62 protein-coding genes (2 of these 62 only partly in view) are annotated in these 53,929 nt (G+C 69.0%); 34 read left to right on the top strand and 28 right to left on the bottom strand.

Annotated elements, in window-relative coordinates; genetic code table 11:
- From AC0662_RS09995 to AC0662_RS09980, 4 genes are all read right to left on the bottom strand, one after another.
- On the bottom strand, positions 1-744 hold the 5' portion of the coding sequence (locus tag AC0662_RS09995) for a glycoside hydrolase family 16 protein (RefSeq protein ID WP_478299758.1). It extends 603 nt beyond the left edge of the window; 744 of the gene's 1,347 nt are visible here — the first part of the coding sequence; the start codon lies at positions 742-744; its stop codon lies off the left edge, out of view.
- Positions 745-801: 57 nt separating this feature from the next.
- Positions 802-2,070, bottom strand: coding sequence for a phosphoserine phosphatase SerB (serB, locus tag AC0662_RS09990; protein WP_478299756.1), 1,269 nt, complete (start codon positions 2,068-2,070; stop codon positions 802-804).
- A 28-nt stretch (positions 2,071-2,098) separates the two neighbouring features.
- Positions 2,099-3,316, bottom strand: a complete 1,218-nt coding sequence (gene serB, locus AC0662_RS09985) for a phosphoserine phosphatase SerB (protein ID WP_452203558.1) — start codon at positions 3,314-3,316, stop codon at positions 2,099-2,101.
- A 95-nt stretch (positions 3,317-3,411) separates the two neighbouring features.
- Complete coding sequence (locus AC0662_RS09980; RefSeq protein WP_452203559.1) at positions 3,412-4,146, bottom strand: hypothetical protein; 735 nt, start codon at positions 4,144-4,146, stop codon at positions 3,412-3,414.
- 62 nt (positions 4,147-4,208) lie between these two features.
- Between AC0662_RS09980 and AC0662_RS09975 the strand changes: the two genes are divergently transcribed.
- From AC0662_RS09975 to AC0662_RS09960, 4 genes are all read left to right on the top strand, one after another.
- Entirely contained in the window at positions 4,209-4,991 is a 783-nt protein-coding gene (locus tag AC0662_RS09975; protein ID WP_452203560.1) for an ABC transporter ATP-binding protein, read from the top strand.
- A gap of 464 nt (positions 4,992-5,455) precedes the next feature.
- Positions 5,456-5,971: an NfeD family protein gene (locus AC0662_RS09970; RefSeq protein ID WP_452203561.1), complete on the top strand. Its 516-nt coding sequence runs from the start codon at positions 5,456-5,458 to the stop codon at positions 5,969-5,971.
- Positions 5,972-6,952: 981 nt separating this feature from the next.
- A complete protein-coding gene (locus tag AC0662_RS09965; protein WP_478299752.1) occupies positions 6,953-8,128 on the top strand; it encodes an SPFH domain-containing protein in 1,176 nt (391 codons plus the stop codon).
- 216 nt (positions 8,129-8,344) lie between these two features.
- A complete protein-coding gene (locus AC0662_RS09960; protein ID WP_452203563.1) occupies positions 8,345-9,091 on the top strand; it encodes a sulfite exporter TauE/SafE family protein in 747 nt (248 codons plus the stop codon).
- Here the strand turns inward: AC0662_RS09960 and AC0662_RS09955 are convergent.
- Complete coding sequence (locus AC0662_RS09955) at positions 9,075-9,734, bottom strand: TetR/AcrR family transcriptional regulator (protein ID WP_452203564.1); 660 nt, start codon at positions 9,732-9,734, stop codon at positions 9,075-9,077. The genes AC0662_RS09960 and AC0662_RS09955 overlap by 17 nt on opposite strands.
- Positions 9,735-9,784: 50 nt before the next feature.
- Between AC0662_RS09955 and AC0662_RS09950 the strand changes: the two genes are divergently transcribed.
- Both AC0662_RS09950 and AC0662_RS09945 read left to right on the top strand, forming a co-directional pair.
- Complete coding sequence (locus AC0662_RS09950) at positions 9,785-10,738, top strand: quinone oxidoreductase family protein (protein ID WP_478299749.1); 954 nt, start codon at positions 9,785-9,787, stop codon at positions 10,736-10,738.
- A 13-nt stretch (positions 10,739-10,751) separates the two neighbouring features.
- Complete coding sequence (locus AC0662_RS09945; protein ID WP_478299747.1) at positions 10,752-11,183, top strand: organic hydroperoxide resistance protein; 432 nt, start codon at positions 10,752-10,754, stop codon at positions 11,181-11,183.
- A 4-nt stretch (positions 11,184-11,187) separates the two neighbouring features.
- Here AC0662_RS09945 and AC0662_RS09940 read toward each other — a convergent pair whose 3' ends face one another.
- From AC0662_RS09940 to AC0662_RS09920, 5 genes are all read right to left on the bottom strand, one after another.
- Positions 11,188-12,012 (bottom strand): helix-turn-helix domain-containing protein, encoded by an 825-nt coding sequence (locus AC0662_RS09940; protein ID WP_452203574.1) that lies wholly within the window; start codon positions 12,010-12,012, stop codon positions 11,188-11,190.
- Between the two features lie 99 nt (positions 12,013-12,111).
- Entirely contained in the window at positions 12,112-13,209 is a 1,098-nt protein-coding gene (locus tag AC0662_RS09935) for a flavin-containing monooxygenase (RefSeq protein WP_478299745.1), read from the bottom strand.
- 72 nt (positions 13,210-13,281) lie between these two features.
- Positions 13,282-14,850, bottom strand: coding sequence for a LuxR C-terminal-related transcriptional regulator (locus AC0662_RS09930; RefSeq protein ID WP_478299744.1), 1,569 nt, complete (start codon positions 14,848-14,850; stop codon positions 13,282-13,284).
- Positions 14,851-14,863: 13 nt separating this feature from the next.
- Positions 14,864-15,394 carry a YbaK/EbsC family protein gene (locus AC0662_RS09925; protein WP_452203569.1) on the bottom strand — a complete coding sequence of 177 codons (531 nt, stop codon included), beginning with the start codon at positions 15,392-15,394 and terminating at the stop codon, positions 14,864-14,866.
- Positions 15,391-15,687 (bottom strand): GNAT family N-acetyltransferase, encoded by a 297-nt coding sequence (locus AC0662_RS09920; RefSeq protein ID WP_452203570.1) that lies wholly within the window; start codon positions 15,685-15,687, stop codon positions 15,391-15,393. The genes AC0662_RS09925 and AC0662_RS09920 overlap by 4 nt, the downstream gene beginning before the upstream one ends.
- A 91-nt stretch (positions 15,688-15,778) precedes the next feature.
- Here AC0662_RS09920 and AC0662_RS09915 point away from each other — a divergent pair, with 91 nt between their 5' ends.
- From AC0662_RS09915 to AC0662_RS09890, 6 genes are all read left to right on the top strand, one after another.
- Positions 15,779-17,308 (top strand): MFS transporter, encoded by a 1,530-nt coding sequence (locus AC0662_RS09915; RefSeq protein WP_478299741.1) that lies wholly within the window; start codon positions 15,779-15,781, stop codon positions 17,306-17,308.
- Positions 17,309-17,403: 95 nt separating this feature from the next.
- Positions 17,404-18,891 (top strand): cobyric acid synthase, encoded by a 1,488-nt coding sequence (locus tag AC0662_RS09910; RefSeq protein WP_478299739.1) that lies wholly within the window; start codon positions 17,404-17,406, stop codon positions 18,889-18,891.
- The gene (locus AC0662_RS09905) at positions 18,888-19,451 is read left to right on the top strand and encodes a DinB family protein (RefSeq protein ID WP_478299737.1); all 564 of its coding nucleotides are present in this window, start codon (positions 18,888-18,890) and stop codon (positions 19,449-19,451) included. The genes AC0662_RS09910 and AC0662_RS09905 overlap by 4 nt, the downstream gene beginning before the upstream one ends.
- Complete coding sequence (sigJ, locus tag AC0662_RS09900; protein WP_452204429.1) at positions 19,444-20,352, top strand: RNA polymerase sigma factor SigJ; 909 nt, start codon at positions 19,444-19,446, stop codon at positions 20,350-20,352. The genes AC0662_RS09905 and sigJ overlap by 8 nt, the downstream gene beginning before the upstream one ends.
- Before the next feature lie 39 nt (positions 20,353-20,391).
- On the top strand, positions 20,392-21,513 hold the full coding sequence (locus AC0662_RS09895) for a CaiB/BaiF CoA transferase family protein (protein WP_478299735.1): 1,122 nt from the start codon (positions 20,392-20,394) through the stop codon (positions 21,511-21,513).
- Between the two features lie 30 nt (positions 21,514-21,543).
- Positions 21,544-22,686 carry an acyl-CoA dehydrogenase family protein gene (locus tag AC0662_RS09890; RefSeq protein ID WP_478299733.1) on the top strand — a complete coding sequence of 381 codons (1,143 nt, stop codon included), beginning with the start codon at positions 21,544-21,546 and terminating at the stop codon, positions 22,684-22,686.
- 238 nt (positions 22,687-22,924) lie between these two features.
- On the opposite strand, the gene AC0662_RS09885 is transcribed toward AC0662_RS09890, so the two are convergent.
- Both AC0662_RS09885 and AC0662_RS09880 read right to left on the bottom strand, forming a co-directional pair.
- Positions 22,925-23,611, bottom strand: a complete 687-nt coding sequence (locus tag AC0662_RS09885; RefSeq protein WP_478299731.1) for a GAF and ANTAR domain-containing protein — start codon at positions 23,609-23,611, stop codon at positions 22,925-22,927.
- A gap of 29 nt (positions 23,612-23,640) precedes the next feature.
- The gene (locus tag AC0662_RS09880) at positions 23,641-24,606 is read right to left on the bottom strand and encodes a GAF and ANTAR domain-containing protein (protein WP_478299729.1); all 966 of its coding nucleotides are present in this window, start codon (positions 24,604-24,606) and stop codon (positions 23,641-23,643) included.
- 274 nt (positions 24,607-24,880) lie between these two features.
- Here AC0662_RS09880 and AC0662_RS09875 point away from each other — a divergent pair, with 274 nt between their 5' ends.
- The 4 genes from AC0662_RS09875 to AC0662_RS09860 all read left to right on the top strand — a co-directional run bounded on the left by AC0662_RS09875 (position 24,881) and on the right by AC0662_RS09860 (position 26,809).
- Positions 24,881-25,477 (top strand): sulfite oxidase-like oxidoreductase, encoded by a 597-nt coding sequence (locus AC0662_RS09875; protein ID WP_478299727.1) that lies wholly within the window; start codon positions 24,881-24,883, stop codon positions 25,475-25,477.
- Positions 25,447-26,205 (top strand): ferredoxin reductase, encoded by a 759-nt coding sequence (locus AC0662_RS09870; protein ID WP_478299725.1) that lies wholly within the window; start codon positions 25,447-25,449, stop codon positions 26,203-26,205. The genes AC0662_RS09875 and AC0662_RS09870 overlap by 31 nt, the downstream gene beginning before the upstream one ends.
- Positions 26,202-26,486, top strand: coding sequence for a DUF6510 family protein (locus AC0662_RS09865; RefSeq protein ID WP_478299723.1), 285 nt, complete (start codon positions 26,202-26,204; stop codon positions 26,484-26,486). Before AC0662_RS09870 ends, AC0662_RS09865 begins: the two co-directional genes overlap by 4 nt.
- Positions 26,487-26,581: 95 nt before the next feature.
- Positions 26,582-26,809: a hypothetical protein gene (locus tag AC0662_RS09860; protein WP_478299721.1), complete on the top strand. Its 228-nt coding sequence runs from the start codon at positions 26,582-26,584 to the stop codon at positions 26,807-26,809.
- Positions 26,810-26,847: 38 nt separating this feature from the next.
- On the opposite strand, the gene AC0662_RS09855 is transcribed toward AC0662_RS09860, so the two are convergent.
- Positions 26,848-27,579, bottom strand: coding sequence for a MerR family transcriptional regulator (locus AC0662_RS09855; RefSeq protein ID WP_452204437.1), 732 nt, complete (start codon positions 27,577-27,579; stop codon positions 26,848-26,850).
- Between the two features lie 61 nt (positions 27,580-27,640).
- Between AC0662_RS09855 and AC0662_RS09850 the strand changes: the two genes are divergently transcribed.
- The 6 genes from AC0662_RS09850 to AC0662_RS09825 all read left to right on the top strand — a co-directional run bounded on the left by AC0662_RS09850 (position 27,641) and on the right by AC0662_RS09825 (position 35,415).
- On the top strand, positions 27,641-28,861 hold the full coding sequence (locus tag AC0662_RS09850) for an acetyl-CoA C-acetyltransferase (protein ID WP_478299719.1): 1,221 nt from the start codon (positions 27,641-27,643) through the stop codon (positions 28,859-28,861).
- A gap of 5 nt (positions 28,862-28,866) precedes the next feature.
- The gene (locus AC0662_RS09845) at positions 28,867-31,002 is read left to right on the top strand and encodes a 3-hydroxyacyl-CoA dehydrogenase NAD-binding domain-containing protein (protein WP_478300211.1); all 2,136 of its coding nucleotides are present in this window, start codon (positions 28,867-28,869) and stop codon (positions 31,000-31,002) included.
- A 249-nt stretch (positions 31,003-31,251) separates the two neighbouring features.
- Complete coding sequence (locus AC0662_RS09840) at positions 31,252-32,535, top strand: ABC transporter substrate-binding protein (protein ID WP_478299717.1); 1,284 nt, start codon at positions 31,252-31,254, stop codon at positions 32,533-32,535.
- Positions 32,532-33,500, top strand: a complete 969-nt coding sequence (locus AC0662_RS09835; RefSeq protein WP_452204440.1) for a carbohydrate ABC transporter permease — start codon at positions 32,532-32,534, stop codon at positions 33,498-33,500. Before AC0662_RS09840 ends, AC0662_RS09835 begins: the two co-directional genes overlap by 4 nt.
- The gene (locus AC0662_RS09830) at positions 33,500-34,384 is read left to right on the top strand and encodes a carbohydrate ABC transporter permease (RefSeq protein ID WP_452204441.1); all 885 of its coding nucleotides are present in this window, start codon (positions 33,500-33,502) and stop codon (positions 34,382-34,384) included. The genes AC0662_RS09835 and AC0662_RS09830 overlap by 1 nt, the downstream gene beginning before the upstream one ends.
- 542 nt (positions 34,385-34,926) lie before the next feature.
- Positions 34,927-35,415 (top strand): hypothetical protein, encoded by a 489-nt coding sequence (locus AC0662_RS09825; protein WP_452204442.1) that lies wholly within the window; start codon positions 34,927-34,929, stop codon positions 35,413-35,415.
- A 71-nt stretch (positions 35,416-35,486) separates the two neighbouring features.
- On the opposite strand, the gene AC0662_RS09820 is transcribed toward AC0662_RS09825, so the two are convergent.
- The 3 genes from AC0662_RS09820 to AC0662_RS09810 form a co-directional block, all read right to left on the bottom strand.
- Positions 35,487-36,449: a phosphotransferase family protein gene (locus tag AC0662_RS09820; RefSeq protein ID WP_478299714.1), complete on the bottom strand. Its 963-nt coding sequence runs from the start codon at positions 36,447-36,449 to the stop codon at positions 35,487-35,489.
- 213 nt (positions 36,450-36,662) lie between these two features.
- Entirely contained in the window at positions 36,663-37,028 is a 366-nt protein-coding gene (locus AC0662_RS09815; RefSeq protein WP_452204444.1) for a DMT family transporter, read from the bottom strand.
- A gap of 29 nt (positions 37,029-37,057) precedes the next feature.
- Positions 37,058-37,369, bottom strand: a complete 312-nt coding sequence (locus AC0662_RS09810; protein WP_478299712.1) for a DMT family transporter — start codon at positions 37,367-37,369, stop codon at positions 37,058-37,060.
- Positions 37,370-37,457: 88 nt separating this feature from the next.
- Here AC0662_RS09810 and AC0662_RS09805 point away from each other — a divergent pair, with 88 nt between their 5' ends.
- Positions 37,458-37,817, top strand: a complete 360-nt coding sequence (locus tag AC0662_RS09805) for a MerR family transcriptional regulator (RefSeq protein ID WP_452204446.1) — start codon at positions 37,458-37,460, stop codon at positions 37,815-37,817.
- On the opposite strand, the gene def (AC0662_RS09800) is transcribed toward AC0662_RS09805, so the two are convergent.
- On the bottom strand, positions 37,804-38,430 hold the full coding sequence (def, locus tag AC0662_RS09800; RefSeq protein WP_478299710.1) for a peptide deformylase: 627 nt from the start codon (positions 38,428-38,430) through the stop codon (positions 37,804-37,806). The genes AC0662_RS09805 and def (AC0662_RS09800) overlap by 14 nt on opposite strands.
- A gap of 59 nt (positions 38,431-38,489) precedes the next feature.
- Between def (AC0662_RS09800) and AC0662_RS09795 the strand changes: the two genes are divergently transcribed.
- The 4 genes from AC0662_RS09795 to AC0662_RS09780 all read left to right on the top strand — a co-directional run bounded on the left by AC0662_RS09795 (position 38,490) and on the right by AC0662_RS09780 (position 40,958).
- The gene (locus AC0662_RS09795; protein ID WP_478299708.1) at positions 38,490-38,969 is read left to right on the top strand and encodes a winged helix-turn-helix domain-containing protein; all 480 of its coding nucleotides are present in this window, start codon (positions 38,490-38,492) and stop codon (positions 38,967-38,969) included.
- A gap of 62 nt (positions 38,970-39,031) precedes the next feature.
- Complete coding sequence (locus AC0662_RS09790; protein WP_452204449.1) at positions 39,032-39,241, top strand: hypothetical protein; 210 nt, start codon at positions 39,032-39,034, stop codon at positions 39,239-39,241.
- Between the two features lie 140 nt (positions 39,242-39,381).
- Positions 39,382-39,972: a class I SAM-dependent methyltransferase gene (locus AC0662_RS09785; RefSeq protein WP_478299706.1), complete on the top strand. Its 591-nt coding sequence runs from the start codon at positions 39,382-39,384 to the stop codon at positions 39,970-39,972.
- A 38-nt stretch (positions 39,973-40,010) separates the two neighbouring features.
- Positions 40,011-40,958 carry a DNA glycosylase AlkZ-like family protein gene (locus AC0662_RS09780; protein WP_478299704.1) on the top strand — a complete coding sequence of 316 codons (948 nt, stop codon included), beginning with the start codon at positions 40,011-40,013 and terminating at the stop codon, positions 40,956-40,958.
- Here AC0662_RS09780 and AC0662_RS09775 read toward each other — a convergent pair.
- A complete protein-coding gene (locus AC0662_RS09775) occupies positions 40,947-41,843 on the bottom strand; it encodes a hypothetical protein (protein ID WP_478299702.1) in 897 nt (298 codons plus the stop codon). The genes AC0662_RS09780 and AC0662_RS09775 overlap by 12 nt on opposite strands.
- Positions 41,844-41,893: 50 nt before the next feature.
- On the opposite strand from AC0662_RS09775, the gene AC0662_RS09770 reads away from it, so the two are divergent.
- On the top strand, positions 41,894-42,271 hold the full coding sequence (locus AC0662_RS09770; RefSeq protein WP_452204453.1) for a YchJ family protein: 378 nt from the start codon (positions 41,894-41,896) through the stop codon (positions 42,269-42,271).
- Positions 42,272-42,281: 10 nt separating this feature from the next.
- Here the strand turns inward: AC0662_RS09770 and AC0662_RS09765 are convergent, their stop codons facing one another.
- Together AC0662_RS09765 and AC0662_RS09760 are read right to left on the bottom strand one after the other, a co-directional pair.
- Positions 42,282-42,662, bottom strand: a complete 381-nt coding sequence (locus AC0662_RS09765) for a hypothetical protein (RefSeq protein ID WP_452204454.1) — start codon at positions 42,660-42,662, stop codon at positions 42,282-42,284.
- A gap of 50 nt (positions 42,663-42,712) precedes the next feature.
- Positions 42,713-43,339, bottom strand: coding sequence for a hypothetical protein (locus AC0662_RS09760; RefSeq protein WP_452204455.1), 627 nt, complete (start codon positions 43,337-43,339; stop codon positions 42,713-42,715).
- A gap of 187 nt (positions 43,340-43,526) precedes the next feature.
- Here AC0662_RS09760 and AC0662_RS09755 point away from each other — a divergent pair, with 187 nt between their 5' ends.
- Positions 43,527-44,081, top strand: a complete 555-nt coding sequence (locus AC0662_RS09755; protein ID WP_478299700.1) for a hypothetical protein — start codon at positions 43,527-43,529, stop codon at positions 44,079-44,081.
- 15 nt (positions 44,082-44,096) lie between these two features.
- On the opposite strand, the gene AC0662_RS09750 is transcribed toward AC0662_RS09755, so the two are convergent.
- Entirely contained in the window at positions 44,097-44,627 is a 531-nt protein-coding gene (locus tag AC0662_RS09750) for a YbhB/YbcL family Raf kinase inhibitor-like protein (RefSeq protein ID WP_452204457.1), read from the bottom strand.
- A gap of 152 nt (positions 44,628-44,779) precedes the next feature.
- On the opposite strand from AC0662_RS09750, the gene cobT reads away from it, so the two are divergent.
- From cobT to AC0662_RS09730, 4 genes are read left to right on the top strand one after another with little or no spacing between them, the layout of a single operon-like run.
- Positions 44,780-45,832, top strand: a complete 1,053-nt coding sequence (cobT, locus tag AC0662_RS09745) for a nicotinate-nucleotide--dimethylbenzimidazole phosphoribosyltransferase (RefSeq protein WP_452204458.1) — start codon at positions 44,780-44,782, stop codon at positions 45,830-45,832.
- The gene (cobA, locus tag AC0662_RS09740; RefSeq protein WP_478299698.1) at positions 45,829-47,166 is read left to right on the top strand and encodes a uroporphyrinogen-III C-methyltransferase; all 1,338 of its coding nucleotides are present in this window, start codon (positions 45,829-45,831) and stop codon (positions 47,164-47,166) included. The genes cobT and cobA overlap by 4 nt, the downstream gene beginning before the upstream one ends.
- Positions 47,163-47,966 carry a TrmH family RNA methyltransferase gene (locus AC0662_RS09735; protein WP_478299696.1) on the top strand — a complete coding sequence of 268 codons (804 nt, stop codon included), beginning with the start codon at positions 47,163-47,165 and terminating at the stop codon, positions 47,964-47,966. Before cobA ends, AC0662_RS09735 begins: the two co-directional genes overlap by 4 nt.
- A gap of 30 nt (positions 47,967-47,996) precedes the next feature.
- Positions 47,997-48,536 (top strand): P-loop nucleotide/nucleoside kinase family protein, encoded by a 540-nt coding sequence (locus AC0662_RS09730; protein WP_478299694.1) that lies wholly within the window; start codon positions 47,997-47,999, stop codon positions 48,534-48,536.
- Position 48,537: 1 nt separating this feature from the next.
- Here the strand turns inward: AC0662_RS09730 and def (AC0662_RS09725) are convergent, their stop codons facing one another.
- The 3 genes from def (AC0662_RS09725) to AC0662_RS09715 form a co-directional block, all read right to left on the bottom strand.
- Positions 48,538-49,143: a peptide deformylase gene (def, locus tag AC0662_RS09725; RefSeq protein WP_452204462.1), complete on the bottom strand. Its 606-nt coding sequence runs from the start codon at positions 49,141-49,143 to the stop codon at positions 48,538-48,540.
- A gap of 57 nt (positions 49,144-49,200) precedes the next feature.
- A complete protein-coding gene (locus AC0662_RS09720; protein ID WP_452204463.1) occupies positions 49,201-50,016 on the bottom strand; it encodes an LLM class F420-dependent oxidoreductase in 816 nt (271 codons plus the stop codon).
- Positions 50,017-50,120: 104 nt separating this feature from the next.
- The gene (locus tag AC0662_RS09715) at positions 50,121-50,453 is read right to left on the bottom strand and encodes a winged helix-turn-helix transcriptional regulator (protein WP_478299692.1); all 333 of its coding nucleotides are present in this window, start codon (positions 50,451-50,453) and stop codon (positions 50,121-50,123) included.
- Positions 50,454-50,518: 65 nt separating this feature from the next.
- Between AC0662_RS09715 and AC0662_RS09710 the strand changes: the two genes are divergently transcribed.
- Positions 50,519-51,130, top strand: coding sequence for an NADPH-dependent F420 reductase (locus AC0662_RS09710; protein ID WP_478299690.1), 612 nt, complete (start codon positions 50,519-50,521; stop codon positions 51,128-51,130).
- Here AC0662_RS09710 and AC0662_RS09705 read toward each other — a convergent pair.
- The 4 genes from AC0662_RS09705 to AC0662_RS09690 all read right to left on the bottom strand — a co-directional run.
- A complete protein-coding gene (locus tag AC0662_RS09705; protein WP_478299688.1) occupies positions 51,095-51,658 on the bottom strand; it encodes a hypothetical protein in 564 nt (187 codons plus the stop codon). The two genes, AC0662_RS09710 and AC0662_RS09705, sit on opposite strands and share 36 nt — an antisense overlap.
- Positions 51,648-52,463 (bottom strand): isocitrate lyase/PEP mutase family protein, encoded by an 816-nt coding sequence (locus tag AC0662_RS09700; RefSeq protein ID WP_478299686.1) that lies wholly within the window; start codon positions 52,461-52,463, stop codon positions 51,648-51,650. Before AC0662_RS09700 ends, AC0662_RS09705 begins: the two co-directional genes overlap by 11 nt.
- 72 nt (positions 52,464-52,535) lie before the next feature.
- Complete coding sequence (gene pgl, locus AC0662_RS09695; RefSeq protein ID WP_478299684.1) at positions 52,536-53,255, bottom strand: 6-phosphogluconolactonase; 720 nt, start codon at positions 53,253-53,255, stop codon at positions 52,536-52,538.
- On the bottom strand, positions 53,252-53,929 hold the 3' portion of the coding sequence (locus AC0662_RS09690) for a glucose-6-phosphate dehydrogenase assembly protein OpcA (RefSeq protein WP_478299682.1). Its footprint extends 447 nt past the window's final position; the window shows 678 of its 1,125 coding nt (coding positions 448-1,125); its start codon lies off the right edge, out of view; its stop codon occupies positions 53,252-53,254. Before AC0662_RS09690 ends, pgl begins: the two co-directional genes overlap by 4 nt.

Here is a 53,929-nt window from a genome sequence, read left to right as displayed (position 1 = left end):
GGCCGGGAACTGGCTCTGACTGAGGACGTGGAACTGCTGACCGTCGACGTACCACCGGAGCTGGTTCGGCGAGACCGACGTGTCCCACTCGAAGCGGTACGTGTGGAAACCGGACTGGCAGGTCGAGCCGGGACAGGCACGGTTCGCGCCGAGGCCGGTGGTCTCGTTGCACGGGCCGCCGGGGTTCACGCCGCAGTGCAACACGCCCCAGACCGAGTTGATCCCGTTGACGTTCTCCATGATGTCGAACTCGCCGGTGCCCGGCCAGTTCCAATAGTTGCCGCGGTACGGCGAACCGAGGGCCCAGAACGCGGGCCAGTAGCCGAGCGCGGCGTCACCCGTCACGTTCGGCATCTGGATGCGGCTCTCGATCGCCAGCACCCCACCGGACGGCGGCTTGAAGTTGCTGCGCTGGCTCTCGATCCGGGCCGACGTCCAGTTGCCGGCGCTGTCGCGGCGCGGCGTGATCTTCAGGTTGCCGGCGCCGTCGAGAGCGAGGTTGTCCGGGCTGTTGGTGTAGTTCTGGATCTCACCGGTACCCCAGTTCGCGGGGCCGCCCGGGTAGCCGTGCCCGGTGTCGATGATCCAGTTGGAGCCCGACGGCAAGGTGCCGCTGGGCCCGTCGAAGTCGTCGCTCCACACCGTCGTCCACCCGGTAGCGGGTGGCGGCACGCTGGCGTACGCGAGTGGTACGACGGCCAGCAACGGCGCGAGCAGTGCGATCACAAAGGGGCGGGTACGCATGCGGCAAATGTGAGCGCTCTCATGGCGCAGCGTCAACACCTCGTCACACCTGGCTGTTTATGTGCCCCGGCCAACTGGTACGTCGCGTCCTCGCCGATCGCCGCCTGCCCGCTGTTGGGGTGCCCGCGCCCCGTCGGCCGCCGGTACGGCGGAACTCGGCTGCACGTGCCGGCTCTGCGGGATGCCGCGGATGTACAGCACCGGCCGCATGTCCCGCGGCGTGATCGTCGCGGGTGCGGCGTCCCGGACGATCGGCTTGGCGTGGAAGGCGATCCCGACCGCGGCCGCGTCGATCATGTCCAGGTCGTTCGCGCCGTCGCCGATCGCGATCGTCCGGTCCATCGGGATGTTCGCCCGGTCCGCGAACTCGCGCAGCTTCGTCGCCTTGGCCGCGCGGTCGATCACCGGTCCGGTCACCCGTCCGGTGAGCTTGCCGTCGACAACCTCCAGCGTGTTCGCGGCGGTGTACTGCCGCTTGATGCCGTACTCGTCCGCGAGCCGGTCGGTGATCTGCGTGAACCCGCCACTGATCAACCCGATCTCGTCTCCGGCCTCCTGCGCCGTCATCACCATGATCGGGACACCCGGCGTGAGCTGGATCTTGTCGTAGACCCGGTCGAACGCGCCCTCGTCCAGCCCTTCGAGCAGCGCGACCCGCTCGTGCAGGGACTCCTCGAAGTCGAGCTCGCCGGCCATCGCGCGCGCGGTGACTTCCTTGACCCGGTCCTCGGTGCCCGCCTCGGCGGCCAGCAGTTCGATCACTTCGTTCTGGATGAACGTCTGGTCGACGTCCAGCACGATCAGGTGCCGCCCGCTCGGTGCACCCGGCTGGACGGCGATATCGGTCCCCTCCAGATCGGGCAGTCCGCGCAGCAACCGACGTACCGTCTTGGCGTCCACGCCCGACACATCGAGCTGGTACGCCGCATTGTCGGCCGCGAGGGACTCGATCCGTTCGAACTGTCCACCCGCGCCGGCGAGCTGTCCGGTGATCGCGGCGACGCCCGCGGGGCTCAGCTGTTCGCCGAAGACGGTCACCCGACTGCGGTCCGTCGGCACGTCTTTCGCGGTGTCGCCGTCCGAGACGACGACCGTGAAGTCCGGTCCCAGCTCTAGGCGATCCAGGGCACCTTGCAGCCGGTCGGCGGCGTCCTCGACCTGCAGGCTGAACATCAGCCGGTCGCCGACCGCCATGTGGTTGATTCCGGCCGGGGTCAAACCCTCGTCCGTGAAGGCCTTCACCACGGCCGACGGGACCATCGGCTGGTTCGGACCGGTGACGGTGACCAGCTTCGGTCGGCGATCGACGGGTTGCTCGATGGTCACGATCACGGATCGTATTGGCGCCCTGGGGTCAGGCCGGGTTGTCGGCGTCGGCCGCTTCTACTTCTTCGCGCGAGATGCCGAGCAGGTACAGGATCGTGTCGAGGTACGGGACGCTCAGATGCGTGTCGGCGGCGGCCCGGACGACCGGCTTGGCGTTGAACGCGACGCCGAGCCCGGCGGCGGCCAGCATGTCGAGATCGTTCGCGCCGTCGCCGATCGCCACCGTCTGGCTGATCGGGGTCCCGGCGCGCCGCGCGAACTCACGGAGCGCGGTCGCCTTGCCCGCCCGGTCGACGATCTCGCCGACGACCCGTCCGGTGAGCCTGCCGTCCGCGATCTCGAGCTCGTTCGCCTTCGCGTAGTCGATACCGAGGTCGGCGGCGAGCTTGTCGGTGATCTGGCTGAACCCACCGCTGACGATCGCGAACTGGTACCCGAGCCGCTTCAGCGTCCGGACCAAGGTCCGCGCACCCGGCGCCAGCTCGATCGCGGCGAACACCTCGTCGAGCGCGGTCACCGGCAGTCCCTCGAGCGCCGCGACCCGGTGCCGCAACGACTCGGCGAAGTCCAGCTCGCCCCGCATCGCCTGCTCGGTGACCGCGGCGACCTCGTCCAGCCGGCCCGCGTGCGCCGCGAGCATCTCGATCACCTCGCCCTGGATCAGGGTCGAGTCGACGTCCATCACGATCAACCGCTTGGCCCGCCGGTACAGCCCGCCGTCCTGGACCGCGACGTCGAGCCGCTGCCGGACCCCTTCCTGGGCAAGCACCTTCCGCAACCCCTCCGGATCCGCGCCCGAGACGGCGATCTCCATGGCGGTCACGGGGTACCGCGCCATGCGGCTGATCCGGTCGATGTTCGCACCGGTGTCGGCGATCCGGCCGGCGATCGCGGCCAGGCCGGCGGCGGACAACGGGTGCCCGATCACCGTCACCTGGCTGCGGCCCTGGCGCCGCGGCTCGTTGTCGCCGACACCCTTCTTCACCGAGATGTCGACGTCGAGGACGTCGGCGAGAGCCTTCAGTTCGTCCTTCAGGTCCTTGTGATCGCGCGGCGCGGACAGCAGTACGCCGAGCACCAGCCGGCCCCGCAGCACCACCTGCTCGGCATCGATCACCTCGAGCCCGCGGGTTGCGAGCGTCCCGAGCACCGCCGAGGTCAGCCCCGGCCGGTCGGTCCCCGTCAACGTCACCAGCAGCGTCGGCCGCTCAGCCGCCGCGATCTCAACCTCACCAAGATCAGTCATCGCACCCCGAACGCTACCCACATGAGATGCCGTCCCGCCCACTGGTCCAGATCCCAAGCGCAACCACTGGATGTCTGAGGCGCGATGGTGGTGCGTCAGGCGTGGATAGGTGGTGCGCAGGCTGCGACCAGGGCCCGTCGTGCTGCGGCCGCCAGTTCGAGCAGCGCTCGGCGTCGCGCGTCGGCCTCCGCTCCGGTGACCGCCGCCCCGTCGTCCTCGAGCGCCGCATCCGCAATCGCCAGACAACGCCGCGCCGTCGCAGCAGCCTTCACAGCCCGCGGTTCGTAGCCGGGGGCAAGGTCGTCGCCACGACCCCGTCCGATCTTGCGAATGTCGATCAGCGCGTCCGCGACCTCCGGCTTCCAGCGCGCGACATCCAGCGCCGCGAGCGACTCGGCCGCGTCGATCAACGCCAGCCGCAATCCACGATCCGCCTCGCCGAAATCAGCCGGCATCGGGCTCGCGGCAGCCATCACGGTCCACTGCACCGCGGGACCGACGTACGACGGAACCAGCCCGATCTCCGGCCCGGTCAGTACGACGGCCTCACCCGTTTCGAGCGCGGCCTCGTTGAACGCGGGCGGCCCGGCCAGCCCGATCGGATCGCCGGGAACCGGCAGTGCGAGATGCGCCTGCGTCGTACCCGCGGCGCGCAACAGATTCAGCGCCACCGGCAGCGTCGCCGGCTCCGGATGACCGGCCAGGCCCGCGACGTGATGACCGACGTCGTCACCGAGGATCTTCAGCGCGGCGGTGTCGGGGTCACAGGCGCCGGTCAGCATCGTGTTCGTCCACACGGTGAACCGGAGCGAGGCGGAGGTCGTCAACACGACCGCAAGTCTCTCACCACCCGGAGACAGGCCGCCGACGGCGACCCCTTAGGTTTTGCTGCATGACTGCAGTGGTGGAGCTGGCCGGCGCGACGGTCGTCCGTGGGGACGCGCGTCTGCTCGACGGGATCGACTGGACGATCGACGAGACCGACCGGTGGGTGGTGATCGGGCCCAACGGTGCCGGCAAGACGACGCTGCTGCAGATCCTCGCGGCCCAACTGCACCCGACGTACGGCGTCGCCGGCCTCCTCGGCGAGGTACTCGGCGCGGTCGACGTCTTCGAGCTCCGCCCCCGCATCGGACTCACCAGCGCCGCACTGGCCGACCGCTTGCCGAAGAGCGAGCGCGTCTCGGACGTGGTGGTCTCCGCGTCGTACGCCGTACTCGGCCGCTGGATCGAGGAGTACGACGACCTCGACCACCAACGCGCCGCCGCACTGCTCGCCGAGCTCGGGATCGCGCATCTGCAGGACCGTACGTTCGGCACTTTGTCCGAGGGCGAACGCAAGCGCGTCCAGATCGCCCGCGCGCTGATGACCGACCCCGAACTGATGCTCATGGACGAACCCGCCGCCGGCCTCGACCTCACCGGCCGCGAACAACTCGTCCGCTCCCTCAGCTCGATCGCCACCGCCCCCGGCGCCCCCGCGATGGTCCTCGTCACCCACCACGTCGAGGAAATCCCACCCGGCTTCACCCACGCCCTCCTCCTCAAACAAGGCCGAGTAGTCGCCGCCGGCCCCATGAACGAGGCCCTCACCGCAGCCACCCTCAGCGAAACCTTCGACCTCCCCCTGACCCTCACCCACCAAAACGCCCGCTACACAGCCCAAGCCCTCTAACCCACCACCGCCCCGCGCTGCTCCGCCTCGCATCACCGCGCCCCGCGCTCCACCCCTCGCGTCTCACCCCCCCCGCGCTCCCACCGCCCCGCGCTGCGCCTGCTCGCGGTGCACGGGCCCGCACCGGCCTCGCGACGCGGCTGCGCGCAGTGCCTCGGCTCATGCTGCCCGCCTACCTCGGCCGCGCTGCCCGCGCCGCCTTTCTGTGCTGCCGTTTGAGGGGCTGGCCCCTCAAACGGTGGGTTGCAGCGGCAAATTCTGGGGCTGCAACCCACCAGCTCCGGGGGCGCCCCCTCAAACGTCGACGGGTTGCGACGGGGGACCGGGTGGGAGAGCGGGCCGTGCGAGTGCGCGGCGGAGCGGGAGGGGCAGGCGGCGGGGTGGGAGCAGGGAAGGGGGAGCGGGGAGGGGGTGGGGCGCGTCCAACATCTGCTGGAAGCCCCCAACGTGGATAGGCTTGGGAAATGATGGATTGGCTGCGGGACAACATCTGGGCGGCGTGGTTGACGATCGCCGCCGTCCTCGGTCTGGCCGAGCTGGCATCGCTCGACTTCACGCTGCTGATGCTGGCCGCCGGCGCGCTCACCGCCGCGGGCGTCGCGGCGTTCTTCCCGGGCCTGCTCTGGCTGCAGATCGTCGTCGCGCTGATCACCGCCGGCGCGATGCTGGCCGCGATCCGTCCGTTGCTGGTCCGCAAGATCCATCACGGCACCGAACTGAAGACCGGCTCCGCCCACGTCATCGGCCGCAACGGCACCGTGGTCAAGGAGATCCACCCCGACGGCGGCGGCTCCGTCCGCCTCAACGGCGAACTCTGGACCGCCCGCCCGTACGACGAGGTCTCCACCATCCCACCCGGCACCCGCGTCGAGGTGATGTCGATCGACGGCGCAACCGCAGTCGTCTACCCCGTCGCCGAACCCCTCCACCACCAACTCGACACCGACCCCCCAAACCCAACAGACCCACCCCAGCCCTAACCCCCGTCCCGAACCCGACAACACACGCCCCACCAGCAACCACACGAGCCGAGACCCTCGGCACGAACCGCGCAGCAGGCGGCCTGCGGCGAGGTGCGCCAGCGGGGTGCTCGGCAGGAGAAGTACGGCGGGAGCGTGCGGCGCGAGGGCGTGGGGCGTCCGGCACAAGGGGTACGGCGCGATTGCGCGAGGGCGCAGGCTTACGGCACGAGGGGGTACGGCGCGATTGCGCGGGGCCGGCGGGGCGAACGGCTCGAGTGGTACGGCGGGAGTGCCGCGGGGCGAACGGCGCGGCGTGAGGTGCTCGCCACGGAGCACGCGGGAGCCGGCGTACAGAGGGCGCGGCGGCGCGCGACCTGCGCGGCGGCGAGCGGTTGTAAGCACGCGGCGGGAGGTGCTTACGCGTCGCGGGTGATGTGCGCGCGGGGCGTTTGCGGCTGTTCAGGGAGTGGCGCGTGCGGAGCGGTTTGCTGTGCGACGGGTCGGGCGTGCCGGTGGGCTGGGACATGTTGTCGGGGGTGGGGACCTGAAATAGCAGGTCCCCAGGCCCGACTGCGGGTCTCAGGTCCCGCCGTACGACCTGCAGAGGCTACTGAAGTGGGGTGGTTGCCGGCGGGCCGGCGTGTTTTCGGCTTGGGCGTGAGCTGGCGGCGGTTGGAGCACGCGGGCGGATATCCGCTGGTGGTGGGGGTTCTCTGATGGTGTGAGAGGGGAGGACCCCCCGAGTCGAGGGGTTATCCGTTCTTGTGGTGGGCGGGCGCGCGGTTGGGGAGGCGGGGAGAGCGCGCGGTTCGGTGGGGGAGGGCGGGTGAAAGCGGGGCGGTTGAGTGGGGCCGGGGGCGCAGTAGTGTCGGTTGTATCGGTGGTGTGGGGTTTGCCTGCGGGGTCAGGTAGGCGACGCGCCGGGAACCGGGAGGTCGGATGGCCCGTCCATAGGAAAGACTGTCCGTCCTGAGGGTTCTGTCGAGCTGGAGGGTCGAAGTGACCGCGTTCCTTGTAGTGCTGGCATTGGTCGCCTTACTGGTGATCGTCACACTGATCAAGTCTGTCCGGGTGGTGCAGCAGCAGACCGTCGGGATCGTCGAACGGTTCGGGAAGTTCAAGACCGGGTTGCAGCCGGGTCTGAACCTGCTGACCCCGTTCGTCGACAAGGTCCGCTACACCATCGACATGCGCGAGCAGGTCGTCGCGTTCCCGCCGCAGGGCGTGATCACCGAGGACAACCTGATGGTGTCGATCGACTCGGTCATCTACTTCCAGGTGAACGACCCGGTCCGGGCGACGTACGAGATCTCGAACTACATCCAGGCGATCGAGCAGCTGACCATGACCACGCTGCGGAACATCATCGGTGGCATGGACCTGGAGCAGACGCTGACGTCGCGTGAGGAGATCAACGAGAAGCTCCGGTACGTGCTGGACGAGGCCACCGGCAAGTGGGGCATCCGGGTGAACCGGGTCGAGCTGCGCTCGATCGACCCGCCGCCGTCGATCCAGGACTCGATGGAGAAGCAGATGCGCGCGGACCGTGACAAGCGCGCCGCGATCCTCACCGCGGAAGGTATGCGGCAGTCCGCCGTACTATCGGCCGAAGGTCAGAAGCAGTCCGCGATCCTCACCGCAGAAGGTGACAAGCAGTCCCGGATTCTCCGCGCCGAGGCCGAGCGGCAGGCGCGGATCCTGAAGGCGCAGGGTGAGGCGCAGGCCATCACCACGGTGTTCAACGCGATCCACGCCGGCAAGCCGGACCAGGGCCTGCTCGCGTACCAGTACCTCCAGATGCTGCCGTCGATCGCCCAGGGCGACGCGAACAAGCTGTGGATCGTGCCGAGCGAGATCGGCGACGCGCTCAAGGGTCTGGGCAGCGCGGTCGGCCAGGTGGCCGGCATCGCGCAGAAGGCCGAGGGCGACTGGCAGGCGCCCGAGCTGCAGAACGGCGAGGTGCCCGAGCTGGACGCCGCAGGTGTCGGCAACGGCTCGGGTGGGGCCGCGGTGGCCGAGGCCGACAACGCGGTCCGCGAGGCGATCGCGGCGGCCGAGTCCGCCGCGGTGAACAGCCGCAGCCAGGCTCCGTCCACACCGGCCGTCCCGCCGCCGGCTCCGGCCCAGGACCTGCCCCCGCAGGAGCCGCCGGCCGCCGAGCCGCCGCAGCGCTGACATTCACGCCACAGCACAAGCAGGTACGCCGACCCGCTGCACAGCCGACTGAGCCGAGCCGCGGCAACGCCGAGAAAGCTGACGAGGCCTCCCCGGATCATTCCGGGGAGGCCTCGCTGTGTGTTGTCGATTGACGACGGGTCGATCGCATACTGTCTTCTCAACGGACGGACCGGTGAGCGGGAACCGGGATCAGGTGCGTAAAGTCAGTCAGCGATGACATGGTTCGAGGCGCTGTTCGTCCTGGTGGCGGGGATGGGCGCAGGCACGATCAACGCCGTGGTGGGGTCGGGCACGCTGCTCACGTTCCCCGCGCTGCTCGCCGTCGGTATCCCGCCGGTGCTCGCGAACGTCAGCAACACGGTCGGCCTCGCACCGGGTACGGCGGCGGGTGCGATCGGTTACCGCCGCGAGCTCGAAGGTCAGCGCGGCCGGATGCTGCGGCTGATCCCGGCGTCACTGGCCGGTGGCATCGTCGGGGGAGTGCTGCTGCTGACGCTGCCCGATTCCGCGTTCCACGCCGTCGTACCGGTCCTGATCCTGCTCGGCTGTCTGCTCGTCGCGTTTCAGCCCTGGCTGTCGAAGTGGATCAGCGCCCCGGCGCACCTGCACCGCGGCGCCTGGTGGGTGATTCCCGCGGTCTTCGCCACCGGTGTCTACGGCGGGTACTTCGGTGCCGCGCAGGGCGTCCTGTTGATGGCCATCCTCGGCCTCGGACTGGACTCCAACCTGCAGCGGATGAACGGCCTGAAGAACGTCCTGGCCACGGTGGTGAACTCGGTCGCCGCGATCCTGTTCATCGCCGTCCACGACATCGACTGGCTCGCCGCGGCGCTGATCGCCGTCGGCTCCACGATCGGCGGTTTCATCGGCGCCCGCTACGGCCGCCGGCTGCCCCCGATCGCACTCCGGGCCCTGATCGTCTGCATCGGCATCCTCGCCATCGTCACGATGGTGTTCTGACAGCAAGACCAGCCAAGCCAGCAAGCAGCAGATCGAGCCCGTAGTCGAACTGCTCGTCGCCACCGGTCGTCCGCGCCAGCTCCGGCGCCAGCTCGACCACCGACGGGAACTCCCGCGCCGACAGCGACTCCATCGACGCCCGCAAGCGCCGCCACGCCTCAGGGTCCCGGCGTTCCGCCGCCATCTGGATCTCCCACGACGTCGACCCCAGCACGTACGTGAACAACGTCGTATGCGTCCGCGTAGCCGTCTCCGGGTCGAACCCAGCAGCCCGCAGTACGCCGAGCAACCCCTCGGCGACCCGCGCGGTCTCGTGCCCGCTCAGCGGCCGTCCCGCGAGTAGTTGTGCGAGGCAAGGGTGCTGGAGCATTAGCAGCCGCAACGACCGGCACACCGCCCGCACCTGGTCCGGCCACGCCGCTTCGGACGGTACGGCGGGCAGCAGCGCCATCAGGTGGTCGCGCACAGCGTCGTACAGATCGTCCTTGTTCCGGAAGTACGTGTAGAGCGCCATCGGGCCGACGCCGAGCTCGGCGGCGACGCCACGCAGGCTGAACGCGTCGGTGCCCTTCGCCTCCATCAGTTCCAGTGCGGTGCGCACGATCAGGTCGGCGCTCAGGGTGTTCCGCGGCGTCCGCGCCATGTGACCCAACTCCCTTCGATCGTCCTAACGTACAGTGTATAGTACGGTGTATGCGAGCCATTCAGATCACCGAATTCGGCGGACCCGAGGTCCTGAAGATCAGCGATGTCCCGGAGCCGGTCGCCGGCGACGGCCAGGTGCTGATCGCGGTCGACCGCGCGGGCATCAACTACGCGGACACCCACCAGGTCGAGAACAGCTACCTGTCGAAGACGGAGTTGCCGCTGATCCCGGGTGGTGAGGTTGTCGGGCGCACCGCGGACGGCCGCCGCGTCGTCGCACTCGTGGGCTCCGGTGGGTACGCCGAGCAGACCGTCGCGCACGCGCCGTACGCATGGGACGTGCCGGACGGCGTGACCGACGGTCAGGCGCTCGCGCTCGTACTGCAAGGCATCACCGCGTGGCACCTCCTGAAGACCTCCACGAACCTCCAGCAGGGAGAGTCCGTACTCGTGCACGCCGGGGCCGGCGGTGTCGGCTCACTGGCCGTGCAACTCGCCAAGCACTGGGGCGCCGGCCGCGTGATCGCGACCGCCTCCACCGAGGAGAAGCGTAAGCAGGTCCTGGACCTCGGTGCGGACGCCGCCATCGACGGTACGCCGGAAGGCCTGAAGGACCGCATCCTCGCAGCGAACGGCGGCAAGCCGGTCGACATCGTGCTCGAGATGGTCGGCGGACCGACCTTCGACGAGTCGTTCGCGGCACTCGCGCGGTTCGGCCGACTGGTCACCTTCGGCGCCGCGTCCCGGGAGCAGGCCGCGCCGATCGACCCGAGCCGATTGATGAAGGGCTCGAAGACCATCGCCGGCTTCTGGCTCGCCGACAGCTTCGCCAACCCGGCGCTGCTCGGCGGCCCGCTCGCCGAACTGTTCGACCTGACCGCGAACGGCATGCTCCGCCCCATCGTCGGTGGCGAGTACGCGCTGTCCGAGGTCGCCACCGCCCACGAAGACATGCGAGCCCGCCGCACCGTCGGCAAGCTCCTGCTCGACCCCACTCGCTAGGAGAAAACCAGCTATGACGATCGCTGTTGAGAAGGTTCTGTACACCGCCCGCGCCACCGCCGACGGCGGCCGTGACGGCAAGGTCGCCACGAGCGACGGCAAGCTCGACGTCGTGGTCGCGCCGCCGGCCGAGATGGGTGGCACCGGCAACGGCACCAACCCCGAGCAGTTGTTCGCGGCCGGTTACGCGGCCTGCTTCCACAGTGCGCTGAAGGTCGTGGCACGCAAGGCCCGTCTGGACGTTGAGGGTTCGACGGTGACCGCGGAGGTCGGCATCGGCCCGATCAATGGCGGCGCCGGCTACGGCCTCGAGGTCGCGCTGGTCGTCAGCCTGCTCGGCCTGGAGCGTCCGGTCGCCGAGGACCTCGTCGCCAAGGCCCACGAGGTCTGCCCGTACTCGAACGCCACCCGCGGCAACATCAAGGTCGACCTCAAGGTCGCTTAACAACTCAGAGCTGCGCGAGGGCCTCTTTCAGGAGGCCCTCGGTCGCGGACACCGGCGCCGCCGAGATCGTCAGGCCTTCCATGATCGCGACGTACTCGTCGACCTCTTCGAGCTTGTCCAGGTACAGCGCGCTCGCGGCGTGCTCGATGTAGACGATGTCCGGCAGGTCGTCGTCCGGGAACCGCAGCAGGCTGAACGCGCCGCCCGCTCCGGCGTACCCGACGCTGCTGAACGGCATCACCTGCAAGGTGATGTTCGGCTGCTGCGACCACATGATCAAATGCTCGATCTGCGCCTGTAGTACGCGCTTTCCACCGACCGGCCGGTGCAGGACCGACTCGTCGATGACCACCCAGAGCCGGGCCGGGTTCGCCCGGGTCAGGATCTGCTGCCGGGTGACCCGGAGCTCGACCCGCTGGTCGACTTCCTGGTTCTCCAGGAACGGCTGCTTCCCGAGCTGGACCATCGCCCGCGCGTACTCCTCGGTCTGCAGCAGACCGGGCACGAACATCACCTCGTACGTGCGGATCAGCGCCGCGGCGACCTCGAGACCGACGTAGTTCGCGAACCAGCTCGGCATCACGTCGCCGTACCGGGACCACCAGCCCGGGTTGTTGGCGGCCCGGGCCAGCTCCATCAACCGGTCGCGTTCCGGGTCGTCGTCCATGCCGTAGAGCTCGAGCAGATCGCTGACATCGCGTTCCTTGAACCCGACCCGGCCGAGCTCCATCCTGCTGACCTTGGACTCCGACGCCCGGATCTGCCAGCCCGCGTCGGCACGACTGATCCCGGCGGACTCACGCATCCGCCGCAGCTGCCCACCGAGCATGATCCGGAGCGCGGTCGGCCCACCATCGCCGCCACTCACCGTGCTCTGCTCACTCACCCTGATCCACGCCCAGCCACGCACCCATTTCAGCCCGGGATGCTACCGCCTGTCCACGGGTATCGCGCGATCGGCACTCCGGGGAGTGAGATGGCCCACGTGTCTGACGAGGAAGCGAGCGTCCCGGTCGACGCCCTGGACGGCCGCCGAGGCGATCGCGTACTGGAAGTCCAGCCCGAGGAAGTACAGCCCGGGTACGTCGCTCGACACGCCCCGCTCGTGGCGCGGACGACCGTTCTCGTCGAACACCGGCAGGTCGATCCAACTGTGGTCCGGATCGGAACCCGTGCACCACACCACCGACCGCACGTCGTCGAGTACGTCGCCCTCCGCGGTCACCGGCCAGCCGTCGCGCACGCCCTCGATCCGCCCGATCCGTTCGATGCCGGCCGCGTCGAGATGCTCGAGTTTGTTCCGCGTCAACGGCAGCCCGTTCCGAACCGCGTTGGCGATCGCCTTGCGGCCCATCGGCGTACGTCTGGTGAGGACGTACTTGAACAGGAACATCACGACCGGGGTGAAGAGGTGCCCGACGGTCGAGTCGATGTCGACCGGCACCTGGCCCGGGTGCCTGCCGGCGAGCAAGGTCTTGTGCGTGCCGACGGCTTCCAGTGCGATATCGGTTCCAGAGTTGGCCGCACCAACGATTAGCACCGTCCCGTCCGCAAGCTGATCGGTGTTCCGGTAGTCCAGCGAGTGCACTTGCCGGATCGAGGGATCGAGCTCGCCGGCGAACGCGGGCCGGCGCGCGACGCTGTGCATCCCGGCCGCCACGACGACTTGCTCGGCGCGCCAGTCGCCGGCGGTCGTCTCCACCACGAACCCGTCGTCGTCGCGCGCCAACCGGGTCACGTGTACGCCGGTGCGCACGGGCAGCTCGTGATGAGCCGCGTACTGCTCGAGGTAGTCCGCCATCTCGTCGCGGTTCGGGCAGTCCCGGGTGCCGATCCGGAGCCCCGGCAGACTCGAGTACCGCGGCCGGCTGAACAGCCGCAATGAGTCGTAGCGCACGCGCCAGCAGTCGCCGATCCGCTCGTGTCCGTCGAGGATCACGAAGTCCGCACCGGCTTGTCGCAGGTAGTACCCGATCGCGAGCCCGGCCTGCCCGGCTCCGATCACCACAGTCCCGACCATGTCCATAGCTCTCAAGTTAGGACCGGGAGCCGCCGCGGCACATCAACCATTCACGCCGACCGTGGCCGGAGCGTGTGGTCATTTCTGCGTATTGACGCCGTGCTGGAGCGCCCACGCGGTCGCCGCGGATCGGCTGGAGACGCGTAGCTTCCCGAAGATGTTACTGACGTGGCGAGCAACGGTCCGCTCACTGAGGAACAGTTCGTCGGCAATCGCGCGGTTGGTGGCCCCGGTCGCGAGCACACGCAGTACTTCGACCTCTCGCGGTGTGAGCCCGGTGCCGTTGAAGGGCCGTGCGAGCTGGTCCAGTGCGGTCAGTTGCTCGATCGCGCCGAGCCGTTCGAACACGGTTCGCGCGCCGTCGAGCTCCATCTGCTCGGCGTCGTGGTCACCGAGCGCCCGGCAGGCCTGACTCACCAACAGTCGCGTCTGCGCACCTTCGAACGGCATCTCGAGCCGCTGCCACAGCGTCCACGCCCGGCGCAGCGACGGGATCGCACTCTGCGGATCACCACACGCGATCCGTGCCGCGCCCTCGCAGTACGCCGCCAAGGCCTGCAGGTACGGCGAATCCGCGCGAGCCAGCTCGTTCAACTCGGCAGCTGCCTTCCGTGCCGTCTCGCGATCGCTCGACCGGACCGCGAGCTCGACGCGGGCCGCGAGCAGCAGTGGCCGGTTCGCCGCCAACGCGTCCTCGGCCAGCGCCCGCTCGAGACCCGCGATCGCCACATCCACCCGGCCCTGCCACGCTCGCAGCAGCGCGAGCCCGGGCTGGACATCCATCCCGTCGGCCGCCGCCTCGAGGTACGCGCGCTCCGCGGCGGCGTACCGGCCACGTTGCCGCTCGACCTCCGCGAGCCGGTACCACGCCGAGCCGACAGTGCCCGCCGACAACCTGCGGCAGGCCTCCTCGGCCACGTCGGCCGCAGCCGACCAGGCGCCGCGGAGCTGCAGGATCTGCGCGCGGTGCACCAGGCACGCGCCGCGGTACGGGACCAGGCCGGACTGCTGGTCGCACCAGCCGGTCAGCGCCTTCGTCCATTCCTGGGCGCGGCGGAAGTCGTACAGGTTCATGCACACGGCGATCACCGAGCAGTACGCCATCCCGGCGACCTCGGGACCGACCTGACTGGCCGTGACGTGGACCATCGCCTCGTCGAGCGCCTTGAGGGCCTCGGCGCCGCGGCCGAGCATCACGAGGCAGTTCCCGCGGCCGAGCGCGGCCAGCACGATCGCGTCCGGCTCCTCCGCCCACCCCATGTTCTGCTCGAACAAGGGCAGCGCGGTCGCGGCATCACCGGAGTTCATCAGCAACGCAGCGCCGGCCATCGCGACGAGCCCACTGAGTTGTGGACTGCCGTCCGGGATCAGCCGCTCGATCCGCGCCTGCCAGCCCGCCGCTCGGGCGAGCTCGCCGCGCTGCTGGAGGTGGAACCCGAGCCAGAAGCCGCTGCGGATCGCCGCCACCACGTCACCCTGCGCGAGATGCTCGGCATGCGCCCGTTCGCGGTACGCCGCGACCTCGTCGTCGTGACCGAGGACGAAGGCGGCGACCGCGAGCCGGTCCAGATCCGCGGGCGGCAGCGGGGCGCGCCGGTCGGCCGCCGTCAGCTCGGCGTACTCAGCGGGCCAATCGTGTTGCTCCATCCCCGGTCACCGTTCAGTGTTGCGCCAGATCCAGCACCGTTGCGGTCGGCAACTTGGCGAGCTCGGCGCCGTCCAGCAGCACCTTCGAGCCGCGGATGCCGCTACCGATCACCACTGGACCGGCCTGGACGACCGCATCGTCGACCAGCACCGGCCAGTCCGCGGGCAGGCCGATGGGCGTGATCCCGCCGTACTCCATGCCGGTCGTGCTGACCGCGTCATCCTGGGCGGCGAACGAGATCTTCCGTACTCCGAGGTGCTTGCGGATCACGCCGTTCACATCCGCCCGGTCGGTCGCGAGCACCAGCACCGCGGCGTACGACTCCTCGCCGGCTCGCTTGCCGAGCACGATCACACAGTTCGCCGAGGCCGCCATCGGTACGTCGTACTCCGCGCAGAACGCCGCGGTGTCGGCCAGCTCCGCGTCGATCGGGGCCGCGTACGCCGGCAGCTCACCGAGCGCGTCCCGCGTCGGCGCGGCGAGCAACTCGGGTACGTCGGCGGCCGGCTGCCAGTCGAGTTTGCCCATCACCGGCGCGGTCACTTGGGCAGCCCCACGAGGTCGGCGTACTCGGTGTGCTCCTCGAGGAAGCTCTGGTAGAACGGGCAAGCCGGCTTCACCCGCAGCCCGAGGGCGCGCGCGTCGTCGAGGGACTTCGTGGCGATCGTCCCGGCCACGCCACGGCCGCGGAAGTCCGGCAGCGTCTCGGCGTGCAGGAAGCTGATGACACCCGGGTGCAACCGGTAGTCGACGAAGCCCATCAGGTTGCCGTCGGCGTCGTGCGCCTCGTAGCGGCTGCGCTCCTTGGCGTCCACCACGGTGATCTCGTTCTCCATGCCCGCAACTGTAGCCACCGTGACCGAGGGTTTGCGGATCGTCACCCGTGGGGTACGGGCTTTGAAGGCCCAGGTTGTGGGAGGAGCACGGATGAGCGAGCACGCGTTGGAGCACGGCAAGGCGATGCGGAGTCTGGTACCGGCCCGGATGGACCGATTGCCGTGGACCCGGTTCCACTGGATGATCGTCGTCGGTCTGGGCGTCTCCTGGATCCTCGACGGCCTCGAGATCCAGCTCGTCTCGCTGGTCGGGAACGTCCTCAAGGAGCCCGAGACACTGCACCTGACCACCTCCGAGGTCGGCCTGATGGCGTCAATCTATCTGGCCGGTGAAGTGGTCGGCGCGCTGGTGTTCGGGCGGCTCACCGACCGGCTCGGGCGCCGCAGTCTGTTCATCGTCACGCTGCTGATCTACCTGATCGCGTCCGGCGCCGCCGGTCTGTCCTGGGACCTCGGATCGCTGCTGGTGTTCCGGTTCATCGCCGGAATGGGTATCGGCGGTGAGTACGCCGCGATCAACTCCGCGATCGACGAGCTGATCCCGTCCCGGTACCGCGGACGCGTCGACATCGGCGTGAACGGCACCTACTGGGGCGGTGCGCTGATCGGTTCCGCGGTCGGGCTGGTGTTCCTGGACAAGGACATCGTCCCGATCGAGTGGGGCTGGCGGCTGTGCTTCCTGATCGGCCCGGTGATGGGGCTGTTCATCATCTACCTGCGCCGGCACATCCCGGAGAGCCCGCGCTGGCTGATGACGCACGGCCGGGTCAAGGAGGCCGAGCGCACCGTCGACGACATCGAGGCGACGGTCCGGCGCCAGGGCGGCGAGCTGCGGGACGTCACCGACGACGAGGCGATCGAGGTGGTCGACTACCCGCCGGTGACGTACCGCGAGATCGCCCGGGTGATGCTGCGCGACTACCGCAGCCGCTCGTTCCTCGGCTTCTCGATGATGGTCACGCAGGCGTTCCTCTACAACGCGATCTTCTTCACCTACGCGCTGGTCCTGAAGTCGTACTTCGGCCTGAACGACTCCAGCGTCGCGCTCTACTTCTTCCCGTTCGCGATCGGCAACCTGGCCGGTCCGCTGCTGCTCGGTCACCTGTTCGACACCATCGGCCGACGGAAGATGATCCTCGGTACCTACGCGCTGTCGGCGGTCGTGCTGTTCATCACCGCGCTGCTGTTCAACGCCGGCGTACTGAACGCTGCGTCGCTGACCGGGTTGTGGTGCGTGGTGTTCTTCTTCGCCTCGGCCGGCGCCTCCTCGGCGTACCTGACGGTGAGCGAGATCTTCCCGATCGAGCTGCGCGGGCAGGCGATCTCGTTCTTCTTCGCGATCTCGCAGTTGACCGGTGGCGTGATCGCGCCGTTCCTGTTCGCCTCGCTGATCGGCAGCGGCGACAACCCGGCGCGCGGGCCGCTGACCGTCGGATACATCGTCGGCGCGGCCGTGATGCTGGCCGGCGGGCTGATCGCCTGGTTCTTCGGGGTCGACGCCGAGGGCAAGTCACTGGAGAACATCGCGACCCCGCTGTCCGCGAAGACCGGCGCCACCCGTTTCCAGGGCACGACGCCCCGGATCCCGAGCACCGATCGGCCTTCCGACCGCGAACCCTGAGAGGGGGTCTGAGGACCCTGCGCCTACTACGCGGCACTCGACGGGCACCTGCTCGCTACGGCGCAGGGTCCTCAGACCCCCTCTAAGATGTCCGAGTGGGTTCGCTGCTGATCGCCGGTACGACGTCCGACGCCGGGAAGACGACCGTCGTCACGGGGCTGTGCCGGTGGCTGGCGCGCCAGGGTGTGCGAGTGGCGCCGTACAAGGCGCAGAACATGTCGAACAACTCGATGGTCTGCGCGGACGGCACCGAGATCGGCCGCGCGCAGTGGATCCAGGCCGTTGCCGCGGGCGCCGAACCCGAGGCCGCGATGAACCCGGTGCTGCTCAAACCGGGCAGCGACCGCCGCAGTCACGTGGTGCTGATGGGCCGGCCGTGGGGCGAGCTGTCCGCGCGCGGGTTCCTGACCGAGCGTGCCGAGCTCGCCGCGGCGGCGTTCGCGGCGTACGACGATCTCGCGTCCCGGTACGACGTGGTGATCAGCGAGGGCGCGGGCAGTCCGACCGAGATCAACCTGCGGCAGTCCGACTACGTGAACATGGGCCTCGCGCAGCACACCAAGGCGCCGGTGGTCGTGGTCGGGGACATCGACCGCGGGGGAGTGTTCGCGTCGATGTTCGGCACCGTCGCGTTGCTCGACGCGGCCGACCAGGCGCTGATCAGCGGGTTCCTGGTGAACAAGTTCCGCGGTGACGCGTCGCTGCTGCAGCCGGGGATCGACATGCTCACGTCCGTCACCGGCCGGCCGACGTACGGCGTTCTGCCCTGGCTGCCCGATCTCTGGCTGGACTCCGAGGACGCGCTCGACATCCCGGTACGGCGTACCTCGCCGGGCGACCTGCTGACGATCGCGGTGGTGCGGTTCCCGCGGATCAGCAACTTCACCGACCTCGACGCGCTGGCGGTCGAGCCGACGAACAGCGTGTTCTTCACGACCAGCCCGGGCGAGGTCCGCGACGCCGACCTGGTGGTCCTGCCCGGCTCGCGCGCGACCAGCTCGGACCTGGACTGGCTACGCTCGCTCGGCCTCGCCGACGCGGTGTCGGCCCGGGTCGCCGAGGGACGGCCGGTCCTCGGGATCTGCGGCGGCTACCAGATGCTCGGCACGACGATCTCCGACCCACACGGCGTCGAAAGCAGCGTCGAACGCGGGGGCGGAGATGGCATCGAAGGCGGTGGCGAGCGGCGCGGTCTCGGGTTGTTGCCAGTCGCAACGACCTTCGCGCGGGAGAAGGCCCTGGCCCGTCCGGCGCCGACGGCGTACGAGATCCACCACGGCGTCGTAGACGTGATCGGACACGCGGACGAGTTCCCCGGCGGCTGTCGGGTCGCCAACACCTGGGGCACCATCTGGCACGGCCTCCTCGACGACGACACCGCCCGCCACGCGTTCCTTACCGAGGTAGCCACCCAGACCGGCACACCGGCCCCCGACGGCTCAGTCTCCTTCGCCGCCCTCCGCGAGTCCCGCCTGGACCGCCTCGCCGACCTGATCGAAGAACACGCCGACACCAAGGCCCTCCTCCAACTCATCGAATCCGGCGCCCCACCCACCTCCTTCATCCCCCCGGGAGCCCCGTGAAAACGGTCCTGCAGGAGTACCTCGAGTCGACCCGGGCGTTGATGCTCGCGAAGCTCGACGGGCTGAGTGAGTACGACCGGCGGCGTCCGCTGGTCGCCTCCGGTACGAACCTGCTCGGCTTGGTGAAGCACCTGACCGGCATCGAGTACGTGTACCTCGGCACCAGCGTGGGCCGCCCGCCGGCCGAAGTACTGCCGTGGGAAGCGGACGGTTCGGTATGGCAGGGCGCTGACCTGTGGGCGAAGCCGGAGGAGTCGACGGAGTACATCACCCGGCTGTATCGCGAGGCGTGCGCGCACAGCGATCTCTCGATCGCCGAGCTCGACCTCGAGCATCCGGCCGAGGTGCCGCACTGGCCCGAGGAGAAGCGCCGTACGACGTTCGGCGCGTTGCTGGTCCGGGTGGTCGACGAGACCGCACATCACGCCGGTCACGCGGACATCCTGCGGGAGCTGATCGACGGACAGGGCGGCAAGGACGCCGATCTGCTCGACGAGTCGGGCTGGTCGGAGTACTACGGAACGGTCCAGCGAGCTGCGGAGACGTTTCTGCGTGGATGAGTTCGAGCGGGTGCGGGGGCGGTTGTTCGGGATTGCTTACCGGATGACTGGTACGGCGACTGATGCCGAGGAGATTTTGCAGGACGCCTGGTTGCGGTGGCAGGACGCTGATCGGGACGCGGTGCGGGATCCGGATGCGTATCTGGCGAGGGTTGTCACGAACCTCTCGATCAAGGTGTTGACGTCGGCGCGGGCGCGGCGGGAGACGTACGTCGGGGAGTGGTTGCCTGAGCCGGTGCTGACCGGGCGGGCCGAGTTCGACGCGCTCGGTCCGTTGGAGATCGTGGCGGAGCGGGAGTCGGTGTCGTTCGCGTTGCTGCTCCTGCTCGAACGGTTGACCCCGGCCGAGCGGGCGGCGTACGTGCTGCACGAGGCCTTCGCCTACGGGTACCGCGAGGTCGCCGCGCTGATCGGGACGTCGGAGGCGAACGCGCGGCAGCTGGCGTCGCGGGCGGGGAAGAAGCTTGCGGGAGAGCCGCGCCAGGAGCAGCCTGTCGATCGGGCGGGTTGGCGGAAACTTGTCGAGCGGTTCCTCGCGGCCGCGCGGTTGGGTGAGGTCGAGGAGCTCGAGAAGCTGCTGGCCGCGGACGTGATGACCCGCGCCGACAGCGGCGGGAAGGTGTCCGCGGCGCGCAACCTGGTGGTCGGCCGCAACCGGGTCGCGCGGTACGTGACCGGGGCGCTGCAACGGTTCGGCGCCGGCATCGAGGCGTACCTCGCGGAGGCGAACGGCGAACCGGCACTGGTTGCCGTCGGCCCCGACGGCGTGGTCGCGATCTGCTTCATCGGAACCGGCCCGGAGGGCGTGACCGACCTGCAGTTCGTGATGAACCCGGACAAGCTGGCGTTCGCCGCCACCCAGTTGTCACGGCTCCCGGGACCAACCGACTCCGAAACCTGACTTGACGACTGTGACAGTGGCACTGTCACAATAGCCGTCATGGGTCCACTCGCGGGCATCAAGGTGGTCGAGCTGGCCGGGATCGGGTCGGCGCCGTTCGGGTGCATGCTGCTCGCCGAGCTCGGCGCCGACGTGCTTCGCATCGATCGCCCCGGCGGCGGCATCTCGCTCGGCCCGCCCGAGCTCGACCTGGTGAACCGCGGCCGCCGCAGCGCCGCCCTGGACCTCAAGCAGCCCGCTGCCGTCGATGTCGTACGCCGGCTTGTCGCGCAGGCCGACGTACTGGTCGAGGGGTTCCGGCCGGGGGTAGCGGAGCGGCTCGGGCTGGGGCCGGAGGACTGTCACGCGGTCAACCCGCGACTGGTCTACGGGCGGATGACGGGCTGGGGTCAGGACGGCCCGCTCGCGCAGGCCGCCGGACACGACATCGACTACCTCGCCCTGTCCGGCGCGCTGCATCTCATCGGCCGGGAAGGTGGCCCGCCGCAGGTCCCGGCGAACCTGCTCGGTGACTTCGCGGGTGGATCGCTCTACCTCGTGATCGGCGTACTCGCGGCCCTGCACGAGGCACAGCGCAACGGGCGGGGGCAGGTGGTGGACGCGGCGATCGTGGACGGTTCGGCGCACCTGACGACGATGCTGCTCGGAGCGCTCGCGGCCGGATCCTGGCGGCAGGAGCGCGGGACGAACCTTCTCGACACGGGAGCGCCCTTCTACGACGTGTACGAAACGGCCGATCGCCAGTACGTCGCGGTCGGGGCGCTCGAGCCGCAGTTCTACGCCGAGCTGATCGACAAGCTCGGTCTCAACGCACCGGACCGCAACGACCCGGCGCAGTGGCCGGAGCTGCGGAAGGTCCTGACCGAGACGTTCCGGCAACGCACCCAAGCCGAGTGGACCGAGCTCTTCGACGGGTCCGACGCCTGCGTCACGCCGGTCCTCCCGCTCGCCGCCGACCACCCGCACCTCACGGCCCGCGGCACCTTCGTGGAGCACCACGGTGTCCGGCAGGCAGCTCCGGCGCCGCGCTTCGACCGTACGCCGACCAGCCTGGACCGGCCGCCCGCGCGACCGGGGGAGCACACCCGCGAGGCCCTGACCGACTGGGGCATCACCGACATCGACGACCTGCTGGAGTCCGGCGCCGCCGTGCAGCTCTGAGACCAGTCCTTAATCGAGAGAAGGCCGCCTGTGGAACGTCAGCTGTTCGAGCCCGATCACGACTCCTTCCGGGAGACCGCGCGCGCCTTCTGCGAGAAGGAGATCGTCCCGCACCACGACAGCTGGGAGGAGGCCGGCATCGTCCCCCGTGAGCTGTGGCGGGCCGCCGGCACCGCGGGCCTGCTCGGCTTCATGATGCCGGAGGAGTACGGCGGCGGTGGGGCGCGCGACTTCCGGTTCAACACCGTGCTGATCGAGGAGCTCACCAGGGTCCGCGCCAGCGGGGTCGGGTTCACCATCCACACCGACATCAACTCGGCGTACCTGCTGGACTATGCGACGGCGGAGCAGAAGCAGCGCTGGTTGCCGGCGTTCTGCTCGGGCGAGACGATCACCGCGATCGCGATGACCGAGCCCGGGGCCGGCAGCGACCTGCAGGGCATCCAGACCACGGCGCGGCGCGACGGCGACCACTACGTGCTGAACGGCCAGAAGACGTTCATCTCGAACGGGATCCTCGCCGACCTGGTGATCGTGGTGGCCAAGACCGACCCGGACGCGGGAGCGCAGGGGATCTCGCTGATCGTCGTCGAGCGCGGGATGCCCGGGTTCGAGCGCGGGCGGAACCTGGACAAGATCGGGCTGAAGGCACAGGACACCGCGGAGCTGTTCTTCGACGACGTCCGGGTGCCGGTGGCGAACCTGCTCGGCGAAGAAGGCAAAGGTTTCGTCTATCTGATGGAGAAGTTGCCGCAGGAGCGCCTGACCATCGCGGTCGTCGCCGCAGCTGCGTGCGAGAACATGCTCGACGACACGTTGCGCTACGTGAAGGACCGGAAGGCCTTCGGCCGCCCGATCGGCTCGTTCCAGAACAGCCGGTTCGTCCTGGCCGAGATCGCCACCGAGACCCAGATCGCGCGGGTCTTCGTCGACCGCTGCATCCAGGAGCTGAACGCCGGCACCTTGACCGTGGCCGAGGCCGCGATGGCGAAGTGGTGGACGACCGAGCTGCAGAAGAAGGTCGTCGATCGGTGCCTTCAGTTGCATGGTGGCTACGGGTTCATGACGGAGTACCCGATCGCGAAGGCCTACCTGGACACCAGGATCCAGACCATCTACGGCGGCACCACGGAGATCATGAAGGAGATCATCGGCCGGACGCTGGGGGTGTAGTCGCAGGAGGTAGACGCAGGGGAACCGCCGCTCGGTGCGCACACGCGCTATGCCGTTGCGACGGGTCCTGCGCCTGACCACCAGCCAGGCGGTGCGAGCGTCCTGGGCTGGTATCACCGTGTGCCGTGCCCAACCCCTCCAAGCGGCGCGGCACACCTGGCGCCGGGGTCTTGGGCATGCCCGAACAGGCTCGCTCAGCGTAGACCGCCGAGCGGCTGAGCGCCACAGGTCGGGCCGCTCAGTTCGGGACCAGCGTCAGACGGCCTTGGACGACATCGTCCGCGACCGCGGTCAGGTGGCGGTTGTTGGCCCGCGCGTACGACCGCAGAATGCCGAACGCCGCCTGAACATCGATGTCCAGGCTGTGGCTGAGGAACCCCTTCGCCTGCTCGATCAGGATCCGGCTGTTCAGAGCGTACTGGAGCTGCTCGGTGACGATCTCCTGGCGGGCCAGCGCACGCTGGTGCACGATGCCGATGGTGGCCGCGTCAGCCAGCGCCTGCCCCAGGGCCACGGTGTCGGCATCCAGCTGGCCGGTGGACGTGCTCAAGAGATTCACCGCACCGAGCACGGTGTCGCGCAGCCGCATCGGCAGTGCCTGCACCGAGAGGTAGCCGGCGCCGACAGCGGCGGCGGTGAAGCGCGGCCAGCGGTCGCGGGCGTCCCGCAGATCCGGATGCTGCACCTGGCGGCCGGTGCGGAACGCGTCCAGACACGGGCCCTCGAGGTTCTGCAGCTGGGTGAGCTCGACCAGCCGGGCCTCTTCGGTGGAGGCCGCGACCAGGTTCAGGGCACCGTGGTGATCCGCGAGCAGGATGCCGCACGCCGACACCTCCAGGACCTCGCTGCAGTGTCCCGCGAGCCGGTCCAGGAACTCGATGACGTCGAAGTCGTCGACGAGGGTGTCCGACAGTTCGATGAACACTTCGCGCACTCTACGGTTAGATATACTCATCAGTCCTCCTCCTGCTCTTGCTCGGGGTCTATCGGACGCGGCCCGTTCCGTGGTGGGTCACCGTCGGGAGCGCGGTCGTGGTTCAGGTGCAGGCGGTCGGCCATCACGTCGACAGCGACCGCGTGCAATGACAGACCATTGCTGTAGGCGTAGGCGCGCAGCCTGGCCAGCGCGTCGGTGACACTGATGCGCTGCTGGGAGGCGAGCCGGCCGGCAGCTTGGTGGACCTCGGCCCGGCGAGCGCTGAAGGCAGCCTCGATCACCTCGTCCAGATCCGCGTTGATGCCCTGGTGATGGTCGAGGGCGAGCACGAACACGGCGTCGGCGAACACCAGCCCGTCGGCCAATTGCTCAGCCTGCAGCGGTCCCGGTTCCCGGCGGTACACGGTGAGGACGCCGACCTTGGCCGCTCCGGCGGCGACCGGGAACGCGAAGACGCCACGGATGCCCCGATCCGCACCCGCCGCTGCGAACGCGGGCCATCGCCGACCGGCCTCGGCCCCGGACAGGTCCGGTTCGAGCACCGGTGCACCGGTCTCGACCGCCGTACTGCTCGGCCCGTCACCCAACTCGAACTGGAGCTCGTCCAATTCGCTGATCGCCGGATCGGTGGCGAACACCGGCTCCGGCAATCCGTATCCGCGCGTCATCGCGAGCCCGGCGCCTGCCGCGGAGAGCGCCTGGCCGCAGGCCAACACGGCGTGCGCCAAGGACGGGGCCGGACCATCGCCGTCGCCGACGGACCTGATCGCCCCCCAGACTCGCGCGCTGCGTTCGTGATCCACCCAATCCGTCCAGACTCGAACCGCCGCCGGGCGGAAGGTCCACTCCAGCGGCCGGATCGTCGAAGCAATGCTCATCGCGTCGCGCGCCATCCAGTAGTCGCTGTGCCGCGGCTTCAGGCCAGGGCGCTTGATCCGCCGGTCTCGCCGCTGACGACCGGTACCCGACGCTGCGATCTTCACTCGTCGGCCACCGGATCCTTGAGCGGCGGCACCTCCCCTTCGGAGACAAGTGCACTCACGCCGTGGGATCGGGACGCTGCAGTCCGTTTGTCGGTGGCGGTGGACCGTACTGCGTACCACTGGCTCACCAGGGCTCCTCCCGGACACGTCGCGATGCGCGAGCCGTGGTCCGGGGCAGCGCGTACCTATCACTGTAGTCCTGTTGGCGGACCGCTGCTCTCCCGGCGCGCAGGGCGGCGTGATTGACTGCCTCCAGGAGCCGAGGGAGGTCGTCATGGGGATCGTGTCGCCAGGTTTCAAGGGCCGGCGCGGGGGTGGTGCACAGCTGCCACCCGGGCAGTACCTGACGCGGGAGTTCCCGGTGCTGTCGGCCGGGCCGACGCCGCACATCCTGACCGACCACTGGGAGTTCACGGTCACGACGGAGACCGGGGAGAGGTACACCTGGGACTGGGCGGCGCTGATGGCGTTGCCCGCCGAGGAGATCACCAAGGACATCCACTGTGTGACGCGGTGGTCCAAGCTGGAGACGACGTGGAAGGGCGTCCCGCTCGACGCGCTGCTCGCGGACGTCGAAACCGGCGCGGACTTCGCGATGGCGCACAGCTACGGCGGCTACACCACGAACGTGCCGCTCGACGACCTGCTCGACGGGCAGTCCTGGATCGCCTACGAGTACGACGGCGAACCGCTCGATCCAGAGCACGGTGGACCCGCACGGCTGCTCGTCCCGCACCTCTACCTCTGGAAGAGCGCAAAATGGGTCCGCGGCCTCGTGTTGTCCGACACCGAGGACCTCGGCTTCTGGGAGACCGCCGGCTACCACGAGTACGGAGACCCATGGAAAGAACAGCGATACGCGGGCGACTGACGGCGCGGAGGTCATGGCAGGTCGCCACGGTCGCCGTCGTACGCCGGGAGACCGCGACCGCCCGAACGATCGTGCTCGACGTCCCGGACTGGCCGGGGCATCTCGCCGGGCAGCACCTCGACGTGCGGCTGACCGCGGACGACGGATACCAGGCGTCGCGGTCGTACTCGATCGCGTCGGCGTGGAACGGGGCGACGATCGAGTTGACCGTCGAGCAGGTGCCGGACGGCGAGGTGTCGCCGTACCTCGTCGAGGTGCTGCGAGCCGGGGATCCGCTGGAGATCCGGGGACCGGTCGGCGGATGGTTCGTGTGGAAGCCCGAGCAGGAAGGCCCGGTGCAGCTGATCGGCGGTGGTTCGGGCATCGTGCCGTTGCGGGCGATGCTGCGGGCAGCGGACGGGTCCGGGACACGCATGCGGTTGTTGTACTCGGTGCGGCGGCCGGAGTCCGTGATCTACGTCGGTGATCTGAAGGAGCTGGCCGCGTCGGACGACGTCGACGTACGGCTGGTGTACACCCGCGAGGCGCCGGCCGGGGAGCCTCGGGTCGGGCGGATCGACGCGGACCTGCTCGAGCGGTACGCGTTCAGGCCCGACGAGGGCGCGACGACGTACGTGTGCGGACCGACACCGTTCGTGGAGACGGTGGCGGACCTGCTGGTGGCGGCCGGTCACGACCCGGCGAGGGTGAGAACCGAGCGGTTCGGACCGACTGGAGGCCGGCCATGAGCGATCCGGAATACCTGGACGGCAATGCCGCCGCGGGGGCGTTGAGCGAGGTGTTCGCCGTCGACATCACCACGGCGGTCACGCGGTGCGCGGAGTGCGGCCGGACCGGGATGTTCGCGGACGCACGCCTGTACGTCGATGCCCCTGGCATGGTGGCGCGATGCACAGGCTGCGAAGGCGTACTCCTGCGAGTGGTGAGCACCCCGAACGACACCTACCTCGACCTTCGCGGCCTCACCTACCTGCGGATCCCGGGCAGCCCAGCATCTTCAGGACACTAGTGTTCAACAGCCCTCGGGCGTAGGGTCCGAGCTGTGGACGTGCCCCGGACCCAGGCGCTGAACGTGCTGTTCCGGCGAGGGGTTGGCGGGTCGCGATGACATCGGAGTATCTGGATCGCTTGGCGCGCTCGGATCCTTTGGATCTGTGGGAGTCCGGAGAACTGGCGGAGGCGCTCGTCGAGATCGATGATCTCGTCGCCGCGCGCCGACAGCCGGTCGGCGAGGCGAGGGTTCTCAGCATCCGGCTCGCAATCTACCGGCGCCGGCTGAACACCGAACTGAGCCGACGCGCCACCCTCGGTCCGGGTGCCGGCCCGATCTAGGGCGTGTCCCGCCTGGGCGAGGCAGTGCGGACCAGCAGTCAGTGCCGTTTGCTCCGGGTCCGGCGGACCGTGTCGCGCTGGGTCTCGCCGACGGCGCGCTCGTAGGCCAGGACGAGACCCTGGATCGTGACCGGCTTGAACCGCTCGATCAACCGCTGGGTGTGTTCCGGCGGGCCCCCGGAGTCGCGGTAGTGCGGCCAGACCTTGGTACGGAACACCTCGGTCAGTTCCTCGGCGATGGCGCGGCCGTGTTCGGTGAAGATGCGACCGGCGGCCAGCACCGCCTCGACGGGCAGATCGAGGTCGAGCAGTTCGACGCCGAGGCTGAGATGCGCGGTCGCCACCTGGAACACGTCCTCGTCCGGCGTCGGTTCGACGACGCCGAGCGCGACCAGCATCTCGATGTCGTCGTCGGTCAACTCGCGGCCGGTACGCCGGACCAGCGCCGCCCGATCGAGGGTTTCGGGCAGGTCTCGCATCCACGGCGTGAGCAGCGTCCGGTGCAGTGCGATGTCCTGTGGTGTCGCGTCGGACGGGATCCGCTCCAGATAGCCCTCGATGGCTTGCAGCGTGAACCCGTGGGCCTGCAGTTCACGGACCAGATCGAGTCGAGCGATGTGCTCCGGACCGTAGTAGCCGATCCGGCCGCGCCGGATCGGCGGCGGGATCAGCCCGCGGCCCGCGTAGAACCGCAACGTGCGTACCGTCATGCCGACCCGCGCTGACAGCTCGTCCACCGTCAACGTCGCGTCCCCCGCCACCTCGGACATGGCGGAGATCATAACCAGTCCCCTTGACGATTGTGACAGCAGTACTGTCACAATCGAGCGCATGACCAGCGAAGCCTTCCTGTACGACGCGATTCGCACACCGCGGGGCAAGGGCAAGCCGGCCGGCGCGCTGCACGAGGTCAAGCCGATCCAGCTGATCACCGGCCTGCTGCGGGAGCTGCGCACCCGCCATCCCGGCCTGGATCCGGCGACCATCGACGACGTCGTTCTCGGCGTGGTGACCCCGATCGGCGACCAGGGCATGGACATCGCGCGGACCGCCGTCCTGGTGGCCGGCTACCCCGAGACGACCGGAGGGGTGCAGCTCAACCGCTTCTGCGCGTCGGGCCTGGAAGCGGTCAACCAGGCGGCGCAGCGGGTCCGGTCCGGCTGGGAGGACTTCATCCTGGCCGGCGGCGTCGAGTCGATGTCCCGGGTGAAGATGGGGTCCGACGGCGGCGCCTGGGCGATGGATCCGGAGACCGCGCTGCAGACCGGCTTCATCCCGCAGGGCATCAGTGCCGACCTGATCGCCACGATCGACGGCTTCTCCCGGACCGACGTCGACGCGTACGCCGCCGAGTCGCACGCCCGGGCGGCGAAGGCCTGGGCGAACGGGTACTTCGCGCGTTCCGTCGTACCGGTGGTCGATCGCAACGGATTGCGGATCCTGGACCACGACCAGTTGGTGCGCCCCGGGACGTCGGTGGAGACGCTGTCCGGGCTGCCGCTGTCGTTCGCCGCGATCGGGGAGCACGGTGGGTTCGACTCGGTCGCCCTGGAGAAGTACCTGACGATCGAGCGGATCGAGCACGTGCACCACGCGGGCAACTCGTCGGGCATCGTCGACGGCGCCGCCCTGGTTGCTATCGGCAACGAGAAGGCCGGCGAGGCGCTCGGTCAGGCGCCGCGCGGCCGGGTGATCTCCGTCGGTGTCAGCGGCGCCGACCCGACGATCATGCTGACCGGCCCGGCGCCGGCCGCCCGGAAGGCGCTGGCCAAGGCTGGGCTCGAGGCCGACGACATCGACCTGTTCGAGATGAACGAGGCGTTCGCGGCCGCGGTCATGCACTTCATGAAGGATCTCGGAGTACCGCACGAGAAGGTGAACGTGAACGGCGGCGCGATCGCGCTCGGCCACCCGCTCGGGGCGACCGGCGCGATGCTGATCGGAACCCTGCTGGACGAGCTGGAGCGACGCGAGCTCCGCTACGGACTGGCCACCCTGTGCGTCGGCGGCGGGATGGGCGTCGCGACGATCATCGAGAGGCTTTCGGCATGACGAGCATGATCGAGTGGCAGAACGACGCCGGAGTCGTCACCCTGACGCTGAACGACCCGTCCGCGTCCGCGAACACCATGAACGACGCGTACGTCGAGGCGATGGGCCGGACCGTCGAGCGCCTGGTCGCCGAGAAGGCCTTGATCAAGGGCGTGATCGTGACGTCCGCGAAGTCGACGTTCTTCGCCGGCGGGAACCTGCAGCAGCTGTCGCAGATCCAGCCCTCGGACGCGGCGCAGGTGTTCGAGACCATCGAGGAGGTTAAGCGTCAGCTGCGCGCTCTGGAGACCCTGGGCGTGCCGGTCGTGGCCGCGATCAACGGGTCTGCGCTCGGCGGTGGACTGGAGATCGCGCTCGCCTGTCACCACCGGATCGTTGCCGACGACAACCGGATCGAGCTCGGCGTCCCGGAGGTGACGCTCGGCCTGCTGCCCGGCGGTGGGGGAGTGACCCGCACGGTGCGCATGCTCGGCCTGCAGGACGCGCTGATGAAGGTGCTGCTCCAGGGCCGGCGGATGAAGCCTGCGCACGCGGTGTCGGTCGGAATCGTCGACGAGGTCGTCGCTGCCGACCAACTCCTCGATGCGGCCCGGCGCTGGATCACGACGTACGACGGCGACGCCAAGCAGCCGTGGGACCGGGACGGGTACAAGATCCCCGGCGGTACGCCGTCCTCGCCGAAGCTGGCCGCGTTCCTGCCGGCCTTCCCGGCGAACCTGCGCAAGCAGCTGAAGGGCGCGCCGTACCCGGCGCCGCGGGCGATCATGAGCGCCGCGGTCGAGGGCAGTCAGGTCGACTTCGAGACGGCGTCCCGGATCGAGTCGCGGTACTTCGTCTCGCTCGCCACCGGCCAGATCGCGAAGAACATGATCCAGGCGTTCTTCTTCGACCTGCAGGCGATCAACGCGGGCGGTTCGCGGCCGGCCGACGTACCGTCCTGGCGCGCTCGCAAGGTGGGCGTGCTCGGGGCCGGGATGATGGGCGCGGGCATCGCGTATGTGTGTGCGAAGGCCGGTCTCGAGGTTGTGCTCAAAGATGTTTCCTTAGAGGCAGCTGCGCGCGGAAAGGAATACTCCGAGAAGCTGCTGGCGAAGCAGGTCGCGAAAGGCCGGAGTACGCCTGCCGACGTCGAGACGTTCCTCAGCAGGATTACGCCGACCAGCGACCCGAACGACCTCGCCGGCTGTGATCTGGTGATCGAGGCCGTCTTCGAGGACGTCGGGCTGAAGCAGAAGGTCTTCGCCGAGATCGCCGCCGTGGTCGAACCGGACGCGCTGCTCTGCTCGAACACCTCCACGTTGCCGATCAGCACCCTCGCCGAGGGCATCGACCGGCCGGACGACTTCATCGGCATGCACTTCTTCTCGCCGGTGGACCGGATGCCGCTGGTCGAGCTGATCGTCGGCGAGCAGACCGACGACCGGGCGATCGCCCGCGCGTACGACGTCGTACGGCAGATCAAGAAGACGCCGATCGTAGTCGGCGACAGCCGGGGGTTCTTCACGTCGCGGGTGTTCGGCACGCTCGTGATGGAGGGTGCCGCGATGGTCGCCGAGGGGGTCGACCCGGTGCTGATCGAACGGGCCGCGACCCAGGCCGGGTTCCCGGCGCCGCCGCTGGCGATGCTGGACGAGATCACGCTGACGCTGCCGCAGAAGATCCGGGACGCGGCCCGCGCGGCCGGCGAGAGCGCCGGCGCGTTCGACGAGCACCCCGGGATGGCGGTCGCGGACCGTCTCGTGAACGAGTTCGACCGTCGCGGGAAGGCGGCCGGCGCGGGGTTCTACGACTACCCGGCGGACGGGCCGAAGCGGCTGTGGCCCGGTCTTTGGGAGCACTTCGCGCAGCAGGGCGACGTACCGCTGATCGTCGTGCAGGAGCGGTTGCTGTTCGCGATGGCGCTGGAGACGGTGAAGTGCCTGGACGAGGGCGTGCTGCGCTCGGTTGCGGACGCGAACATCGGCTCGATCTTCGGCATCGGCTTCCCACCGCTGCACGGTGGTGCGTTGCAGTACGTCAACGCCTACGGGCTGAGCGCGTTCATCGACCGCGCGCGGGTGCTTGCCTCGACGTACGGCGACCGCTTCGAGCCGCCGGCACTGCTGGTCACGAAGGCGGCGGCAGGCGAGCTCTTCGGCTGATCACGAGGCGATATCAACTCCAGCAAACTCCACACATTCGAACAAAGAACAGCGCGTCCGGTCTTGCGCCGGGCGCGCTTTTGAGACATTGTTCTGGCACTTCTACAACGATTGACCTTGCGTCGAACGCTGTCGTTGTGTTGGACCCTGTTGTACCGTGTGCGAAATCGGAGATGCTTAACGTAGTTAAGTAACTCGGAACTCCTGGCGTCGTACCCCTGCGACGTCGCTCTCGGGAAGGTGGAATTCATGCCTGCTCATGTTCCGAACGCCGGATTGTCCCGGCGGGATCTGCTCAAGCGGACCGGTGGTCTGGCCGCGCTCGCCGCGCTGACCGCGGCCTGCGGCGGCAATACCGGCAGACCGTCGTCCAGCGGCGGCGGCGGAGGTTCGAAGGTCAACCTGTCGCAGTGGTACCACCAGTACGGCGAGACCGGGACCCAGCAGGCCGCGCAGAAGTACGCGAAGGCCTACACCGACGCGAACGTCTCGGTGCAGTGGACGCCGGGTGACTACGCCAGCAAGCTGTCGTCGGGTCTGCTGTCCAACAAGGGCCCGGACGTCTTCGAGAGCCAGCTGAACATCGGCATGGTGAAGAGCAACCAGGTGGTCGCGCTCGACGACATCATCGGCGACGTCAAGGACGACTTCCTGCCGGGCGACCTGGCCACGAACACCGTGGACGGCAAGATCTACGGCATCCGGATGATCATCGACCCGCAGGTCATCTACTACCGCAAGTCGCTGCTGGACAAGGCAGGCATCAAGCCGCCGGAGACCATCGACGACCTGATCGCCGCGTCCAAGGAGCTCACCACCAACAAGGTGAAGGGCATGTTCGTCGGCAACGACGGCGGCCTCGCGCTCGGCAGCCCGGCGCTCTGGGCGGCCGGCGGCGACCGGCTCACCGAGGACCACAAGCCCGGCTTCTCCGGTGAAGGCCCGGCCAAGATGTTCGGCAAGCTGCACGAGCTCTACGCCAGCAAGAGCATTCTGCTCGGCTCGCCGACCGACTGGACCGACCCGAGTGCGATCAACCAGGGCCTGTGCGCGATGCAGTGGATCGGCATGTGGGCGGTGCCGGGTATGCAGAAGGCGCTCGGCGACGACCTCGGCGTGATCCCGTTCCCGGCCCTCGACGCGTCGAACAAGCCGGCCGTGTACTCCGGCGGCTGGACGCAGTTCGTCTCTGCGAAGAGCCCGAATGTCGACGCGGCGAAGAAGTTCGTGAAGTGGCTGTGGATCGACCAGGCGGCCGACCAGGAGGACTGGTCACTGAGCTACGGCTTCCACATCCCACCGCGGAAGAGCGTCGCGGCGAAGGCGGAGAAGCTGCAGAAGGGCGTGGCGGCCGACACTGTGAAGCTGACCCAGGACTACGGCCACACCGACGACCCGGCCTGGACCCCGAAGATGGGTACGGCGTTCGGCGACATGCTGACGAACATCATCAAGAAGGGAGCCGACCCCGCCGCAGAAATCGCCAAGGCCGAGAAAACCGTCAACGACGAACTGTCGCGGTTGTTCGGATGAGTGCTCCGACGAAGACGTCCGACGGCCCCGCCACCGCTGGTGAGCGGCGGGGCCGATCGGCGAAAACCTCGCGGCAGAAGGGGATCGCCGGCACCACGTTGTGGTTCTGGGTGTTCGTCGGGCCGTTCGTGGTCGGTCTGCTGCTGTTCTCCTACCTGCCGATCATCTGGAGCCTGGTCCTCAGTTTCTTCGAGGCCTACAACACGGCGACGCCGTCGAAGTTCGTCGGGCTGCAGAACTACATCGACATGCTCACCGACCACAATTTCCTGTCCAGCCTCGGCACGTTCACGATCTTCGCGGTGTTCATCGTCCCGCTGACCTTCGTGCTCTCGCTGGTCCTGGCGTTGCTGGTCAACCAGGTGAAGATCGCGCGGGCGTTCTTCCGGTCGGTGTTCTTCCTGCCGACCGCGTGCTCGTACGTCGTCGCGTCGCTGATCTGGAAGCTGTCGATCTTCAACGGTGTCCGGTTCGGTCTCGCGAACACGGTGCTCGGCTGGTTCGGTATCGACAACATCGCGTGGCTCTCGACGGTCTCGCCGCCGTGGTACTGGCTGCCACTCGTCACGGTCCGGTTGTGGCTGCAGCTCGGGTTCTACATGATCCTGTTCATCGCGGGTCTGCAGCGGATCTCGCCGACCCTGTACGAGGCGGCGTACGTCGACGGGGCGAAGCCCGGGTGGCAGGTCTTCCGCTACATCACGCTCCCGCAGCTGCGGGCGACGTCGGTCGCGGTACTGATCCTGAACCTGATCGCGGCGTACCAGGCGTTCGACGAGTTCTACAACCTGGTCGGCAACGTGAACTACGCGCGGCCCCCGCTGGTCTACCTCTACGGCATCTCGCTCGGGTCCATCCAGGACCTCGGTCACGGATCGGCCGGTGCGCTGATCCTGGCAGTGATCATCATGCTCGTGACGCTGCTGCAGAGCCGGCTCTTCGGCTTCGGAAAGGCGGGCGACTGATGGCGGTCTCCGAACGTACGTCGGGCACTCCGCAGCCGATCGGTTTCCAGCAGACCTCGCTCGGCCGGGTCGGGACGGTACTGCGCTGGATCGCGCTGACCATCGCGGTCGTGCTGTTCCTGCTGCCGTTCTACCTGATCGTGCGGAACGCGCTGTCCACCGAGGCCGACATCACCGCGCCGACGTGGACGTTGTTCCCGTCGCATCTGCAATGGGGCAACATCAGCGAGCTGTTCAACGACACGACGGTGCCGATGGCGAGGGCGTTGTACAACTCCGCGGTGGTCGGGATCCTCGGCACCGCGGGACAGTTGCTGCTGGCATCGATGGCGGGGTACGGGCTGGCCCGGATCCCGTACAAGCACGCTGACAAGATCTTCTACGCGATCGTCGCGACCCTGATGATCCCGGGCGCGGTGACGTTCATCCCGTCCTTCATCGTCGTGTCGTCGCTCGGGTGGGTCTCGTCGCTGCGCGGCCTGATCATCCCGACACTGTTCAGCGGGTTCGCGGCGTTCCTGTTCCGGCAGTACTTCCTCGGGTTCCCTCGGGAGCTCGAGGAAGCAGCCCGGGTGGATGGCGCCGGGTATTTCGGGGTGTTCTGGCGGATCGTCGTACCGAACTCCCTGCCGTTCTTCGCGGCGCTGGCAGCGATCACGTTCATCGGCAACTGGAACTCGTTCCTGTGGCCGCTGGTGATCGGCCAGGACTCGTCGTCGTGGACGATCCAGGTGGCGATGTCGACGTTCATCACCGCACAAACCATCAACATCCACGAACTGTTCATGGCCGTCGCGGTGTCGATCCTGCCGCTGGTGCTCATCTTCGCCTTCCTCCAGCGCTACCTCATCCAGGGCGTCACCCAGTCCGGCATCAAGGACTGACCCCAGCCGGCGGGGAGTCCACCAGGCTCCCCGCCCACCACCACCCCACCCCGCCAGCCGGGGTGGGCGTTGGTGTTGGTGTTGAGCGGAGGGTCACATAACTGCGGCGGTGCCTCGGGGCGTTGCTTGTTGCCGTGGGGTGCGTGGAGCGGTCGCGTGTGGGCGAGGTGGGGTTTGGGGAACTTTTGTGCCGCCTGGTGGCAATTAGTTTCCCTAGACCCGGGCAGGTGGCCGACACCGGCGGTGCGTGAGGTACGTCGGGCGTTGATTGGCGTGGGCTGTGCACTCGACTTGTCGCGCCTTCGGCGGCGCGGACCGGTGCGTGGTGCAGGCGTGCATGGCGGAGTACCCGTCCGTGGGGTTCACGCGCGGACCGTGACCGCGGCAATGCCTTGGGGCGTTGCTTGTCGTTGTGGGGTGCGTGGATCGGTCGCGGGTGGGGTGGGTGAAAGTGGTTTGAAAGCGTTGTTTGGTGTGATTTGGGGAGTTGATCGGCGGGTGTCTGGCATGGATGCATCGTCGCTACTACTTGGGGAGATCACATGAGATTTACGCGCATCAGGAAACGCGGGGCTGCGGTGGTTATGGCGATGGTGGCCGCGGCGTTCGTTGTTCCGTTGGCGGCGCAGGTTCAGGCGCCGGCGCAGGCACAGGCGGCACCGAGCGGTACGGTCGGGACGACCGCGTGGACGCCGCAGATCTACCCGCTGTTCTCAGGTGAGTGGGTACAGCGGAACGTGTCGAGTGCCGATCGGAACACGGCGCTGGCTCTGTGCGCCGCGGCGCGGGGAATCGCCTGTGTTTCGGTTGGTCAGGGCGACGGCAGGCACAGCGTTTTCCACCTGTTCAAGTGCGATACGCGGTCGCTGTCCAACTTCATCAACGCGCTCGCGGTTCTGAATCATCAGACCAACAACAAACAGGTCCATTTCTGGGGACCCCATAAGTACGTCTATATCCCGGCGAACAACAGGATCACCCTGGTAGCGGACTCCGGGACGATCGACTTCAATCGCCTCGATATCTGCTGAGGGCACACACCTTCCCGGGCACGCTGATCATGCGTGCCCGGGTCGGATGCGTTTGTGGTGACGGCGCCTGGCTAGGTGAGCAGCGTTTGTAAGCAGTGGAGCGCCGCGGCTCGGCGAGCGGCTTGCCACTCGGGGCTTTTCTGCCAGTAGTAGTGGGACTCCGTCTCGGGGGCCAGCGCAACGATGTCGAATGTGGTCAGCGCCAGGTGGACCTGGTCCCAGGTCGGCAGCGGTGCTGATCGGTGTTCGGCGTACGCGGTCCAGAGGTGCCGGCGAAGGTCGCCGTACGAGGGTTCGACGGCCCAGCTTGCGCTGTCCCATTGGCTGCAGGTGAAGTCGACGAGGGGAGACAGCACGCCTCCGAACCCCCAGTCGAGAATCCCGGTCAACGTCCCGGAATCGTCGAGAAAGAGATGGTTCTCGTAGAGGTCGCCGTGGGCAAGGACCGGGTCCATCGCGTCGACGGCTTCGAGGGCATCGAGGAGCGTCGTACGTGCTGCCGGGCTGATGGACGCAGCGACTGACTTGGTGAGTTGTTCGGGGCCGCCGAGTTCGCGGAGCGGGGTGTAGCAGTCGGCCGCGGTCGGGGGCGCCGTGGGCGGTTCCGTCCAGGGGTTCGCCCAGAGGGGGCGCGGGACTCGGTCGAGACTGACGTCGTGGCACGCGGCGATTGCTGTGCCTAGCTGTTCCGCCAGAGCCTGCAGATGGTCGAGTGACAGGTTGTTGGGGATGGAGCCCGAGAGTCGAGTGACGGCGAAGAAGGGGTACGGCGAGATTGCCGGCTCGTGCCAGCGGCCGAGGAGTTTGGGGACTGTTGGGTGGTCGATGGTCGCGTAGACGGCGCATTCGCGCTCGAGTTGCCCGACGATCGTGTGGTTGCGGGGGAACAGGAAGGCGCGGTTGTCTGCGAGGAGAACGTGCTTCGTGGCGCCGTCGAATCGTGGCTCGATCGGACCGTCCACCTTGCAGAGCTCTCGGAAGCGGTTGAGTTGGATCTGCACGAGGACAGCGGCGACGGCTTGTTCGTCATCCATGGCGCGCCACCGACGGGTGCGTTGTGCGCGGGAGTTTGGGCAACGGTCGTCTCCTGTCGACTGGCTGCGACTCGGTCGGCGTCGGCTCCACGAAGGGCTGGTACGGCGATGTGTTGCATCGTAGGCGCATCGAAGCTCGGCGGTTTGTGGAACCTTTTGGCCGTCTGGTGGGAATTAAGTTCCACAGAACTGGGTGGGCGGCCGGGGCTTTGGTTAGGGGCGGTCGGCGAGTTTTAGGTAGATGACGCCGGCGATGGTTACGGCTAACCAGAGGGCTTTGCTGGGGGTTAGGGATTCGTTGAAGAAGAGGGGGCCGAGGGCGGCGGTGCCGGCGGCGCCGATGCCTGCCCAGGTGGCGTAGCCGATGCTGACTTCGATGGTTCGGAGGGCGCGGCTGAGGGCCCACAGGGTGAGGAGGAAGAAGACGGCGGCTGCGACGGACCATGGCCAGACGGTGAAGGCGTGACTGCCGCCGACGGAGAGGGCGTAGCCGATCTCGAAGGTGCCGGCGAGGAGCAAGGTCAGCCAAGCGGTGCGGGCCGACTGCGGCACGGAGGCCGACTGCGGTGTGGTTGGCATGAGGGGAAGTCCTTTGTGGTTAGCGATGGTTAGGTGAGTTGGAGGCCTACGACGCCGGTGATGACCAGAGCTATGGCGATGGCTTTGTGCAAGGTGAGGCGTTGGCCGAAGAGGAGGGCGCTGAGGAGGGTGATGCCGACGCCGGCGAGTGCGGTCCAGAGGGCGTAGCCGACGCCGACGTCGAAGGTGAGGAGGGCGCGGCTGAGGAAGTACGTGCCGAGGCCGCCGGTGGCGAGGGTCGCGGCGGTCCAGCCGCGGTGGGTGAAGCCTTGGGCCTTGCCGGCGGAGATCGCGACGGCGATCTCGAACGCGACGGCGATGCCGAGGTACAGCCAGTGCATGAGATTCCTTCCGGGGAGCGTCTCCCCAGGGTGAAACTTCACACTGGTGTCAGATGCAAGACTGGGAGCCGACTCGGGAGGACACGTCATGCGGATCGGAGAGCTCGCGCGGGCGAGTGGCGTGAGCACGCGTTCCTTGCGGTACTACGAGGAGCAGGGACTCATCCGCTCGAGCCGCACGCCTGGCGGGTGGCGCGTTTTCGACGCGTCGATGGTCGAGCGGGTCGTGATGATCCAGCACCTGTTGGCGGCGGGGCTGTGCAGCGTCACGATCGGCGACCTGCTGCCGTGCCTGGAGTCGCCGCCCGAGGAGCGCACCGGCGTACTGGAGGTGTTGCTCGCGCAGGAGGTTCAGCGGCTCGAGGCGAAGCGGCGGGAGATCGACCGCGAGCTCGACGTACTCGAAGGTTTGCGGCGTGAAGTGAGTGTGCCGGTCACGCCTCGGTGAGCTGGTGCTGGCGGGCTGAACGCTGCGCGAGGACCGAATCGCGGGAGGCGTTCGAGTCGGCCAACGCGCGGGTGCGGGCGGCCGGCGTGAGGTGGTCGACGTAGACGGTCCCGGACAGGTGCTGGGTTTCGTGGATCAGGCAGCGGGCGAAGTACCCGGATGCCTCCAGCGTGAACGGGCGGCCGTCGACGTCGTACGCGTGCAGTGTCGCGCGGGCGGGGCGGGGGAGCAGTGCGTTGGCGCCGGGGACCGAGAGGCAGCCTTCGGTGCCGGACTGGGTGCCGAAGAGCGCCGACATGGTTTCGATCCGCGGGTTGAACGCGTGGCCGACGTGGCGGTCGCCGGACTCGTCGGTGAGGTCGTAGACGAACAGCTGGGCGTCGACGTCGACCTGGTTCGCGGCGAGCCCGCAGCCCTCCGCGATCCACATCGTGGTGAACATGTCGTCGATCAACCGCCCCCACCGCGCGGTGCCGAACTCGGTGACCGGCCGGCAACCGCGGTGCAGGATCGGTTCGCCGTACTCCGTGATGCGCAGCGGGCAGCCGCGGCGTACCTCGTCCGTGAGCTCGGGCAGACGGCGGCTCGGGCGGCCCAGGATGTACGTCGGCATGCAAAGACCGTACTCTGCAAAGTCCACGCTTTGCAAAGCTCGGCATTAGGATGCGCTCTATGGCCGAGCACCGCAGTACGCCGAACCGCCGTGACGTCGTCCGCGCACACCCGCTCCGTGCAGCGCTTCTGGAGCTGATCGACCGGGACGGTACGACGACGTCCACGGTCGGGGCGCGGGAGCTCGGGGAGAGCACCGGGTCGTGCTCGTTCCACCTGCGGCGGCTGGAGGCGCTCGGCGTGATCGAGGCGGTGCCGGGCGCGGTCGGGCGGGTGAAGCCGTGGCGGCGGCTGCGGGTCGAGCAGGCGACGCTGAACCGGGAGCTCGAGGACACGGCGTACGCGAGCTGGCTGGCCGCGAAGACCTCCGACGACGAGGACTTCGCGTTCAGTGAGGTCGTCACGCTGGCGGACGGCGAGCTGGCCGAGCTGCGGGCCCGGCTGCATCGCGTACTGCGGGACTTCGTCGGCTCCGAGCCCACGTCCGGAACGCCGACCGCGGTGATCATCCGGGCGTTCCCGCTGCATCAGGACGACTAGGGAACCGGCCGCGGGGCTGCCGCGTCAGCGCAGTGGAAGACCAATCCGAGTACGGAGTTCCTATGGACCGCAACGCGACCCCGCACCTGGGCGAGGCCGGGCAACACCTCTGGCCGGACCACACGCAGGCGCCGAACGACCCGGTCTGGAAGGTCCACCCGCCAACTGCCCCGCGTCCTCCCCGCACAGCGAGCCGACTCGCCTCGATCGCTGGAGTCCTCGGCGTACTGACATTCGCCCTCGGCACCGCCCTGATGATCACGAACCGCTGAGCCCCTCCAGCCGGCGCCCCTCGGGCGTAGCCAGGGTGGTGGGGTTGGGGTGACGATGGAGGCACTCCATCGGACTCGGGAGGCGTACGTCGATGGCTGGGGATCCGTATCGCACGAGACAACCTACGAGTCATGAGCGGATGGCGGGCCGCTCGTGGGACGCGTCGTACCAGGACGGGCTCGCGCCGTGGGAGTTCGGCGGGCCGCAACCGGTCGTCGTCGAGCTCGCGGCGGCGGGTGCCTTCACCGGGTGGGTTCTGGACGCGGGGTGCGGCAGCGGCGACAACGCGCTGCACATCGCGTCGTACGGCGTACCGGTCTTCGGGGTCGACCTCGCCGAGACGGCGCTCGCTCGGGCGCGGGAGAAGGCCGTCGAGCGGGGGCTGAAGGCCGAGTTCGCGACCGCTGACGCGTTGCATCTCGAGGAGCTGGGCCGGCGGTTCGACACGATTCTCGACTGCGGCCTGTTCCACACGTTCGACGCGGCCGAACGCGATCGCTACGTGGCGAGTCTGGCGTCGGTGGCCGAGCACGGCGCGATGCTCTACGTGCTGTGCTTCGGCGACGAGGACCCCGAGGGCGTTCCGCATCCGGTCAGTGAGGAGCTGCTGCGGACGTCGTTCGGTACCGGCTCCGGCTGGACGCTCCTCGCGGTCGAACCACGCCGGCTCGAGACCCGGATCCACGCCAACGGAGCGCCCGCCTGGCTCGCTACCGCCCGACGAAACTAAGCCATCGGGTGGCGTCTTTTCCCCGTACGGTCGACTCCATGCTGATCGTCACGCGGGAGCAGGCCGTCGCCTACCGGCTGCACGTGAATCGCCTCGTCGACCGGCTACCACCGGGTTCCCACGAACAGGCGGCGTACGTCGGGTTGCAGGACACCGCCCCTCGGGACGCACTGCTCGGGCTGCATGCTCGGATGGCCGGCTGCGCGCCGTCGGACTGGGAGCATCCGTCGTTGATCCAGACGTACAGTCCGCGGGCGGCGGTGTACGTGTTGCCCGCGCGGGACTTCGGGGTGTTCACGCTGGGACGGATGCCGCTGGATTCGCGGCAGATCGACGTACTCGCCGATGACGTTTGTGAGTTCCTCGGTGGGCAGGAGAGGCGCGGGGCGGGGATCCACGGGCTGCGAGCGGCATGCGTCAGTGGGCGGATCGCTGTGCGTTGGGACACCACCTCGTTGTGGGTGCACGAGGTGCCGCGGCCGGACCTCGACCTGGCCGAGGCGCGGGCGGAATTGTGCCGGCGGCATGTGCACTGCTTCGGGCCGACGACCCCAAAAACGTTTTCCTGGTGGTCCGGGTTGTCGCCGGACGACGCGCGGGCGGTCTGGTCGTCGGTAGCTGACGAGCTGGTCGAGGTGGACTTCGACGGTGTGCCCGGGTGGATGCTTCGCGCGGATGAGGAGTGCTTGCGCTTGGTGCGGGAGCCGCGTGGGGTTCGGCTGCTGGTGGCGCCGGATCTGCGGCTGTTCGGGCGGGATCGGGACGGGCGGTTCATCGCGCCGGGGCTGCGGGCGCTGACGCCGGCGGCCGACACGTTCCATCCGAACGGGGTGCTGGTCGACGGTCGGATCGTCGGCGCCTGGGGGCGCAAGGGTGGGCGGGTGAGCGTGCGGTTGTCGGAGACGCTCAGTGCCGCGGAGTACGACGTACTGCGGGCCGAGGTGGCGAGTCTGCCGGTGCGGGCGCCGTCGCTGTCAGTGCGATGAGTCGAGGGGTTTGCGATCGCTTCGGAACGTCGTGCGCAAACGATTGACGTCGATTTCGGGGACGTGGACCTCGACCAGGTCGAACGTTTGCTCAACGAGCGTGCGGAGGGTTTCCGCGGCCTCGACCGGCGGCTCGGTGAAGACCGCGCGGGTGCGGCTCGCGAGCGACGCTGGAGCGAGCGGGAGTGTGCGTTCGATGGTGTCGAGGCGTTTGAACGAGAGCACGTGGCCGCAGTACCGGCCGTTGAGAGCGTGCAGGACGTTGAGCACTTGCGTGGCGACGCGCAGGAACTCGCGGGCGAGGAGCAGCGGGTTGTCCCGCTCGGCCAGCATCTGCCAGCGCCAGAACTTCTCGATGTTCCCGTTCCAGCGGATGACGGCTGTGGCGAGCTCGCGCGGATAGTTCGCCGCGCGTTCCTGCCAGCGCGCGACGAGTTCGGCGCGCGGGCCGAGTGCCTCGCCTGCGTCGACGATTCCTTGCAGCAGGTCGAACGCTGACTCGTCGGGCCGGCAGGAGACGAGTACGTCGTCCAGGGTGCGCTCGACGGTGCTCGTCGTCGTGTGCGTGACGTCGACCGTCAGGCCGTCCGGTCGCGGAGCGCCGAGGTACAGCTGATCGAGCCAAGGCGGCGGCGCATCCGCTGCGGACACCGCCCGTACGTCGGTGGCTCCTTCGGCGGCCGCGAGCCGTTCCGCGAGGGTGGGCTTGCGCTGCCAGAAGACTCCCACCTCGACATCGGACCAGCGGTCGGCGTCGCCGCGGGCGGTCGAGCCGCTCAGCATCACCGCGTCGACTCCGTCCGTGGCGGCGTACCGCTCGAGCACGGGCCGGATCATCGACCGGCGCCAGACCGCGGCCTGCGTGGGCGATTCCGGCGGCTCCATCAACGCAGTAGACCACGCAGCCGGTCGACCGATCGGGAACAATCGGCGACATGCGAGTTCCATCCACCTGTCCCTGCGGCCAGAACGCGCCGTACGACGCATGCTGCGGCCCACTCCACCGCGGCGCGACCACGGCCGCGACCGCCGAACAGCTGATGCGATCCAGGTACGCCGCTTTCGTGATGCACGACGCGGCGTACCTGCAGCAGACCTGGTCGCTGACCACCCGGCCGGCGTCCCTCGACTTCCCCGACCGCGAGTGGACCGGCCTCGAGATCCTGAACACCACCGGCGGCAGCGCGTTCCACACCGAGGGCACCGTCGAGTTCAACGCCCACTACACCACCAACGCCGGCCCAGGCGTCCAACACGAAAACAGCACCTTCACCCGCGAAGCCGGCCAGTGGGTCTACGTCGCCGCCCTCTGAACTGCCGGACCTAGAGCTCGCGCTGGTCCGCCTGGCGGGCGGGGGTCTGGGTCATGGTGGTGCGGTCGCCCTGGGCTGCTGCTGTGGGGCGACCGCTGAGGAGCGCAGAGTCGTTGGCGAATCTCGCCGTTTCGGCGGGGACCTCACGCTCGGGTGCGGGCGCATTGCTGTCGATCTCGCGGTCGATCTCGCGAGCGGTGTTGTTGACGGCTTCGTGGCCCGCGGCCCCGGCGGCTTCAGGTTCTGCATTGAGTGCCGCGCCGAGGTCCTGGCGGAAGGTCGAGGCGGTGAGGTCGCGGAGGAACTCGGGGGTGACCTCCTCAGATCCTGCGACGGATTCCACCATCGCGCTGAAACGCAGGTCGGGTGGTGTCTCGATCAGCTGGTTCACGCTCTCTTCCGCCGGACGCCAGGTTTCTCTGCCCTGGAGCTTCAGGGCGGTCAGGGCCCATAGGTCGCTCGGCCCGCGTTGTCCTGCTCGGTGACAGCGTTCTGGATCGGGACCCCCTCGGACGGCACCAGCTGGGCAGACTCCGAGCCGTTCCAGATCTCGCGGAGGTTCGTGCTGGTCCAGACCTGCGCGAGGCCCCTGTCGAGATGTCCTTCGTACCCCGCGATCCGATATGCGTCCGCTGGCAGCGGGCCGGTCAGCCGGGTGGCCTGCACGCCGACCTCGCCGGTCACGGCCATCAGGGCGTCCCAGCGCTCCTGGGCGTCGCCCCGGTCGGAGCTGACCTGGCCGCTGCGCGCGATCGCCTCGCGAACCGTATTGACCTGGGCCTCGGACAGGGCGATGTGTTCCGTCGCGTAGAAGGAGTTCGGTCCGCGCATCGCCTCCTTCCGGCGCGCTGCCTCGGTGTACTGCTCGTGCTCGGTGGCATTGCCGGTGACGACGACCTTGCTGTTCCAGCGCGCGGTCCGGTTGACGACCTGCGACTCACGGCCCGCGAGCTGCGCCTCATTCCTGGCGCGCTCTGACTCCCGGGTGGCGAGCTCCGACACGCGGTCGACGACGGATGCCACCCAGGCGTACTCGGGTGAATTGGCGTCAACCTGTCGTACGGTCACGCGGATCCTCTCGGAACGACTCTCGGTACTGGCGGTGACACTAGCAACCGAGAGTGTCGGGCCGACCGTGTTTCGCGACGACGACCCTGCTTCGGGGAACCATGAGCGGGTCCGCCGCGTCGGTGCGGTAGACGCCGCCCAGGCCAGGTGCAGCTTGTGCCTGGAAACCTCCGAGTGTGGAGCTCCGATGACCGAACGTCCGCCCGAACGGAATCACCAGCTCGCCCCGCACCAACCACCCGCCGGCTACTCGGAACCACCTGCCTCGGGCTATCCCCAGCCGCCTGGCTCCGGTTATCCGCAACCACCTGGGTCCGGTTACCCCCAGCCGCCTGGCTCCGGTTATCCGCAGCAGCCGGGCTCCGGTTATCCGCAGCAGCCGGGCTCCGGTTATCCCCAGCACCTGTGGCCGGAGCATGCTCAGGCCCGTGCTGCCGGGCCGGGTGGAGTCCCGGTCGCGGCCCCACGGGCGACGGGCTCGGCTGTGCTGGGAGTCCTCGCGCTGGTGCTCGGGTTCGCCGGGGTGGTCGCGCCTCTGCTCCCGTTCTCGAACCTCATCGACCGCTTCCCGATCCGGCAGTACCTCGCGTTCCCGTTCGCCGTACCCGCCTTGGCCCTCGCGATCGCGTGCCTCGCCGGCAACCGCCGCGGCAAGGCCGCGGCGGCGATCGGCATGATCTTCGCCGTCCTCGCCCTGATCGTCGGCGCGATCATGGTCTACAACTACGACTTCCGCAGCTGAAGCTCTGAACCCTGACTACTCCGCGATCGCGTACGTCGGTGTGACGATGGCGCGCGCGAGCGTGTGGAAGGCGAGGTTGAACGACACGACGGCCGGTGTGGCGTCCGCGTCCACGTCGAGGGCGTCGACGTCGATCGCGTGTACGACGAAGTAGTAGCGGTGCACCTGATCACCGGGAGGCGGGGCGGCGCCGCCGAAGTTCTTGGTGCCGAAGTCGTTGCGGACGTGGAAGGCGCCGTTGTCGAGGCGCTCCGTCGTACCGGCGCCGGTCGGGAGCTCGGTGACCGTGGCCGGGAGATTGACCAGGACCCAGTGCCAGAACCCGGACGGGACCGGGGCGTCGGGGTCGAAGCAGGTCACCACGAAGGCCTTGGTCTCCGCAGGGAACCCGGACCAGCTGAGCTGCGGCGAGGTGTTGCCGCCCGCGAACGCCTGAGCGTCTGCCAGCGGCTCGCCGTCGGTGACATCGGTACTGGTGACGGTGAACGAACCGGCCCGCGGCAGCAGGTCGTAGGGGTCCGGGGTGACGGGACGGTCGAGAGACATCTGTGATCCTCCGGGATCTCGCGACATGTGGTGATTCCGACACTACTGTCCAGATCCCGCTGGTCCGTCCTGGGGCACACGCTCGGGGATGCGAAGATCGGGTACGCCGGACCGCGCGCCAACCGCGCCGGCGGCGACGGATGGAGGACCCGGTGGAGGACCTGGTGGACGAGTACCTGGAGCGGATCGCGCCCGCGGATCCGGCCGCGATGCGGGCGGCCGAGGAGCGGCACGCCGTACTGACCAAGCCGGCCGGTTCCCTCGGCGTACTCGAGGAGCTGTCCGTGCAGGTCGCCGGGATGACCGGGACGTGCCCGCCCGCGGTGCCCAGCCCGGCCGTGGTGGCGGTGTTCGCCGCGGACCACGGTGTGCACGCGCAGAACGTCTCCCCGTGGCCGCAGGAAGTGACCGCCGCGATGCTGGCCAACTTCGCCGCCGGGGGAGCCGCGGTGAACGCGTTCGCGGCCAACAACGGCGTGGACGTCCGCGTGGTCGACGTCGGCGTGGCGACGCCCGTCGAGCAGCTCGACATCGTGCACGCCAAGGTTCGCCCGGGAACTCGGGACCTCTCGCAGACCGACGCGCTGACCGAGGACGAGGCGAAGGCCGCTGTCGCCGTCGGGTTCGACCTCGCGGACAAGCTGGTCCAGGAGGGCTACCGTTGCTTGCTGACCGGTGACATGGGGATCGCCAACACCACGGCCTCCGCCGCGTTGATCGCGACCTTCACCGGAGCGACAGCCGACGTGGTCACCGGCCGCGGCACAGGCATCGACGACGCCGCACTGGCACACAAGACTGGCGTCGTACGGGACGCGCTCGCGAAGCACGGCGTACCGGCGACTGAGCCGCTCAAGGCGCTGCAGGCGTACGGCGGTCTGGAGCACGCTGCTCTCGCCGGGTACATCCTCGGCGCAGCGGCCAACCGGGTCCCGGTGATCCTGGACGGCGTGATCGCCGGTGCGGCCGCCCTCGTCGCGCAGGCGTTCCACCCGGCCGCTGTCGACTACTGCGTCGCCGGCCACCGCTCGGCCGAGCCGGGACACGCGGTCGCGCTGAAGCAGCTCGGCCTGCAGCCGCTGGTCGACCTGGACCTGCGCCTCGGTGAAGGCACCGGCGCGGTGCTCGCCTATCCGATCCTGACCTGCGCAGTCCGTGCGCTCGCCGAGATGGCCACCTTCGAGGACGCGGGGATCACTTCGTGACGCATCAGTACCTGTCCGGCCTCGTTCTCGACGGGCGGCGCGTGGTGGTCGTCGGTGGCGGCGGGGTCGCCCAGCGGCGGCTGCCGCGGCTGCTCGAGTCCGGCGCGCTCGTCGACCTGGTGTCGCCGTCGATCACGCCGACGATCGAGGGTCTGCTCGGCAACCCGTCGCTGACGTGGATCGAGCGCGGATACCAGGCCGGCGACGTCGACGGCGCCTGGTACGTCGTGGTTGCCACCGACGACGCCGCGGTGAACGACCAGGTGTCGGCGGAGGCCGAGGAACGGCGGATCTTCTGCGTCCGCTCGGACGACCGCTCCCGCGCGACCGCATGGACGCCGGCATCCGGGCAGCACGACAACGTGACGATCGGCGTTCTCGGCGGTGGCGATCACCGCAAGTCGGCCGCCGTACGGGACGCGATCCTGGAAGGACTGCGGACCGGCGAGCTCGCGGCGCGCGAGGTGGATCGGCGTCCGGGTGTGTATCTGGTCGGCGGGGGACCGGGCGATCCGGACCTGATCACGGTGCGCGGGCGGCGGCTGCTGGCCGACGCGGATGTCGTGGTGGCGGACCGGCTGGCGCCGCAGCAGTTGCTGGACGAACTGCACCCGGACGTCGAACTGTTCGACGCGGCCAAGCTGCCGCGCGGGCGGGCCGCGCAGCAGGAGGAGATCAACCGGATCCTGGTGGACCGCGGGCAGCAGGGCAAGGTCGTCGTACGGCTGAAGGGCGGCGACCCGTACGTCTTCGGCCGCGGCTTCGAGGAGGCGCTGGCATGCGCCGCGGCCGGGGTGCCGTGGACTGTGGTGCCGGGGATCACGAGTTCGATCTCGGTGCCGGCGGTGTCGGGGATCCCGGTGACGCATCGCGGGGTGACGCACGAGTTCACGGTGGTGTCGGGACACATCCCGCCGTCGCACCCGGACTCGCTGATCAACTGGGACGCGCTGGCCCAGCTGCACGGCACGCTGGTACTGCTGATGGCGGTGGAGAACCTGCCGGCGATCGCGGAGCGGTTGATCGCGGCCGGTCGCCCGGCGGAGACGCCCGCGGCGGCGATCGCGGACGGCACGCTGCCCGGTCAGCGGATGGTGACGTCGGATCTCGCGGGGATCGCCCAGGCGATGAAGGTCGAAGGAGTCGGCGCGCCGGCAATCGTTGTCATCGGCAACGTCGTGGAAGTTGCGGCGCAGGTCGCGGGCCACCGGGGCGCGGGCGAGGCCGGCGCGGACCAGGGCGCGGACAAGGGCGCGGACAAGGGCGCGGACAAGGGCGCGGACCGGGGCGCGGACAAGAGCGCGGAGTCCGGTGCTGAGGCGGGCCTGGCGTGACCTTGGTCGAGGTGGCGGATGCCGCCGACGAGCGGCTCGCGGACTACGTGCAGCTGCGGGAGGTGAACCTGCGCCGTCTCCTCGAGGAGGAGCACGGCCTGTTCATCGCCGAGGGCGACAAGGTGATCCGCCGCGCGGCGGACGCCGGCTACGAGCCGCGGTCGTTCCTCCTCGCCCCACGCTGGCTCGATTCACTGCAGGACGTCCTGAAGCAGTGGCCGGACAAACCGGTGTACGTCGTCTCGGAGGAGCTGGCCGAGAAGGTCACCGGTTTCCACGTGCACCGTGGCGCGCTCGCGTCGTACAAGCGTCGGGCCTCGGTGCCGCTCACCGATCTGCTCACCAGCGACGTACGCCGGATCGCGATCTTCGACGAGATCGTTGATCACACCAACGTTGGTGCCGGGTTCAGAGCAGCTGCTGCGCTAGGTGTCGGAGTCGTGCTGGTCACGCCGACCTGCGCCGACCCGCTGTACCGGCGCTCGATCAAGGTCTCGATGGGCACCGTCTTCCAGGTCCCGTGGACCCGTCTGCTGAGCTGGCCCGGCGACCTGCGGCACCTCCAGGACAACGGGTACGTCGCGGCCGCGATGGCGCTCACCGACGACTCGATCACCCTCGACGCACTCGCCGATCGCAAGGACGAGAAGCTCGCGCTGATCTTCGGCACCGAGGGGCACGGCCTGAAACCGCAGGTGCTGAACCAGGCCGACCTGACGGTCCGGATCCCGATGGCCGGTGGCGTCGACTCGCTCAACGTGGCGTCCTCAGCAGCCGTGGCGTTCTACGCGACCCGCTAAAGCGCTGGACGGCACTGATGTGATGACGTCATGCCGAAGGTAGTGCTGGTCACCGGAATGCAGGCCGCCGGGAAGTCGACGATCGCCCCGCTGCTCGCCGCGCGGATGGGTCCGCCCGCCGCGACCCTGGACGGCGACGTGTTCTACCGCGGTGTCGTCGCCGGCGCCGAGATCATGACACCGGACCCGTCGCCCGAGGCGCTGCGGCAGCTGCAGCTGCGGTACGACGCCAGCGCGCTGGTCGCGCAGCACTACGCGGACGCCGGATTCGACTTCGTCTGCAGTGACATCGTGCTCGGCGAGGACGTCGAGCGGTGGTTCGCGCGGTTGCGCGGCGTCGACACCTACCTCGTCGTACTCGTGCCGTCGGTGGAGTCGATCGTCCACCGCGAGCTAGGCCGCGGGGGCAACAACTCGTACCGCGACTGGGGCGACTCGCTGGAAGACGGAGTACGGGCGTTGCAGGCCGGACTGGACGACATTCCGCGCCGGGGTCTGTGGCTGGACACCACGAGACAGACCCCGGCTCAGACGGTCGATGCGATCGATCTGGAGAAGGCCCGCTGGTAGCTCAGGTAGCGGGGGTGTCCTCGTGGTCGTCGTCGTGCTCGACCATGGGCGACACCGGCCAGTCGGCGGGGTAGTCGGCCGCGTAGTCCTCGGCCTCGCCGAACAGACGCTTCTTGTACTTGCGGGACAGCCGGTCGCCGAACACCATGCCCTGAGTGTGGTCGGTCTCGTGCTGCAGGCAGCGGGCCAGCAGGCCGTCGCCCTCGTAGCTCACCGGCTGGCCGTTCTGGTCGACACCGGTGACCTTCGCGAAGTCCGGGCGGGCGCACTTGGTGAACGCGCCGGGCAGCGACAGGCAGCCCTCGTCGCCCTCGTCCAGGTTCCGGTCCTTGCCCTCGGGCACGTCGAGCACCGGGTTGCACACCACGCCCTGGACGTGGTTGCCGGACTTGTCCGGGCAGTCGAACACGAACAGCTGCAGGTCCACGCCGACCTGGTTCGCCGCCAGGCCGACGCCCTCGGCCGCGTTCATCGTCGCGACCATGTCGGCGACCAGCGTCTGCAGCTCGGCACCGAAGTCGGTGACCGGCTGATTGACCCGGTGCATGACCTCTTCACCCCACCGCGTGATGGGCCGCACCGACCCGTTCCCAGGCAACGTAGACATGCCGGAAAGTTTAGGACAGCCGGGCGGTCGTCACGGACGGCCACCCGGCTGACGGTCCTACTTGGCGTTGACCTCGTCGCGCCAGGCGACCCACTCGCGGAGGAGGCCGAGGTCGTAGTCCGGGCCGGAGGCGTGCACCGTGAAGAGGCGGGTGCCGACGTCGAGCAACTGCTTGCCGATGTCCTCGGGCTTCTTGTCGCCGACGCCGACCGAGCGCTCGATCTCGCCCGGGTCGCGGCCGATCGTCTTGCAGTGCTCGTCCAGTACGGCGTGCTTGTGCGCGATCGTCTCGGCGTCACCGAAGCCGTGCCAGATGTTCGCGTGCTGCGCGACCAGCTTGAGCGTCTTCTTCTCGCCGCCGCCGCCGATCAGCACCGGGATGTCCCGGGTCGGCTTCGGGTTCAGCTTGGCCCAGCGCTGCTCGATCCGCGGCAGTGCCTCACCGAGGGCGTCCAGCCGGCCGCCCGCCGTACCGAACTCGTAGCCGTACTCGTCGTAGTCCTTCTCGAACCAGCCGGAGCCGATGCCGAAGATCAGCCGGCCGTCGCTGATGTGGTCGACCGTCCGCGCCATGTCGGCGAGCAGGTCGGGGTTGCGGTAGGAGTTGCAGGTGACCAGGGCGCCGATCTCGACCCGCTCGGTCGCCTCGGCCCACGCGGCCAGCATGGTCCAGCACTCGAAGTGCAGGCCCTCGGGCTCACCGCTGAGGGGGTAGAAGTGGTCCCAGTTGAACGCGACATCGACGCCGATCTCCTCGGCCGCGGCGACGGTACGCCGGATGTCGGCGTACTGCGCGTGCTGGGGCTGGACCTGCAGACCGATCCGTACCGGAAAGGCGCCGTACGGACGGTCGGGGGACTCGGAAGCTGTCATGGCCCCGATCCTAGACCCCGTTGCGGAGGGTCCTCCGGATAGGGCCTGTCAGCCGAAGTGCACGGCCGGACAACCGAGCATGGTGGGGACGTGCGCGGAGGCGTTCACGGCTTGGTTTCGGTCGGGAGTTGGTCGGCGTAGACGGCGGCCCAGTCGCCGAGGGCTCGGATCGGGATCAGGAGGTCCTGGCCGGCGGTGGTGAGGGAGTACTCGACGCGCGGCGGCGCCTCGGCGTACCGCCGGCGCTCGACGAGGCCGTTGTGCTCCAGGCGGCGCAGGGTCTCCGTGAGGACCTTCTGGCTGATCCCGCCGATCTGCCGGCGGAGCTCACCGGGACGCGCCGGGCCGCGGGCGAGCGAGTACAGGACGATCATCGGCCAGCGGCCACTGATCAGGTCGGCGGCGACCCGTGCCTGGCAGTCGGCGAAGAATTCCACCCGTCCATTGTGCGTCGGCCGAAACGCACCAGGAGGTGCGCATCGAACTGTTTACCGTCGCCGTCATGCGAATAGGAACACTGGGCAGCGGACTGATGGCCGAGGCACTGGCCGGCCAATGGATCAAGGCAGGGCACGAGGTGCTGATCGGCGGTCGCTCGCCGGACCGGGCGGCCGAGCTGGCGCGACGGATCGGAGCCGACGCGGGCTCGCTGGCCGACGCCGCGTCGTACGGCGACGTCCTGCTGCTCGCCGTACCGGCGCAGGCGGCGGTGGAGGTCGCGAGCCACGTGCCAGCCGGCCGAACGCTGATCGACTGCACGAACGCCTTGAACTACAACGATTTCACACTGGCGCAACAGGCGACCGCTGAAGCGATCAGCCAGGCCGCACCGGGCGTGCACGTGGTGAAGGCGTTCAACCTCGCGGCGGACTCGGTGTGGCGCAACCCACCGCCCGGGCTGGGCGTCCCGCTCTGTGGCGACGGCGATCTCGAACAGGTGGGGGAGTTGGTGCGAGACCTCGGCTGTACGCCGGTGTTCGCGGGCGGACTCGACCGCGCGAAGTTGCTAGAGGCAACAGCAGCGCTGGCGATCGGGATCTGGGTCGGCGGTGGCGACGTACGGGCGATGTTCCCGGCGCTAGCCGACGCCTTCGGCACGGTGCTGCCGGGCTAGCCGCAGGCTCCAGGTGGGGAACAACAGGTAGGTCCCGGCCCAGCTCAGGCCGGCGACGAAGGCCCACGGAGGCACGTTGTCCATGTCATCGAGACCCATCAGGATCCCGGGCAAGCCGATGATGCCGAGCAGCATCACCCCACCGGGCAGGACGCCGCGGACGCCGATCAGCCAGATCCCGATCAGCGCGAAGCCGACGCTCGACCACAACCCGGCGAGGTAGAAGCCGGTGACGCCGCTGAGCACGAGCACTGTGCCGACGACCGTCAGCGCAGCCCCAGCAGCCGCTGCTGCAAGCAGAAGGCCACGCCGGACCAGCGCCGATCCGATGTCTGCCTGCGCCGGTATCGGTGCGGGCAGGTGTCGGGCGAGCACGAGGCTGAGGACGCCGAGGGCCGCGTTGCCGATGTCGTTGAAGACCCCGAAGGGCTCGCCGGCGGCGTAGAAGACGAGCAGGCAGGCGCAGGTGGCGAAGCCCACGGCGCCGTGGGCCTCCGCCACCTTGGTCAGGCGGGACTCAGTGCTCACCCTTGGATGATCGCGCAAACAGCTGGTTCAGTTCAGCCTGGGGGATCTGGTCGGCGGCGAAGGTGATGGTGCCGTTCGTTGCCAGTTCCTCCGCGCTCCGGCGGACGAACCCGAGCGCGGCCCGCGCGATGCTGCCACCGAGGCTGATCCGGGTGACGCCGACGGACTGCAAGCCGGCAACAGTCAGGCTGGACGTGCCGAGGCCGAGGACCACGTTCAGCGGCCCGTCGATCTCCGCGACGAGCGTGCGAATGGTGTCGAGGTCGTTGATGCCCGGGACGTACAGGCAGTCCGCTCCGGCCGCGCGGAAGCGGTTCGCGCGGTCGATGGAGTCGGCGAGCGTGGTCGGCGTACGCAGCAGCTGTCCGTCGGTGCGTGCGGTGAGCACGAAGTCCGGTCCGGCCGCCTCGCGCGCCGCGACGATGCGGTCGACCGCGAGCTTGCCGTCGTACAGTTCGTGCCCGTCGTAGTCCTCGATGTTGCCGCCGGCCAGACCGGCCTCGCGAGCGAGCGCGATGGTCTCCGCGACCCGCGCCGGCGCGGCGCCGTACCCGTCCTCGAGGTCGCCGTTCACCGGTACGGCGCTGGCCGCGGTGATCTCGCGGACGCGGTCGAACATCTCCTCCCGCGACACCGCCGGCGCGCCGTCCGGCAGCGTGTGGTCGCCCTTCGCCAGCGAGAACGCGATACCGGCACTGGTGGTCGCGATCGCCGGGAACCCGGCCGCGGCGAGAATCACCGCGCTCCCGGCGTCCCAGGCGTTCGGCATCACGAAGCGGTCGGAGTGCAGCTCGCGGAAGCTCATGCTCCGAGTCTGTCACCCCGACCCTTCGGTACTCACCAAACCGTCAGCCGAGCCCCGTCGAACTAGGTCGAGCTAGGTCACCTTGGACGCTGCGGCCTGGTCGAGGAGCCACAGCGTGCGGTTCTGGCCCTTCGGCCGGGCGGCCGGGACATCTCCTTCGGCCAGAGCCGCCGCGACCGCGTCGGCCTTGTCGTCGCCGGCGACCACGAACCAGACCTCACGCGTCCGGTTGAGCAACGGCAGGGTCAGGGAGATGCGAGTCGGCGGTGGCTTCGGCGAGTCGTGCACCGCGACCGCCGCCGTGTCCGTGACCGCGAGCTGCGGATATCCCGGGAACAGCGAGGCCACATGACCGTCCGGACCGACCCCGAGCATCAGTACGTCGAACGTCGGCGAACCCGCCGCGTCCAGCTCGGCCCCGTACGCCGCCGCAGCCGCCTCAGCGCCTTGACCCGTGTCGGCGGGCATCGGATGCACCCGCGCAGGGTCGACGTCCAGCGCCGACAGCAGCGCGTCGCGCGCCTGTGTCTCGTTGCGGTCCGGGTCGCCCGCCGGGAGGAACCGCTCGTCACCCCACCAGAACTCGACCCGTCGCCAGTCGACCTCGACCCGCGCCGGCGACTCCGCGACCGCGCGGAACACCACGCCGGCCACCCGCCCGCCGGTGAGTACGACCTGCGCGACGCCGCCTTCGCTCTGGGCGTCGGTGACGGCCGTGATCAACCGGGACGCCACCGAGAACGCCAGGTCGTCGGCATCGGAATGGATCAGCAGCTCCGGATCGACAGTCATCGCTTCGCCACCCGCTTGCTCCCGGCAACCTTCTTGGCCGCAACCTTCTTGGCAGCAACCTTCTTGGCACCGGTCTTCTTCGCGGCTGTCTTACTGGGAGCGGCAGCAGCCTTCGTCGCACCAGCCTTCTTCGCGACGACCTTCTTGCCTGCCGCGGTCACCTTCGCCGCGGTCGACTTCCGCGCCGTCGCGTCGACGGTCTTCTCGGCCGCGGGCATGCTGTCCCGTTCGACCATGCACGCCAGCGTCTTCGCGTACACGTCGTCCGGGTCGAGCCGCCGCAGCTCCTCGCTCAACAGCTCGGACGTCGTACGCCGCTTCAGCGCCACCGGCCGATCCGGCTGCCCCGGCACGCTGAACGTCGCCACCGCACCGTCGGGCCGCGTCAACGCGATCGGCCCGGACGGAGTGAACAGCCGTACGGCGGTCACGCCCGGACCGCGCGAGTTGCGCTGCTCCACCGGCACCTTCAACCGCGACTGCAACCACGCGGCCATCAGGTCCGCGCTCGGGTTGCCCTTCGCCGCCGCGACCTCGGCCCCGGTGACCTTCGTCGGGTACTGATCCAGAGCGGCCGCCATCAGCGCGCGCCACGGCGTGAGCCGCGTCCACGCGAAGTCGGTGTCACCCGGGGCGTACCCCTCGGCCCGTGCCGAGTAGTCGATCGATGCGCG

It is taken from the genome of Kribbella sp. NPDC043289, assembly GCF_056436705.1.
Note: the sequence above shows the minus strand (reverse complement) of the source record. Positions and strands in the feature narration are given on the sequence as shown.

Bases quoted from the DNA above. Each gene is read 5' to 3' on its own strand.
- serB (WP_452203558.1), bottom strand. From the start codon at position 3,316: ATGACTGATCTTGGTGAGGTTGAGATCGCGGCGGCTGAGCGGCCGACG.
- AC0662_RS09975 (WP_452203560.1), top strand. From the start codon at position 4,209: ATGACTGCAGTGGTGGAGCTGGCCGGCGCGACGGTCGTCCGTGGGGAC.
- AC0662_RS09970 (WP_452203561.1), top strand. From the start codon at position 5,456: ATGATGGATTGGCTGCGGGACAACATCTGGGCGGCGTGGTTGACGATC.
- AC0662_RS09960 (WP_452203563.1), top strand. From the start codon at position 8,345: ATGACATGGTTCGAGGCGCTGTTCGTCCTGGTGGCGGGGATGGGCGCA.
- AC0662_RS09955 (WP_452203564.1), bottom strand. From the start codon at position 9,734: ATGGCGCGGACGCCGCGGAACACCCTGAGCGCCGACCTGATCGTGCGC.
- AC0662_RS09950 (WP_478299749.1), top strand. From the start codon at position 9,785: ATGCGAGCCATTCAGATCACCGAATTCGGCGGACCCGAGGTCCTGAAG.
- AC0662_RS09945 (WP_478299747.1), top strand. From the start codon at position 10,752: ATGACGATCGCTGTTGAGAAGGTTCTGTACACCGCCCGCGCCACCGCC.
- AC0662_RS09940 (WP_452203574.1), bottom strand. From the start codon at position 12,012: ATGCTCGGTGGGCAGCTGCGGCGGATGCGTGAGTCCGCCGGGATCAGT.
- AC0662_RS09935 (WP_478299745.1), bottom strand. From the start codon at position 13,209: ATGGACATGGTCGGGACTGTGGTGATCGGAGCCGGGCAGGCCGGGCTC.
- AC0662_RS09930 (WP_478299744.1), bottom strand. From the start codon at position 14,850: ATGGAGCAACACGATTGGCCCGCTGAGTACGCCGAGCTGACGGCGGCC.
- AC0662_RS09920 (WP_452203570.1), bottom strand. From the start codon at position 15,687: ATGGAGAACGAGATCACCGTGGTGGACGCCAAGGAGCGCAGCCGCTAC.
- AC0662_RS09915 (WP_478299741.1), top strand. From the start codon at position 15,779: ATGAGCGAGCACGCGTTGGAGCACGGCAAGGCGATGCGGAGTCTGGTA.
- AC0662_RS09895 (WP_478299735.1), top strand. From the start codon at position 20,392: ATGGGTCCACTCGCGGGCATCAAGGTGGTCGAGCTGGCCGGGATCGGG.
- AC0662_RS09875 (WP_478299727.1), top strand. From the start codon at position 24,881: ATGGGGATCGTGTCGCCAGGTTTCAAGGGCCGGCGCGGGGGTGGTGCA.
- AC0662_RS09870 (WP_478299725.1), top strand. From the start codon at position 25,447: ATGGAAAGAACAGCGATACGCGGGCGACTGACGGCGCGGAGGTCATGG.
- AC0662_RS09865 (WP_478299723.1), top strand. From the start codon at position 26,202: ATGAGCGATCCGGAATACCTGGACGGCAATGCCGCCGCGGGGGCGTTG.
- AC0662_RS09860 (WP_478299721.1), top strand. From the start codon at position 26,582: ATGACATCGGAGTATCTGGATCGCTTGGCGCGCTCGGATCCTTTGGAT.
- AC0662_RS09855 (WP_452204437.1), bottom strand. From the start codon at position 27,579: ATGTCCGAGGTGGCGGGGGACGCGACGTTGACGGTGGACGAGCTGTCA.
- AC0662_RS09850 (WP_478299719.1), top strand. From the start codon at position 27,641: ATGACCAGCGAAGCCTTCCTGTACGACGCGATTCGCACACCGCGGGGC.
- AC0662_RS09845 (WP_478300211.1), top strand. From the start codon at position 28,867: ATGATCGAGTGGCAGAACGACGCCGGAGTCGTCACCCTGACGCTGAAC.
- AC0662_RS09840 (WP_478299717.1), top strand. From the start codon at position 31,252: ATGCCTGCTCATGTTCCGAACGCCGGATTGTCCCGGCGGGATCTGCTC.
- AC0662_RS09835 (WP_452204440.1), top strand. From the start codon at position 32,532: ATGAGTGCTCCGACGAAGACGTCCGACGGCCCCGCCACCGCTGGTGAG.
- AC0662_RS09830 (WP_452204441.1), top strand. From the start codon at position 33,500: ATGGCGGTCTCCGAACGTACGTCGGGCACTCCGCAGCCGATCGGTTTC.
- AC0662_RS09825 (WP_452204442.1), top strand. From the start codon at position 34,927: ATGAGATTTACGCGCATCAGGAAACGCGGGGCTGCGGTGGTTATGGCG.
- AC0662_RS09820 (WP_478299714.1), bottom strand. From the start codon at position 36,449: ATGGATGACGAACAAGCCGTCGCCGCTGTCCTCGTGCAGATCCAACTC.
- AC0662_RS09815 (WP_452204444.1), bottom strand. From the start codon at position 37,028: ATGCCAACCACACCGCAGTCGGCCTCCGTGCCGCAGTCGGCCCGCACC.
- AC0662_RS09810 (WP_478299712.1), bottom strand. From the start codon at position 37,369: ATGCACTGGCTGTACCTCGGCATCGCCGTCGCGTTCGAGATCGCCGTC.
- AC0662_RS09805 (WP_452204446.1), top strand. From the start codon at position 37,458: ATGCGGATCGGAGAGCTCGCGCGGGCGAGTGGCGTGAGCACGCGTTCC.
- def (WP_478299710.1), bottom strand. From the start codon at position 38,430: ATGCCGACGTACATCCTGGGCCGCCCGAGCCGCCGTCTGCCCGAGCTC.
- AC0662_RS09795 (WP_478299708.1), top strand. From the start codon at position 38,490: ATGGCCGAGCACCGCAGTACGCCGAACCGCCGTGACGTCGTCCGCGCA.
- AC0662_RS09790 (WP_452204449.1), top strand. From the start codon at position 39,032: ATGGACCGCAACGCGACCCCGCACCTGGGCGAGGCCGGGCAACACCTC.
- AC0662_RS09785 (WP_478299706.1), top strand. From the start codon at position 39,382: ATGGCGGGCCGCTCGTGGGACGCGTCGTACCAGGACGGGCTCGCGCCG.
- AC0662_RS09780 (WP_478299704.1), top strand. From the start codon at position 40,011: ATGCTGATCGTCACGCGGGAGCAGGCCGTCGCCTACCGGCTGCACGTG.
- AC0662_RS09775 (WP_478299702.1), bottom strand. From the start codon at position 41,843: ATGGAGCCGCCGGAATCGCCCACGCAGGCCGCGGTCTGGCGCCGGTCG.
- AC0662_RS09770 (WP_452204453.1), top strand. From the start codon at position 41,894: ATGCGAGTTCCATCCACCTGTCCCTGCGGCCAGAACGCGCCGTACGAC.
- AC0662_RS09755 (WP_478299700.1), top strand. From the start codon at position 43,527: ATGACCGAACGTCCGCCCGAACGGAATCACCAGCTCGCCCCGCACCAA.
- AC0662_RS09750 (WP_452204457.1), bottom strand. From the start codon at position 44,627: ATGTCTCTCGACCGTCCCGTCACCCCGGACCCCTACGACCTGCTGCCG.
- AC0662_RS09730 (WP_478299694.1), top strand. From the start codon at position 47,997: ATGCCGAAGGTAGTGCTGGTCACCGGAATGCAGGCCGCCGGGAAGTCG.
- def (WP_452204462.1), bottom strand. From the start codon at position 49,143: ATGTCTACGTTGCCTGGGAACGGGTCGGTGCGGCCCATCACGCGGTGG.
- AC0662_RS09720 (WP_452204463.1), bottom strand. From the start codon at position 50,016: ATGACAGCTTCCGAGTCCCCCGACCGTCCGTACGGCGCCTTTCCGGTA.
- AC0662_RS09710 (WP_478299690.1), top strand. From the start codon at position 50,519: ATGCGAATAGGAACACTGGGCAGCGGACTGATGGCCGAGGCACTGGCC.
- AC0662_RS09700 (WP_478299686.1), bottom strand. From the start codon at position 52,463: ATGAGCTTCCGCGAGCTGCACTCCGACCGCTTCGTGATGCCGAACGCC.
- pgl (WP_478299684.1), bottom strand. From the start codon at position 53,255: ATGACTGTCGATCCGGAGCTGCTGATCCATTCCGATGCCGACGACCTG.